Genomic DNA, 56,233 nt, shown 5'->3' with positions numbered 1-56,233 from the left:
CTCTCGCCGGGCGCCGTGCAGGAACGCATTCACGCGATCCGCGAGTTCAACCAGTGCGCTGGTACCGACCCGCGCGACGGCACTCAGGCCTGCCCGAAAGCCAAGAACCATCCGTTCTTCGGCCAATACGGGCGCGCCGATTGGGTCGGTGCGCGCACGGCGATGCAGCGCTGGTTCGTTGATCCGGTGGTCAATGCAAAAGGCGTCGATCGCGGCCTCGGCACGATCTTCACCCACGACCACTTAGGCCCATCGACGCATCAACAGATCGGTCTGTACGCGACTGTGCTCGCCGAGCCGGCCGGTTCCACCTGGTTCCACGCCGAAACCGGCGAGCCTCTCTATAGCGGCGCGCGTCAAGACGGTGGGCCGACGTCGTGGCAAGCGGTGATCAATACCGGCGACCTCGATGGCGACGGCAAGAACGACAGCTTCCGCGAGTTTTTCCTCGAATACAGCGACTTCCAGCACGCCTATGAAGCTGGCGTCTATGTCGGTGCCGGGCCTAACGGTGTGCCGAATGCGCAGGCGTTCCCGGCCACCGCCGACAGCTTCCGCTACGCAATCAACCCGCCAGTGCGTAACAACGCCAGCAACCTGCTTGAAGGTGTACTGGAAGTGCAGGGCGGTCAGGTACCGGGCTGCCCGAGCCGGCCATGTCCGCAGGCGATTTCGGTGGACGATCCGGGCATGTTCGTCGTCAACTATCGCAACGAACCGCTGGCCCTGCGCGTGTACGACCCGAACAAGGTCGGCCCGGACGGCAAGCGCGGCATGCAGGCCGACGGCCTCGGCGGCGATCTGTCGTTCGCCATGCAAAGCCGCACCGACCGGGCGATCCCGGCGATGAACCTGGCGCCGAATCTGCTCACCTCGGCGACCGGCCCTACCGGCGGCACCACGCTGTTCCCGCCGCACATCAACAAGGGCGGCGCCGAGCCGGGCGATCCGTTCACACCGATGCTGCGCACTTACACCGGCGACAACGTGCGGCTGCGGGTGCATGCTGGCGGCCATGAAGAAGAGCACAACGTCACCCTGCACGGCGTGAAATGGCTGCAGAGCGGTTCCGGTTTCGGCAACAGTTCCAACTCCGGCTGGCGTGCGTCGCAGATGATCGGCATCTCCGAGCAGATGGGCTTCATTGCGCCGGTGTCGATGCTGTCCAGTTCGGCGGCGACCACGGGCGACTATCTGTACTCGATGGACGCTTCGATCGAAGGCTACTGGAGCGGTATCTGGGGCGTGATGCGCAACTACACCGCCAAACGCGCCGACCTGTTCGCCATCCCGAACAACCCGAGCCCGGCGGGCATGCGCAACACCGTAGCGTTCGAGGGCAGTTGCCCGCGCTATGGCGCCAACCCTAACGGCATTGGCACTCGGCCCACTGTGCAGCGCAACTATGAAGTCGTCGCGGCGCTGGCCAACGACATCCTCGGCAATGCGCTGGGCCTGACCATCGGCGATCCCGAAGGGCTTGGCCAGCATGTCGGCGGGCCGCTGAATCCGGCGGGTGGCACCCTGGTACTGAACTCGCGCACGGTGAGCATTCCGCAGGTCACCGTGACCGATCCGGAGGATGGCGAAACCATCACCATCGGCGGGCAGAGCGGGCCGCTGCATGACCCGACCGCGATTCTGTATGTGCGCAAATCCGATCTCGATCCGGTCAGCGGCAAGCTCAAACCCGGCATCCCGGTCGAACCGCTGGTGCTGCGTGCGGCAGCGGGGGATTGCATCAACATCACTCTGGAAAACCGTCTACCGAGCGTGATGCCTGACCTGACCCAGACTGCCGTGATGCAAGGCATGGTCAAGCGTGATCGCAACAGCGGTCTGGGTTCGACCACCTTCAGCAACAACCTCATGCGGCCGTCCAGCCACGTCGGTCTGCACGCGCAGTTGCTGGCGTATGACATCACCAAATCCGACGGCGCCAACGTTGGCGCCAACCCGATCCAGACCGTGCCACCGCGTGTCGGCAGCAACGGCGCGTACCCGACTCGTACTTATCAGTACTACGCCGGGCACCTGGAGCGTGAAGGCAAACCGGTGACTCAACTGGGCCGCAGCGTCGACAACATCAATGCCACGGCGGTGGAGTTCGGCGGCTTGAACATCACCCCGGCGGACGTGATCAAGCAACCGCAAAAAGGCCTTGGCGGGGCGATGAGCATTCTGCCGATCGGCGCGACCTGGGTTGATGATGCGCGCAAGGTCAACGCTACGGTGACGGCACCTGGGCAAACCAGCTACCGCGACTTTGCGATGGTCTGGCACAAGGCGTTGAACACCCGTTGGGCCAATGGCCGGCCGGTGGAAGGGATCGCTGCTGAGGGCTTCGGCGTGCCGACCGATCCGCAGGACAACTCGAGCATGGCGATCAACTACAAGACCGAGCCGCTGTGGTACCGCTTCGGCCTCGCCCCGGATGCACCGTTTGGTCATGCCGATGGCGCGGGTTACGGCGACATGGTCAATGCGCACATGGCTTACAGCAATGCGCTGGTCGGTGGCGATCCGCAGACCCCGGTGCTCTACGCCAAACCGGGGCAGCCGTTGCGTACGCATATTTTGATGCCGAGCGGTGGCAGTCGTGGCACCACGTTCCAGCTCGACGGGCACGTCTGGTCGGTGAACCCGTTCCAGGCCGAGAAGAGCGACACCGGTGGTTATCCGATGGGCTCGCCGGGCGTCGGCTCGGTGCGCTTCGGCTACAACCCGATGTCGATGTACATCGGCGCCCACGAAAGCATCCTGCCGGCCGCGCACTTCAGCTTCATGATCCCCAGCGCCGGCGGCAGCAATGCGATCCCGGGGGATTACCTGTTCCGCGACTACGGCGCCTACGGCAACACCTCCGGATTATGGGGACTGCTGCGCGTAACCAACGAACCGGAACCGGCGCCGCAGGGGCAGTAGCAGAACGGTAATGTCCCGGTGGATGCAAATCCCCTGTAGGAGTGAGCCTGCTCGCGATTGGGGCTACTCGGTTTCGGATGGTGAGGCAGATGACGCTATCGCGAGCAGGCTCACTCCTACAGGGGCCGGTGGTGGGCAGTGAGGATGCGGTAGGAATGCAAATCCCCTGTAGGAGCGAGCCTGCTCGCGAATGGGAGCAACTCGGTTCTGGATGGTGAGGCGCAAGACGCCTTCGCGAGCAAGCTCGCTCCCACGGGGTCGGTGTTTTGTCAGGTAGCGTTTGGGGAGTGCGAGATGAACAGGATCATCAACATCATCGGTATTTGCTCGCTGGCCATGGCTGGGGCGGTGCTGTCGCTGAGTGAAATTGCCTTGGCGCAAACCGGCAGCGGGCAGACGCTGAACCGCGACGGCGTGGCGGTGGATTTCAACCTCAAGCCGCTGGCCGCCGACGGCAAACTGCGCGAAGGCGAATTCGCCGATGTGCAGTTCCACGTCACTGACAGCGCCTCCGGCCAGCCGTTGTCCGGCGTGGCACCGGGTGCCTGGGTCGATCCGCAGACCCTCGCCGCCGATCAAGCCCAGGGCCGTGACCAGAGCTGCAAAGCCCGGGTCGGCGTGTTCCTCAAGTCCAACATCGGCGCGCGGCCATTGTTGGATCTGAACAGCTATTTCCTGCTGGTGATGAACCGCGACGCGAGCATCGCCGTGGTCGATCCGTCGGTGTCAGTGGGCGGCATCACTAGCACCCTCGCGCGGATCGAACTCAAGCAACCGCCGATGGACTGGGTCACCCCCAAAGACAACAAACGCGTGTTCGTCTCGATGCCGACAGCGGGCGAAGTGGCCGTCATCGACAGCGAACAATTCAAGGTTCTCGATTCGGTCAAGGCCGGCAGCCAACCGGTGCGCGTGGCGCTGCAACCCGATGAACGTCTGCTGTGGGTCGGCAACAACGCGAGCAAAGGCGAAGACTCCGGCGTGACGGTGATCGACACGCAAAGCCTAAAAGCCCTCAAACATTTGAATACCGGTCGCGGCCACCACGAAATCACCTTCAGCAAAGACAGCCGCTTCGCCTTCGTCAGCAACCGCGACGACGGCACGTTAAGCGTGATCGACATCGCCAGCCTGACCATCGTCGAGCAGATCAAAACCGGCTCCCACCCATTGTCAGTCGCCTATTCTGCGCTGTCCGGCGCGGTCTACGTGGCCGATGGCAAGGACGGCAACGTGACCGTGATCGACGCCAGCACCCATGCCATTCGCCGGGTGATCAAACTGCAACAAGGCCTCGGCCCGATGGGCTTCAGCGCCGATGGCCGCTTTGGCGTGGTACTGAACACCGTGGAAAACCGCGCCAGCGTCATTGACGCTGCGACCAACACAGCGATCCATGATCTGGACGTCAGCGCCGAACCCTACCAAGTGGTGTTCACCCAGGCCTACGCCTACATTCGCGGACTCGCCTCGCCAAAAGTCACCATGATCAACCTGTCGTCCCTCGGCGAAGGTCGCCAGCCGATCAGCCAGGGCTTCGAAGCCGGCCCGCAAGCGCCGCGCCTGGCCGGCGATCTGCCCCTGGCCTCAAGCCTCGCGGTATCACGTGACGACAACGCAGTGTTCGTGGTCAACCCGGTCGACAACACCACCTATTTTTACGCCGAAGGCATGAACGCGCCGATGTCCGGTTACCCCAACCGTGGCCAGATCGCCCGCGCCGCCATGGTCATCGACCGCAGCCTGCGCGAGGTTTCGCCGGGGCTGTACAGCGCGCGGGTGAAACTGCCGGCGGCGGGGCGTTTCGACGTGGCGTTCCTGCTCAATCAACCGAACATCATTCACTGCTTCACCGCGCAGATTGATAGCGACGGACAACAGCAAAAACACCTCGGCCAGCCGAAGGTCGAGTTCCTTCTCGACAAGACGGCCGTTGCGCTCAACGACCCCTACGTCGTGCGTTTTCGCATCGTTCAAGGCAAAGACAAAACCCAGCGCAGCGGGGTGAAAGACGTGCAGTTGCGCTATTACCTCGCGCCCACTTCGCACCCCCGTCAAGTGGCGGCGCTGGAAGTTGCTGACGGCGTATACGAAGCGCCGATCAGCCTTGACCGCAGCGGCGCCTGGTACCTGCATGTGCGTGCGGCCTCGCTGGGTGCCGGTTTCGATGACAAGACCTTTGCCAGTGTTCGGGTAGCCCCCGGCCAGGCCCGTTGAAGAGGAGTTTCGACATGAAGCGATTTGCATCCACTGGCCTGCTGACCCTGTGCCTGTTGAGCCTCGGCATTCAACAAGTCCACGCTCATTCGGCCGACGAACACGCCGGACACAAAGCCCCGGCCAGCAGCACTCAGGAACACGCCCAGGTGAAATTCGCCAACGTGCCGCTGCTCGATCAAAACGGTAAAACCGTGCGCCTGGAACAAGACCTGGTGCAGGGCAAAATCGTCGTCATGAGCTTTATCTACACCAGTTGCACCACGGTGTGCCCGGTGGTCTCGTCGATCATGGGCAAGGTGCAGAAACAACTCGGCGCGCGCGTCGGCGATGAAGTGCAACTGGTCTCGATCAGCATCGACCCGCAACGCGATGACCCGAAACGCTTGCAGGAGTATGCGCGCGCGTTTCAGCGCGGGCCGGGCTGGAGCTGGCTGACCGGCTCGCCGCAGTCGATCAATGAAACCCTCAAGGGCCTTGGCAGTTTCAGTGGCGACCTGAAAAGTCATCAACCGCTGATCCTCGTCGGCGACGGCGACAGCCGCCACTGGATACGCTACTACGGCTTCACTGACCCGGCGCTGCTGGCCAAGGAAGTCGAGAAACTCAGTGGCCTGCGCACTCACGCCAAACACACCGCCATCGCCATGGAGCAACAGCCATGAGACTGCTCGACTGGATCTCCCTGACCGTATGTTTCTGGATCTTCAGCACCGTGGCGTTTGCCCACGAAGGCCACGTCTCTGAGCCGCAAGCCGCTGTGGCCGCCGCGCCGGCCAAAGGCACCCACGACGCGAAAACTTGGTTCACCGACACGCCGTTGCAGGATCAGAACGGCGAGACCCTGCGCTTCTACAGCGACGCGCTGCAAAACCGCATCGTTCTGCTCAACGTGATCTTCACCAGTTGCAACGATGCTTGTCCGCTGATCACCCAAAAGCTCAAGGAAGTCCGCGAGCTGCTCGGTGACAAGGCACAGGACATCACCTTCATTTCCCTTACCAGTGACCCGCTGCGCGACACGCCGGCGGTGCTCAAGGCTTACACCTTGAAGCAGGGTTCCGATGACCCTCATTGGCTTTTTCTTACTGGCGACAAAGCGCAGATGGACCTGGTATTGAGCCGCATCGGCCAGATCGTGCCGACCCCCGAGCAGCACTCCACGCAGTTGATCGTCGGCGATGTCGCCAATAAACGCTGGAGCAAAATCCGCCCCGACGCCCCGGCTGCCGCCATTGCCCAGCGCTTGCAGTTGCTGACAATGCCCGTGGCCGGCCGCTGAGCCCGCGCCATGAACCTGCGCGGCGTACTCGCCCTGATCCTGCTCGCTGGCGTCAGCCTTGGCGCGAGCGCTGCGCCGCTGACCCCGGAAGAAGCGGCGGGCAAGCGCCTGTACCGCCAAGGCCTTTCCGCCAGCGGCGAAGCGATCATGGCGCGGGTCGGCGCGGCGGGTGTGTTACTGCCGGCGACCAGCCTGCCGTGCGCCAATTGCCACGGCGCCGATGGCCTCGGTCGGCCCGAAGGCGGGGTACGTCCGCCGCCGCTGAACTGGGCGCGACTGACCAGCACTTACGGCCAGCGACAGGTCAACGGTCGCAGCTATCCGGCGTACACCGAGAGCAGTCTGGCCACCGTCATCGAGCAGGGCCGCGACCCTGGTGACAATCGCCTCGACCCGAGCATGCCGCGCTTTGTGCTGTCGATGAAGGATCAGCGCAACCTCACCGCGTACCTCAAACGCCTGGCCGACGAACGCGACCCCGGCCTCGATGCCGAGACCCTGCACCTGGGCACGTTGTTGCCCAGTCAGGGCCCGCTGGCGGAAGAGGGCATGACCATCGCAGCGATACTTAACGGCAGCGTGGCGCGGATCAATCAGGCTGGCGGCATTCATGGCCGGCAACTGCGCTTGACGGTGGTTGACCCGGGCCCGGATCGCGCCAGTGCCGAACAAGCCTTACAGCGGTTGATCGAGCAGGAACAGGTTTTTGCGTTGGTAGCACCGCTGGCGCCGGCCCTCGACGGCGAACTGGCGAGCCGCTTGGAACAGTCCGGCGTACCGCTGATTGGCGCCTTGTCGTCGCTCGGCTCGATGCAGGCCAGCCCGCAGATTTTCGACCCGTTGCCGGGCTTGCGCGAGCAACTGATCGCCCTGGCCGATTACGCCACGGCCAGCCTGCGCGTGCTGCAAGGGCCGACGCTGATTGCTTATCCCGATGACCCGTTGCAAGCGCAAGCGGCGACCACGCTCGCTGAATACTTGCAGGATCACGGCTGGCAGAAAGTTCATCTGCAAGCCTACGACCCGGCAGCAGAGGCTTTGCCACTGGGTTCGCGCTCGGTGTTTTATCTGGGCAATGGTGGTGGTTTCGGACGTCTGGCCACACGCCTGCAAGACGCCGGGCAGGTGCCATACCTGTTCGCCGCTTCGAGCCAGGTTGCTGGTGAGTTGCTGCAAGTGCCGGAGGGGTTCTCGCGGCGCGTGTTTCTCGCCTATCCGTTCGTGCCCAGCGACTGGACCCAGACCGGGCGCATGGCCCTGACGCTGTTGCGCGAAGGTCAGGGTCTCGGCGCCCAGCACGCGGTGCTGCAAGTCGGCGCCTACGCCTCGATGTTGCTGCTCAGCGAAGGCATGAAACAGGCCGGCCGCGACGCCAGCCGCGAAAAACTGGTGACGGCGCTGGAAGGTCTGCACGACTTCGACACCGGCCTGACTCCACGCCTCAGCTTTGGCCCCGGTCGCCGCTTGGGCTTGAGCGGCGCCCATGTGGTCACCGTGGATTTGCCCGATCAGCGCTTCTATCTGGTCGCCCCCTATAAACCGATTGTTGCCAGCCCCTGAACGGAGGGCCCGATCATGAAGCTCAGAATGCTGATCTTGTTGCTGACCTGTTGGCTCCCGTTGACGTGGGCCAATAACGAACCGGCCGTGGCGCGGGTCAATGGCGAAGAAATCTCCGGGTTTCGTTTTGAGCGCTTCTTCGTCGAATACCTTGAGGATCAGGGCCGCGCGGTGGCGAGCATTCGCAATCCCAAGGCCTACAAACAGCTGCGCCAGGCGGCGCTGCAAACGCTGATCGACAAGGAACTGCTGTGGCAGGAGTCGCAAAAACGCGGGGTGCAGATCGACGAGCAAGCGGTGCTTGCGCAAGTCGAGCAAACCCGCAGCGCTATCGGCGGCACGGATAAATTCGTCCGGCGCTTGCAGGACGCCGGTTTCGACGAGGCGTCTTTCACCGAATACACCCGCCGCGAACTGGCGGCGCAGCAGACATTCGCCGAGCTGATCCGCGCCAATACCTTGCAACCCCGGCACCTGATAATCCGTGTGCCCGCACAAGCGGATGCAGCCACAGTCGCGGCAGCGCGTCTACGCTTGTTGCAAATGCGCGCCTCGATCATCAGCGGGGCGACATTCGCCAGCCAACCCGTGCGTTCACCGTTCGGCTGGCATGTGATTTATTTGCAGAACCACTTGGAGGCCGCCGATGTCCCAGATTCGCAGGGGCTGGATACAGTCAGGGCACAGCTCGCCCGACAGCAACAGACCCAGGCTCGTCGCCAAGTGCTCGCGCAATTACGGGTGCAGAACAGGATCGAACGAATTGACGACGACTGAAGGTTCCCCCCCAATAGTGGGGAATGGCTTCGATGCCCATTCAGGTGCTTCCCCGTTTCTGGGGAACGGGGTACCGGGACGAGCGGGCATTGTCATTAATTTCAAGGACATGAAGACGTAAAATTACCGGCACTCAGCCTGGCATGAAGTGTGCGTTACCGATGGTAAGGCGCACTCTCAGGGCGGGGTCATCGGACCTGCTGTTTCAAGGAGTCGACCTTGGTTAACAAAGTACTGGTTGTCGAAGACGAACAGCTGCTTGCACAGAACCTTCAGGATTATCTGCTGGCGCAGGGGCTGGACGTCCGGATTGCACATGACGGAGCGACGGCGATCGGCTTGGCCGAAACGTTTGCCCCCGACGTGCTGGTGTTCGATTACCGCTTGCCCGATATGGAAGGCTTTGAGGTGCTCGACGCGGTCCGCCAGAACAGGACGTGCCATTTTGTGCTGATAACGGGTCACCCGACCGCTGAAGTCTGTGAGCGGGCGCGGCAACTGGAAGTCAGCCACATCCTGTTCAAACCGTTTCCATTGGCGGAACTGGCCCGAGCTGTCTGCGACCTTCTTGGCATCAAGCGCGAAGCGAAACCCGGTGCGAGCCCTTCAGAAGGCTTTGTCGAACGACGCCAGAGCAGGACCGAGAGCTTCCCGTTGCAGTTGTACGATGGCAGTTGGGTGTTGGCGGATCGGCGACGGCAGTCGCAATCCATGGCGCCGGACGACGATCAAATGCTCACCGGGGAGTAATGGCGCGATCAGACGTTCCGGCTTTTGCCGCCAAGGTTTGCCGCGCCGACAGGGCTCTAAGCCCCGGTTGGAGAGCAAGCCATGGAACGTCTGTCCGTTGTCGTCGAACCGCTGTTGGCCGAAAGCGCGCCAGAACGCTTTTCCAGTGAACAGCTTGCCCAGGCCCGGGCGCGGGCCGCCACTTCCGGCGAACGTGTTCTCGAAGCCCTCGGCGTCCTCTGTGAACTGGCGCCGATGCCGTTCATTCACACCCTCGGCGCGACCCTGCATTACCCGGTGCTCGACACCGACAGCCTGTTTGCCGCGACGCCGGTGTTCGACCGCGTCACCCTCGCACAATGCCTGAAACGTGAATTCATCCTGCTGCGCCACAACGACGAAGTCATCGGCGTGTTTGCCGACCCCTTCGACCCGGCGCGGCTGGCCTGGATCGACGATTGCCTGCACGGCGCGCCGCTGCATCTGGTGCACGCCGATGATCTCAAGGCCTATCTGGCCCGCCACGAAGAAAGCTTCCACGCCGTCGAATCGCTCAACGCCCAGGGCGACACCCACAACGAAATCGACACCCTGCAAAGCCTGTCGCTGACCAGCATCAGCGAAGACGCCAGCAGCGTGGTGAAACTGGTCAACTCGACCCTCTACGACGCGCTGAAAATGCATGCCAGCGACATCCACCTCGGCACCACCGGCAACGGTCTGGTGATCAAATATCGCATCGACGGCGTGCTCAACAACATCAGCAAAGTCCAAGGTGCGGAGTTCTCCGAGCAGGTGATCTCGCGGGTCAAGGTCATGGCTGAACTGGACATCGGCGAAAAACGCGTGCCGCAGGACGGTCGCTTCAAGATCGGCATCAGTGGCCGGCAGATCGACTTCCGCGTGTCGATCATGCCGAGCATCTTCGGCGAAGACGCGGTGCTGCGAGTGCTCGACAAACAGGATCTGGCCGACAAGGTCTGCGGTGTGCAATTGCAGGCGCTGGGCTTTGAAGACGAAACCCTGCGCCAGTTGCGCCGCCTCGCCGCCGAGCCCTACGGCATGGTCCTGGTGACGGGCCCGACCGGCAGCGGCAAGACCACCACGCTGTACGCGATGATCACCGAGATCAACCACGGCGTGGACAAGATCATCACCATCGAAGACCCGGTCGAGTATCAATTGCCGGGCGTGCTGCAAATCCCGGTCAACGAGAAAAAAGGCCTGACCTTCGCCCGCGGCTTGCGCTCGATCCTGCGCCACGACCCGGACAAAATCATGGTCGGCGAAATCCGCGACCCGGACACCGCACAGATCGCCGTGCAATCGGCGCTCACCGGTCACCTGGTGTTCACCACCATCCACGCCAACAACGTTTTCGACGTGATCGGCCGCTTCACCCAAATGGAAATCGACCCCTACAGCCTGGTCTCGGCGCTCAACGCGATTCTCGCCCAGCGCTTGATTCGTTTGGTGTGCGCCAGTTGCAGCGCGCCGGTCAACCCGAGCGATGAAGAACTGCGCGCCTCGGGCCTCGATCCGCAGAAAGTCGATCACTACCACTTCGTCCACGGCAAAGGCTGCGGCCACTGCCGGGGCAGCGGTTATCGCGGGCGCACGGCGATTGCCGAGTTGCTGCACCTCGACGACGAACTGCGTCAGATGATCGTCGAGCGCCAACCGATCACCCAAATCAAAGCCCTGGCCTGCGCCCGTGGTTTGCGCCTGTTGCGCGAGTCGGCGCTGGAGCTGGTGGAACAAGGTCGCACCACGCTGGAGGAGATCAATCGTGTCACTTTTATCGCGTGAGCGTTTTGTCGCCGTGCTCGGCGCCAGCGGTGTTGGCCTGGGGCAGCGGCGTGGCAGCGAGACCCTGTGGCTGGGCAGCGTCGGTTACATCGACGAAGGCTTCCAGAGCTACGCGGTGGCGCTGGACACCCTCGACCGCCTGCTCGGTGAACACGCCCGCGCCGGGGCCGAATTGAGCGTGGTCATCTCCGGGCACTTCAGCCGCTTCTGCCTGGTGCCGTGGAGCGCGCAGATCAGCAGCCCTGAGGAACTGCGCGGCTTTGCCCAACTGTGTTTCGAAGACCTGTTTGGCGCGCCGACCCAGCCGTGGAGTCTGGTGCTGTCCGCCGAACCTGCCGGTTACGACCGCATTGCCAGCGCCTTGCCGCAAGACTTGCTCGAACGCTTGCGCACACTGGTCAGCGCTCGCGGTTTGCGCCTGCGCTCGGTGCAACCGTACCTGATGGCGGCGTTCAACCGCTTCGACAAAAGTCTGGATGCCGGCGACTTCCTTTTCGTCGTCGCCGAGCCGCAACGCAGCGTGTTGTTGCTGGTGAGGGAAGGGCGCTGGGCCGGTGTGCGCTCGGTCGGTGGCAGCGACAGCGATGCCGCGTTGAATGCCCTGATCGGTCGCGAACGGCAGCTGCAAGCTTCGACCAGCGAACGCGCGTTCAGTGTTTATCTGCATGCACCGGCGCGCCTCGATGCGCATCCGGACGTGGCGGGTGTGCAACTGCGCACCCTTGAAGACGCCTCGATGAACGTGCGTGACGGCTTGTACGTCATGTCCCGGGCGGTGGCCTGACATGCGCGCGCTCAATCTCGACTTTCAGCCACGGCCACGTTCGGGCCCATTGGGTTGGAGCCTGCTCGGCGCCGGCGTGCTGCTGGCGCTGCTGTGCTTCGGCGTGCAACAGCACCTCGACGCGCACACCGAACAGCAACAAGGCCACCTGCAAACCACCCAGCGCCAGCTCACCGGTGACAGCGGCGCCAAGTCCACCCTGAGCCCGGCGGAAACCCGCGAGCAAGCGGCAAACCTCGCCGAAATGCGCAAGGTCTCGCAGCAACTGCGCCGGCCGTGGGAGCGCCTGTTCGCCATGCTCGAAGAGATGCCGCGCGATGACGTCGCGCTGCTGACCCTGACCCCGGATGCGCGCAAAGGCCAGGTCCGCATCAGCGCCGAAGCGCGGGATCTGCAAGCGATGCTCGACTTCCACAAACGTCTGGAAGCCAGCGACGAACTGTCCGACGTGTCGCTGCTGAGCCACGAAATCGTCGTCAAATCGCCGGAACAACCGGTGCAATTCAACCTGTCGGCGACTTGGGAGATTGGCGATGCGAATCCCTAGACTGATCGTCCACGAATACCTGCAAGGCGTCGGCATTCCGGGCCTCGCCGGGCTGGCGCTGCTGCTGGTCGCCGTGGCTTGGGCACTCGGCAGTTTGTTGCCGGGCTGGCAATCGTTGCAGCACCTCAGCCAACAGACTCAGGAAGCCACCGCATACCTGGCCAAGGTTGAAGACGGCAGCATCGCGCCGCCGGTGGTGCCACAACGTCAGCTCGACGATTTCCGCAACAAACTGCCGGCGCAGCCGCAAGCCACCGTCGCCATCGACCGCATCTACGCTCTCGCAGCCCAGGAGCACATCACTCTGGCACGCGGCGAATATGCACTCGGCGTCGATCCGAAAACCCATCTGGCGCGTTATCAGATCCTGTTGCCAGTGCGCGGCAGCTACCCGCAACTGCGCCGATTTCTGCACGCCTTGCTCGGTCAGTTGCCAGCGGTGGTGGTGGAAGACCTCGAGTTGCAACGCAAGAAGATTGGCGACACCGACCTCAATGGCCGGATCCGTATGACCCTTTACCTGTCGAGGTCGTGATGAATACCAAGCGCGTGACAGGGTGGTTGGCGTTCTTCGGCGTAGCGGCCGCGCTGGCGTGGTTGCCGGAATATTTCTCGCCAAGCGAAGACGCCGATTCGCACGAAGTGGCTGTCGCTACGCCGGGGAAAACCCGGGGCGCGCTGCCGGCCAGCACCGCCAAGGCCAAGGATGCGCCGATCAAGGACCTGAGCCCGGCCGGCGACCTGTTCGCGGCCAAATCCTGGAAGGCCGCGCCAATTCTGGCCACGGTCACCGAAATGGCCATCAATCCAGCAACAGTGGTGCAAGCCCCGAGCCTGCCACCGGTGCCGTTTCAGTTCGTCGGCAGGCTGCATGACCGCAGCGACCTGCAAGTGTTTTTGCAGAACGGCGAAAAGATCTACGTCGTGCGCAACGGGGATGTGATCGACGACACCTGGAAGATCACCGGCATTTCCGATGTGGAATTGAGCCTGGTCTACCTGCCCTTGCATTTGTCGCAGACCCTGTCTGTGGGGAGTACGCAATGAACCGTTGCCGTTTGCTGATGAGCCTGGGCCTGTGTGCCGGGCTGGCCGCGTGCAGTTCCGCACAAGTGGCCAACAAGGAAGCCGCCGACCTGATTGAACAGGGTCAGTACGAGGCGGGGCTGGCCCGAATCGAAGAAGGCCTGCGCGAAAACCCACGGGACACCGAGCTGCACTTGCTGCTCAACAGCGGTCGGGCCAAGGCGATCACGGCGTTGCTGACGACCGGCGACACTGACCGCTCGCGCCGCGACTTCGCTTCGGCGCGGGTGGCCTACAACCGCGCGCTGACCATCGAGCCGAACAACCGCCGCGCCCAGGATGCCCTGAAGCAGATGGATTACCTGCGCAGCATGGACGAGAAACTCGAATTGGCCCGTGGCGACCTGCGTCGTGGCGACATCTACGGCGCTGATCGCCAGGTCAAACAGATCCTCGAACTCGACCCGAACAACGAGGGCGCACTGGAGCTGCAAGGCAACATTCGTCTGGTGCAGAGCCGCAACGTCATTCCTTATCCGCAACTGCGCACCAAGCTTGATCGCCCGGTGACCCTGGAATTTCGTGACGCCAACCTGAAGACCATTTTCGAAGTGCTGTCGCAGGTCGCCGGACTGAACTTCATCTTCGACAAAGACCTGCGCCCGGACATGAAAGCGACGATCTTCGTGCGTGACGTGCGCATCGAAGACGCCGTGACCCTGCTGCTGCAACAGAACCAGTTGCACCAGAAAGTGGTGAACGAAAACACCTTGCTGATCTACCCGGACTCACCGCAGAAAGTGAAGGATTACCAGGAACTGGTGATGCGCACGTTCTACCTGACCAGCATCGACGCCAACACCGCGCTGAACATGGTCAAGACCATGCTCAAGACCCGCGACGTGTTCGTCGACGAACGCCTCAACACCCTGACCATGCGCGACACCGAAGACGCCGTGCGCATGGCCGAGAAACTCCTGCAATCGCAAGACCAGTCCAACCCGGAAGTGGTGCTTGAAGTTGAAGTGATGGAAGTCGCCACCCAGCGCATCCTCGACCTTGGCCTGCAATGGCCGAACACCTTCGGCGTGGTCAACAGCGACGGTTCGGCGGTGACCCTGCTTGATCAACTGAAAGGCATCAATTCCAGCCGGATTTCGATCTCGCCGTCGCCGCAAGCCAAAATCAACGCTCAGGACAATGACATCAACACACTCGCCAGCCCGGTGATTCGTGTGAGCAATCGCGAGCAGGCACGCATCCACATCGGTCAGCGCGTACCGATCATCAGCGCCACTTCGGTGCCGTCGACGCAAGGCCCGGTGATCACTGAGAGCGTCACTTATCTGGACGTCGGTCTGAAGCTCGAAGTGCAACCGACCGTGCACCTGAACAACGAAGTGGCGATCAAGATTGCTCTCGAAGTGAGTAACGCCACGCCGCTGGAACCGACCCGCCAGGGCACGATTCCGGTGCAGGTCGACACCCGCAACGCGCAAACCTCGCTGCGCCTGCACGACGGCGAAACGCAGATCCTCGCCGGCCTGATGCGCAACGATCACGGCGCCACCGGCAACAAGATTCCGGGTCTCGGCGATATTCCTGGCATTGGCCGGCTGTTCGGCAGCAACAAGGACACCGTCGGCAAATCGGAACTGGTGCTGTCGATCACGCCACGGATCGTGCGCAACCTGCCGTATCAGAGCCCGTCGGACATGGAGTTCTCCACCGGCACCGAAACCAGCATGCACATCCAGGCACCGGATCGTTCGCAGAGCTACGTGATGCCGGCGCCTGCCGCGCAGCCGCGTGCAGTCGGTGAATCGGCCGTGGCCACCACCCGCGTCAGTGTCGAGAAGCCTTGATCATGAACGCCTGCCAACGCGGTTTCAGCCTGATCGAAGTCGTGGTGACGCTGGCCCTGATCGGTCTGTTGGCGAGCATGGCCGCGCCGCTGACCGAGACCCTGGTGCGGCGTGGCAAGGAGCAGGAATTGCGCAACGCGCTGTACCAGATTCGCGATGGCATCGACGCCTACAAACGCGCGTTCGATGCCGGTTACATCGAGAAGTCGCTGAACAGCAGCGGCTACCCGCCGAACCTGCAAGTACTGGTCGAAGGCGTGCGCGATGTGCGCAGCGCGAAGGGCGCCAAGTTCTACTTTTTACGCCGCATCCCGCGCGATCCGCTGGTGCCGGCCAAACGTGATGACGAAGGGGGTTGGGGCGTGCGCGCCTACAACAGTTCGGCTCAGAACCCGCGCGATGGCGAGGACGTTTTCGACGTCTATTCCCACGCCCGGGGCAAGGGCCTCAACGGCATCGCCTACCGCGAGTGGTGAACCTCATGCGCCGGGAAAAAGGTTTTACCTTGCTGGAGCTGATGGTGGTGATGGCGATCATCGCCACGCTGATGACCATCGCACTGCCGCGCTACTTCAACAGCCTTGATGCGTCGAAGGAAACCACCTTGCGCCAGAGCCTGTCGGCGATGCGCGAGGCGCTGGATCACTTCTACGGCGACACCGGCCGTTATCCGGATTCCATCGAACAACTGATCGAACAACGTTACCTGCGCAACGCGCCACTCGATCCGATCACCGAGCGCAAAGACCAGTGGGTGCTGATCGCGCCACCGGACGGTGTGGCGGGCGGCGTGGCCGACATCAAAAGCGGTGCTACCGGGAGGGCGCGTGATGGCAGCCAGTATTCCGAGTGGTAACCGCGCGCAGCAGGGTGGTTTCACCTATCTGGGCGTGCTGTTCCTGATTGCGGTGATGGGCATGGGCCTGGCCAGTGCCGGCGAGTTGTGGTCGACCGGTTCGCGCCGCGACCGTGAGCGCCAATTGCTCTGGGTCGGCACCCAATACGCCCAGGCGCTGCGCAGCTACTACCGCAGTTCGCCGGGGCTGGCGCAGTACCCGAAAGAGTTGGCAGACCTGCTTGAAGATCAGCGCTTTCCAGAGGCGAAACATCATCTGCGGCAGCTCTATCCAGACCCGATCGGTCAGGGCGAGTGGGCACTGCAACGCGGTTTCGATGGCCGCATCACCGGCCTCAACAGTCCCTCGGCCGAGCTGCCGTTGAAGCAGGCGGACTTCCCGACGCAGTGGTCGGATTTCGACGGCATGCAGCGTTATTCGGACTGGCAGTTCGTGGCAGAAAAGGCCTTTCTCGACGGCACTGGCACTAGTAGCGGGGGCCCGGCCAAAGGCCAGTCGAATTTGCCCCAGGCGTTGCAGCCATGACTCGCCACTGGTGGTGCGCGCTGATTCTCACCGTGGCGGCGTGCTGCGCCCATGGCGGTGAAGAAGACGAAATGATGGGCTTCATCGTCGATGACACGATCTCGCACATCGGCCACGACTTTTACTACTCGTTCAGTGAACGCCTGCGCGATACCAGCCCGATGGATTTCAACCTGGTGGTGCGCGAGCGGCCCGACGCGCGCTGGGGCAGCCTGGTGACCGTGGAATATCAGCAACGCCTGGTTTATCGGCGCTTCCTGCCGCCGAATACCGTGGAACTGAAGGACGAGGCCTACGCGGCCGCCGACTGGGTTCGACGCCAGGTTGTCCAGCGCAAGCTGGAGGCTCTGTTGCAGGACACCACCGACCTTGAGAAGGACGAACTATGAAAAGCACAACGTTCTCACGGCGCAGCGGATTCTGGATCTCGGGGTTGTTGATCGGGCTCGCCAGCGCTGCCGCGGTCCAGGCCACTGAACTGGTCTACACGCCGGTCAACCCGTCGTTCGGCGGCAACCCGCTCAACGGCACCTGGCTGCTCAACAACGCCCAGGCACAAAACGATCACGACGACCCGGACATCCAGAGCCGTTCGGCGGTGGCCGGGACATCGGCACTGGAGCGCTTCACCAGTCAATTGCAATCGAGGCTGCTAGGGCAGTTGCTGGACAACATCTCCACCGGCAACACGGGGAGCCTGTCCACCGACTCTTTTATCGTCAACGTCATCGACGACTCCGGGGCACTGAGCATTGAAGTGACCGATCGAGCGAGCGGTGAGGTTTCGGAAATTCAGGTGAACGGCCTCAACCCATGACGGGCTGACGGTTCCGGGGAGAACGGACATGAAAAAGATCATCGCGTTAGGGCTGCTGTTGGCGACATTACAAGGGTGCAGTCTGCGTGAGCCGATGTCGGCCGAGCAGGACACCGAAACCCCGACCCTGACCCCCAGGGCTTCGACTTATTACGACTTGCTGAAGATGCCGCGACCCAAGGGCCGGTTGATGGCGGTGGTGTACGGCTTCCGTGACCAGACCGGGCAGTACAAGCCGACGCCGGCGAGTTCGTTTTCCACCAGCGTGACCCAAGGCGCGGCGTCGATGCTGATGGACGCGATGCAGGCCAGTGGCTGGTTTGTCGTGCTGGAGCGGGAAGGGCTGCAGAACCTGTTGACCGAACGCAAGATCATTCGCGCCTCGCAGAAGAAGCCGAATACGCCGGTGAATATTCAGGGCGAGCTGCCACCGTTGCAGGCGGCGAACATGATGCTCGAAGGCGGGATCATCGCCTATGACACCAATGTGCGCAGCGGTGGGGAAGGGGCGCGGTATCTGGGGATTGATTTGCAGCGTGAGTATCGGGTGGATCAGGTGACCGTCAACTTGCGTGCGGTGGATGTGCGCAGTGGGCAGGTGCTGGCGAATGTGATGACCAGCAAGACGATTTATTCGGTGGCGCGCAGCGCGGGGATTTTCAAGTTCATCGAGTTCAAGAAGTTGCTTGAGGCTGAGGTTGGGTACACCACGAACGAGCCGGCGCAGCTTTGTGTTCTGTCGGCGATTGAGGCGGCGGTGGGGCATATGGTGGCGCAGGGGATTGAGCGGCATTTGTGGCAGGTGGCGGGGGACAGTTCGGTGCCTGGGCAGGATGATGTGTTGAATCGGTATTTGACCCAGAACAAGATTGATCCGGATGCTGAGTGAGGTTTTTGCTGTTGAGCTTGGCGGCCTGATAGCCGACCAGGCTCTCTCGGTCGAAACCGGTTTAAACCTGTAGGAGTGAGCCTGCTCGCGATAGCTATCTCTCAGACACAGTTGCTATTGCGGATGTACCACAATCCTTGTGGGAGCTGGCTTGCCAGCGATGGCGGCCTTGTAGCCGACCAATCTCTGGCGGATGTACCCAGTTCCAATTGTGGTAGCGAGCCTGCTCGCGAAGGTGTTTTATCAGGCGGTGGGGTTCTTTCTGACGGAGTACATATCCATTCCTGCGGCAACGGCTGCTTAGGGTTCCGCCCTTACGGCGGGTCACTTTTGACAAACGCCTCAAAAGTAACCAAAAACGCTTGCTCCTACGTACGGCCCGCTCGCTAGAGCTCGGGGTTCCTTCGCTCCGGGATCGATCCGGGCGCAGCGCCTACGGTTTGCTTCGCTGCACCTCCTCTCGCTGTGTTTGGCTGCGCCAAACGGTCGCTGCGCTCCCACCCCCGGATCAATCCCTGCGCTCAGCCTGCCGACGTCGCTCGTGGATCAAGATCAAAAGCTTCACCCGAGCTTGCGCTCATCGTGTTGAGTGGTGAAGAGCGGGCGCGATGCGAAAATTTATCGGGTGAACTCAATTCCTGTGGGAGCTGGCTTGCCAGCGATGGCGGCCTGACAGCCAACCAATCCCTCGCACATGTACCTGCCTCTGTAGGAACCGGCCCGCCAGCAATGACGACCCCAACTTCCCCAAACATTTGGATCTCCACCCTGGAATGTTAGGCTCCCCCCAATCCCTGCATTCTGTGAAGGAAGGCTTATGTTGAAGGTGTTCGCTCTACTGACGCTGCTGGTGTCCAGCGCCGTCCAGGCGCAAACCACGCTGCAATCCGATCTCCCATTGAAGTACCTCGAGCAGGTTCATCCGGACGCGGAGCCGCGTCCGTTGGTGATTTTCCTGCACGGCTACGGCAGTAACGAAGCGGATCTGATCGGGATGAAGTTCCAGCTCCCGGCGCAGTACAACTACTTGTCGGTGCAGGCGCCGCTGTCGTTGGGCGAGGATCGCTATCAGTGGTTTCGCAAGAAGGGTGAGGGCGCTTACAACGGTGAGACGGATGATTTAAAGGCCAGCGGGCAGAAGCTGCGCGACTTCATTGCGCAAGCCGCGAAGAAATATCACGCCAGTCCGGACAAGGTGTACCTGATCGGCTTCAGCCAGGGCGCGATGATGACCTACGAAGTGGGGCTGCGACCGCCGCTGGCCGTGGGCGGCATCGCGGCGTTGAGCGGGCGTTTGTTGCCCGTGTTGAAAGGACAGCTCAAGGCCGAGCAACAACCGCTGCCGCTGAACATCTTCATCGGCCATGGTACCGCCGATGATCGCGTGCCGTACCACGACGGTACCGAGGCCAAGGCGTTGCTGGAGAAGCTGGCTTACACACCGCAATTCCATGCCTATCCAGGTGTCGGCCACAGCATCACTGCGGCCGAGCTGCGGGATTTGAATGGCTGGTTGCAGCAGCTCAATCCTTGAGGATGGTTTTTACCAGGGCATCGTGACCTTTCTTGTCGCTGGCGCGTGAGATCACCTGAACCAGCGCCATTTTCGTGCCGGAGCCGGCCAGCAGCGTGGTGTTGAGGGTCTGGCCGCCGCCTTGGGTGGCGGTGCTGTCGACTTGACGCAGACCGAGGCCGGTGCCTTTCTGGGTCAGACTTTTCTCCGTGAGCTTGTTGAAATCCGGCAAGGCTTTGCGTTGGTCTTCGATGAAGCTCGAGACGCTGCCGTCGAGAAATTCGCCGTCATTGTCCTTGACGTTCTGGCCTTCAGGAATCTGGTTTTCGGCGGCGATGACCACGGTTTTGGTGGACTCGTTGGTGTACATCGTGCCGGTGGCGCCGCCGGGGCTGGCCGGTAACGGATCAGCCACGAAGCCTTTAGGCAGAGTGAAAGTGAACTTGCCGCCGAGCAGCGAGACTTGCTCGGTCGTGGCTTTTTCCTTGGCTTTGGCCGCCTGAGCGTTGATGGCGCCGAGACCGGCGACGGCCGCCAGCAACACGATGACGGCTTTCTTGCTCAACAATGACATTCGAATCTCCGAGGGATGGACGCGCTAGGTGGGCGATCATCCCACGCAGCGTGCTGTCACTCCAGCGCGGTTCGTCAGGGTTACTGTGCCTGCTGCTGTTTCGCCACCGGCCGGACCAGCAATTGGCGGGTCACGCCGAGCATGGCCACGGAGACCGCCACGCCGACCGCGAATCCGCTCAGTCCCAGGGTGGGCAAGGTCAATGCCGCCACCAGGCAGAACGCCGAAAACGAATACATCCCCGTCGCGGTTGCCCGTAACAGCACGGCAGTAAACGCCGGGCCACGGGTTTGCTGGGAAAACACCGCCATCACGCTGCCGAGCACCGGGAACACCGCGAGCAGACCGCTCCAGCGCTCGCCGACGGTACTGGCCAGCATCGTCACCACCAGCGTCAGCGCGGCGCCGGCGATCATCCGCCAGATCAGTTTGTCCGACTTCGGCGCCGGGCCGTTGAGCACTGGCTGTACCTTAGGAAACAGGTAAGGCGACGAAAGCAGAGCAATCGCGGCCGCCGCCACAGAGAACGGCAACGACGCGGGAACGAGCGACAACAGCAACGCCAGTACGCCCCAGACCGCCAGCGAAATCGTCAGCGCCCACGGCCAGTTCGCGCGCTGTGCGACCTGCGCATAGGTGATGCAGAAGGCAATCATCGCGAACATCGCCGATAACGCCGCCACCGCTGAGTGAGCGGCAAACGCCGGCCCCTGCTCAATGGCGAGGAAAAACAGAATCGGCCCGACCACCACCGGCAACCCGGACAGCCACCCGGCCACGCTTGGCCCCCAACGCTTGCCCGCGAGGGAAATCAGCAGCAGAAAACCGGGAATCAACAGCAGTTTGAGGATCAGCACGCAGGGGGCTCCGTCAGGTGGTGACGGCCACGTTAGCACTGCCGATCAGAGATTGCTGCAAATGTGTGCGTATTTTGTATACAACATCCGCATTGCAATAGCCGACTATGCTCTGACTATCAGAGCTTGCTGGAGTCGATACCGCCATGAACAGAGCGCCAAAAGTGTTACGAGGTTGTTGCGGCATCGGTTTGTGGGCGTTGTTGCTGACACCGACCTGGGCCAACTGGCAAGACGCGGTGCCAGGTGCGCAGATCATCGGCACCGGCGATTTCAGCGTATTCGGATTCGATGTGTACAACGCGCGGTTGTGGAGCGCCGCCCGGCCTTTGGCTGACGGGCAGCCGTTTGCCCTGGAGCTGATCTACCGCCGCAGCATCTCCCGCGAGGATCTGGTCAAGGCCAGCGTCGACGAAATCAGGCGTTTGGGCGGCGCCAATGTCAGCCCCGTGCAATTGGCCGGCTGGCAGATCCAGATGCAGCAATCGTTCATTGATGTGCAGGCCGGCACGCGGATTACCGGGGTGTATCTGCCAGGTCAGGGCGCGCGGTTTTTTGTCGGTCAGCAGTTGCAGCATGAAATCGATGATCCGCAGTTTGCCCGGGCGTTCTTCGATATCTGGCTGGATCCGCGTACACGCAGTCCCGAGTTGCGTGAGCAGTTGTTGGGTGTCAGTCGATAGATTCTTTTGCGCTTCAAGGCAGCAACTGAAACGTCTAAGCTGCATCTTTCCGACTTGTTTCAGGATGTGTGCGTGAAATTCAGTTTGCCCAAAATCGCCACCGCGCCGTTTTGCCCACCGGAAGTGGCCGGCAGCGTCGCGGTGGATCCGAATGCCTCGTTCTTCAAACGCGTGCTGCGTTTCGCCGGCCCAGGATTGCTGGTGTCGATCGGCTACATGGACCCGGGCAACTGGGCAACCGCCATCGAGGCCGGTTCGCGATTTGGCTACAGCCTGTTGTTCGTGGTGTTGCTGGCGAGTCTGTCGGGCATGGTCGTGCAATGCCTGTGTTCGCGCCTGGGCATCGCCACTGGGCGCGATCTGGCGCAACTGTCGCGCGAGCGCTACAGCACGCCGACCGCACGTTTGCAGTGGGTGTTGGCGGAGATCTCGATCATCGCCACCGACCTTGCCGAAGTACTCGGCTGTGCGCTGGCGTTTCACTTGTTGCTCGGTTGCTCGCTGACCTTCGGCATTGCCCTGACGGCGTTCGACACGTTACTGGTGCTGGCTCTGCAGAACCGGGGCTTCCGCCGACTGGAGGCAATCATGCTGGTGCTGGTCGCCACCATCGGCGTGTGTTTCTTCGTTGAACTGGTGCTGATCAAGCCGTATTGGCCGGACGTGTTCAGCGGCTTCAAACCCTCGTTGTCGGCGATCAGCGATGCTGCGCCGTTGTACCTGGCCATCGGCATTCTCGGCGCGACGGTGATGCCGCATAACCTCTACCTGCACACCTCGATTGTGCAGACGCGGATGATCGGCAAGGATCTGGCCAGCAAGCAGGATGCGGTGAAGCTCGCGCGCATCGACACCATCGGTTCGCTGGCGTTGGCGCTGCTGGTCAACGCGGCGATCCTGATTCTCGCGGCAGCGGCGTTTCATCAGTCAGGGCATACCGACGTAGTCGATATCCAGGACGCCTATCACTTGCTTGATCCGCTGGTCGGTGGGGCATTGGCCAGCGTGCTGTTCGGCGTGGCGTTGCTCGCTTCGGGGCAGAGTTCAACCTTCACCGGCACCATCGCCGGCCAGGTGATCATGGAGGGTTATCTCAACCTGCGGATTCCGTGCTGGCAGCGGCGCCTGATCACCCGTGGGCTGGCGCTGATTCCGGCGTTCATCGGCGTGTGGCTGATGGGCGATAACGCGGTGGGCAAGTTGCTGGTGCTGAGCCAGGTGGTGTTGAGTTTGCAGCTGCCGTTTGCGTTGTACCCGCTGATTCGCATGACCAATGACCACAAGCTGATGGGGCCGTTCGTGAATCGCTGGCCGACGCGGGTGTTGGCGTGGGGGTTGTTTGTGGTGATCAGTGGGGCGAATGCCTGGTTGATTTTGCAATTGGCTGGCTGAATTTTTGCGGTGTCTGGGCTGGCCCCATCGCGAGCAGGCTCACTCCTACAGGATCGGGTTCACAAATCCCTTGTAGGAGTGAGCCTGCTCGCGATGGCGTCAAAACATTCAACAAATATTTCGAACAGACAAAAAACACCCGGTGCAACGCAAGCTGCACCGGGTTTTTGTTGCCAGCAACCAGCGGATGTCGTGGATCCGCCGTCTGCCGTTGAACTCGATATTTAAACGCGTTCCAGCGCCAGCGCCACACCCTGACCGCCGCCAATGCACAGAGTCGCCAGACCCTTTTTCGCATCACGCTTGATCATTTCATGCAACAGCGTCACCAGTACGCGACAGCCCGACGCACCGATCGGGTGGCCCAGTGCGATGGCGCCACCGTTGACGTTGACCTTGTCCAGATCCCATTGCAGATCCTTGGCCACCGCCAGCGATTGTGCAGCGAAGGCTTCGTTGGCTTCGATCAGGTCGAGTTGGTCGATGTTCCAGCCAGCCTTGTCGAGGCAGCGGCGGGTGGCCGAGACCGGGCCGATGCCCATGATCGCCGGGTCAACGCCGGCGTTGGCGTAAGCGGCGATTTTCGCCAGCACTGGCAAACCCAAGGCTTTGGCTTTTTCTGCGCTCATCAGGATGACTGCGGCGGCGCCGTCGTTCAGCGACGAAGCGTTGCCGGCGGTGACGCTGCCGTCCTTCTTGAACGCTGCACGCAGTTTCGCCAGCGATTGCGCCGTCGTGTCGCCGCGTGGCTGCTCGTCGACTTTGAACGCGACCGGATCGCCTTTGCGCTGCGGGATCAGGATCGGCGTAATTTCATCGACAAAGCGACCGGCCTCGATGGCAGCGGCGGCTTTCTGCTGGGAAGCGGCAGCAAAAGCGTCCTGCTGTTCGCGACTGATCTCGTACTTGTCGGCCAGATTCTCGGCGGTAATGCCCATGTGGTAATCGTTGAACGCATCCCACAGGCCATCGCTGATCATGGTGTCGACGATTTGCGCGTGGCCCATGCGCAGACCGGTGCGTGCGCCCGGCATCACATAGTTGGACAGGCTCATGTTTTCCTGACCGCCGGCGATGATGACGTCGGCGTCGCCGCAACGGATTGCCTGTGCGCCCAGGTGCAGAGCCTTGAGGCCTGAACCGCAGACCTTGTTCAGGGTCATCGCGGGCACCGCGTGTGGCAGGCCAGCCTTGATTGCCGACTGACGTGCCGGGTTCTGGCCGGCACCGGCGGTCAACACCTGGCCCATGATCACTTCATCAACCTGCGCACCGTCCAGACCGGTCTGCTCGAGCAACTGGCGGATCACCGCCGCGCCCAGATCAACAGCGGACACGCTGGCCAGGGAACCCTGGAAACTGCCGATCGCTGTGCGCGTGGCGGCAACAATTACGACGTCTTGCATTTTCGAATTCCTCACTCGGCAGCGAACTGCATTTCCGGTACGTGATCCGGGACGATCAGTTTACCAGCGGTTTTGGCGACGATTTCCTCGACGCTGACGCCAGGTGCGCGTTCCTTGAGGACAAAAGCGCCATTTTCGATTTCCAGGTAGGCGAGGTCGGTCAGCACGCGCTTGATGCAACCGGCGCCGGTCAGCGGCAGGCTGCATTTGGACAGCAGCTTGGACTCACCGTCCTTGGACGCGTGGGTCATGATCACGATGATATTGTCGGCGCCAGCCACCAGATCCATCGCGCCGCCCATGCCCTTGACCAGTTTGCCGGGGATCATCCACGAAGCGATGTTGCCCTCGACGTCGACTTCGAACGCGCCGAGCACGGTCAGGTCGACATGACCACCGCGGATCATCGCGAAGGATTCGGCGGAGTTGAAAATCGACGCGCCGATGCGCGCGGTCACAGTCTGCTTGCCAGCGTTGATCATGTCGGCGTCGATGGTCTCTTCAGTCGGGAACGGGCCCATGCCGAGCAGGCCGTTTTCCGATTGCAGCATGACTTCCATGCCTTCGGGAATGTAGTTGGCGACCAGGGTCGGAATGCCGATACCGAGGTTCACATAAAAGCCGTCCTGCATTTCGCGGGCGACGCGCTGAGCCATTTGTTCACGGGTAAGTGCCATGTTGTTATTCTCCGTCAGCCTGAATTATTTGCGGATGGTGCGCTGTTCGATGCGTTTTTCGAACGTGCCGCAAATGACCCGATCGACGTAGATGCCCGGGGTGTGGATCTGCGATGGATCGAGTTCGCCGGGTTCGACGATTTCTTCGACTTCAACCACAGTGATCTTGCCGGCGGTGGCGGCCAGCGGGTTGAAGTTCTGCGCGGTGTGACGGTAGACGACGTTGCCGAAGTGGTCGGCTTTCCAGCCTTTGACGATGGCGAAGTCGCCGGTGATGGATTCTTCCATCAGGTACTTGCGCCCTTTGAATTCGCGTACTTCCTTGCCTTCGGCGACCGGGGTGCCGACGCCGGTGGCGGTGAAGAAGGCCGGAATGCCGGCGCCGCCCGCGCGCATTTTCTCGGCGAGGGTGCCTTGCGGGGTCAGGATGACTTCGATGTCGCCCTTGAGCAGTTGCTCTTCGAACAGCTTGTTTTCGCCGACGTAGGAGGCGATGACTTTGCTGATCTGGCGATCGGTGAGCAGCACGCCGAGGCCGAAACCGTCGACGCCGCAGTTGTTGGAGACGACGGTGAGGTCGCGGGTGCCTTTGCGTTTGATCTCGGCGATCAGGTTTTCCGGAATGCCGCACAGACCGAAGCCGCCGGCGATGACGGTCATGCCGTCCTCAAGCCCGGCCAGGGCTTCCTCGTAGGAACTCACGCGCTTGTCGAAACCTGCCATATGCACCTCTTTTATTATTTGCGGGCGGCTGGCTAGCCGAATGGTTGGAGTGTCTCGCTGGAGAATATATTTGTTAAGTTGATTTTTAAGGTTGATTGATAGATAAAACTCAATAATCGCGTTATGGCTTGCCGCTTAACGCTTGATCGTTCCCACGCTCTGCGTGGGAATGCCTATAGGGACGCTCCGCGTCCAGTGACGCGGAGCGTCACGGGCTGCATTCCCACGCAGAGCGTGGGAACGATCATCAACGACGATCCTGAGGTTTGAGTATGACCATCAAACAGATTCGCGCCTTTCTCGCCGTGGCTCAAAGCCTGAGTTTCGCCGTGGCCTGCGAGCGTCTGCACCTGTCTCAATCGGCGTTGAGCCTGACGATCAAGGCGTTGGAGGAGGGCCTGGGCGGGCGCCTGTTCAGCCGCAACACGCGCAACGTTGCGCTGACTCCGGAAGGCGAATCGCTGTTGCCGCTGGCGCGACGGCTGATCGCCGACTGGGACAACACCGAAGACGAAATGCGCCAGCGCTTCAGCCTGCAACGCGGACGCGTGACGCTGGCGGCGATGCCGTCATTTGCCGGCAACCTGTTGCCGCCGATTCTGAAAACGTTTCGCGCGCGTTATCCAAACGTCAACGTCACGGTCAACGACGTCATCAATGAGCAGGTGCTGGAAATGGTCCGCGACCGTCAGGTTGAACTGGGCGTAGCGTTCGAGCCGATGCAGAACACTTCGATGACATTTACGCCGTTGTACATGGATCGCTTCGTCGCAGTGGTGCCAAAGGATTCACCATTGGCGCAGCGCGCTGAGATTGACTGGCAGACCTTGTTGCAGGAACCGTTCATTACCTTGCAACGGCCGTCGACGGTGCGGGTGATGCTGGAGGAGCACTTGCAGGCGCGCGGAAAGAAGTTGCCGGTGGAGTTTGAAAGTCATCAACTGGCAACGGTCGGCAGAATGGTTGCCAGCGGACTCGGTGTCAGCGCGGTGCCAGCGTTGTGCGCCGAACAGATGCTGGAGCTCGGCGCGCACTGCCTGACACTCAACGACTCGGTGGAACGGGCCATCGGCGTGCTGACCGAACCGGGCAATGAACTCTCGGCAGCGGCGCAAGCACTGTTCGATATCCTCCAACAGGAACACTACGCCTGAAACACACCCCTCCGTTTAGGAGCTGCCGCAGGCTGCGATCTTTTGATGTTGTTGTTCAAGATCAAAAGATCGCAGCCTGCGGCAGCTCCTACAGGGGGGCATTCAGGTGGTGGGCGAGCAACGGCAAAAGTTGTTCGCAGGAGGCTTCGATCTTCAGGTCGAGCAGGTCATCCGCACGGGTCTTGCCGAGGTTGATCGCGATCAACGGTTTGCCGCGATCGGCAATCACCCGGCACAGGCGAAATGCGGAATATGCCATCAACGACGAACCCACCACCAACATACCCGCCGCATTCTCGGCGGCGGCCATCGCTCGGGCGGCGGTGGGCTGCGCGACGTTCTCACCGAAAAACACCACATCCGGTTTCATCCGTTCCCCTGCGCAATGCGGGCAGCGCGGCACCTGAAAACGTCCTTCAAACGCCGGATCGAGCAACGTATCGCCATCCGGCGCCAGCACCGCATCGACACCTGCCAGATACGGGTTGTGCATTTCCATCAAACGTTGAATCGAATCGCGCTCACTGCGCTGACCGCAATCCAGGCACACCACCCGATGCAGGCTGCCATGCAATTCGATCACGTCATGGCTGCCGGCCTGATCGTGCAAGGTGTCGACATTCTGCGTGATCAAGGCGTGGAGCAAGCCATGTCGCTGCAAACCGGCCAGCGCTTCGTGCGCCGCATTCGGTTGCGCCTGACGCACCCGTGGCCAACCGAGCATCGCCCGCGCCCAGTAGCGGCGACGCGATTCGGCGCAGGCGAGGAATTCCTGATACATCATCGGTTGCCGGCCACGACGCACACCGTCGCTGTCGCGGTAATCCGGTATGCCCGACGGCGTACTGATGCCAGCGCCGGTCAGCACCAGAAAATCGCCATCGGCCATCGCCTGTTGCAACGTGTCGAGGTGTTTGCGGGTCGGGCTGTCGAGCATGGTCAGCACTCCGGGGGCGGCGGGATGCCATGCAGATTAGCACTGACCCTGTGGCGAGGGGGCAACCCCCTCGCCACAGGTTTTTTGCAGAACCACAGGGTTATGCAGCGTTACTTGCGCGCCTCCAGTATCAGATTGAACGGTGTTTGCGTCGCACGGCGGAATTGTTTGAAACCGGCCTCGTTGAACACTTTGCGCAAGCGCACTTCCCCGGCCTGCGCACCGAGGCCCAATCCGACTTCCTGGGACAGCGAATTCGGCGTGCAGATAAACGTCGATGCCGCATAAAACAGTCGTCCGACCGGGTTGATGTTGTCGTCCAGCGTATCGTTGGCGAATGGCTCGACCAGCAACACTGTGCCGTCGTCCTTCAACGATTCGAAGGCATGCCGCGCGGCACCGACCGGATCGCCCATGTCGTGCAGGCAATCGAAATAGCAGATCAGGTCATAGTCATCACCGGGATAGCTTTTCGCCGTGCCCTGGAAGAACTTCGCCCGGTTGCTGACGCCACCTTCTTCAGCGCGCTGAGTGGCGACGGTGATCGACGGCGCGTGGTAGTCGAAGCCCACGAAGCGCGAGTTGGGAAACGCCTGCGCCATGATCACCGTCGAGGCGCCATGGCCGCAGCCAATGTCGGCGACGTTGGCACCGCTTTCGAGTTTGCCCACGACACCGTCCAGCGCCGGCAGCCACTCAGCGATCAGATGCCCCTTGTAGCCTGGGCGGAAAAACCGCTCGGTGCCGGTGAACATGCACGGATGGTGATCACCCCAGGGCAGGGCGCCATTGCCGCGCATGGCTTTGACCAGTTTGTCCTTGTCATGGAAAAACGACGCCACCACGCCTAATCCGCCGGCGATGTACACCGGTGAATCCTCCACGGCGAGCGCCAGTGCCTGTTCTTCCGGCAGGCGAAACTGGCCGTCACGGTGTTCCATGTAGCCGGACGCGGCATGTGCACTGAGCCATTCGCGCACCAGCCGTGGATTGCAGGTGGTTTTTGCCGCGAGGGCTTCGGGGCTGATCGGCTGACTGTCGGCCATGGCCCGATAGAGTCCCAGTTCCTCACCGACAATGACATTGGCCAGCATTGCCGCACCGCCCATGTCATTGACCAGTTTGCCCATGAATTCGTTAAGTTTGAGTTCGTCCATGATGGTGCTCCTGTGCCTGGATCACGATCCAGAGGTCTTGCTTATCCCAGGCATACACCTCTGGGGTGTGGTCGTCTTGGATTCGAGCGAAAGCCGCGTCCTGCGTGCCATCGCCCCGGTTGCCCTGTTGTGGGAACAGGGTAATTAAGAGTCTAGTCTTGCTGGGCAATTCGAGGAGCATTTTGCCCGCGCAGATTGCTCTGATTGTGGGTGATCAGTAAGTGCCTCAGGGCGTAACGCAGTTACTTGGCCGGTATACGCTTGTAAATGACTTTTCCATCGGCTATTTGCATTGTTTTATCGGGGGCTCCTGCAGCGATCGCAGTAAAGCGCAGATTAGCTTCCAGATGATCAACAGAAGCGTCTGCGAGCAACTCAATGTCTCCTTCAATGGATGGGAAAAGATTACCGTCGGCGGCGAGGACGTTGTAGGACGCATAAATCGGATCGCCAAATTTGCCGATTTTATAACTACCTTTTTTAGTACCCTCAGGAAGATTCAGCATGAACGTGTGTACACGGGGTGGAACAGGGCTCCAAATCAGTTCAGAGGCAAATAATTCGAGTTTTTGGGTGTCCGGTAAGAAATTGACTTGATGAGTCTTAGTCGAGTACATCACCGAAAAAGCACCAGTCACGTCTGCGGTAAGCGAGTTTGTGCTGTGAACGCCCGGTTTCTTTAACCCGGTCATTTCAAAGTGACCATCGGTCAGCCGAAATCGCTTGCCGCCAAACCCGCCTTCGAAATCAAAGGTTCCCACCATTTTCTCTTGGTCGCCGTAATATCGGAGCGTCAGAGAACCGGTGCTCGAAGACACCATAAAGTCACCTGAAATATAAACAATCCAGGCGTTTTCCGGCCCGTCATCCCTACTGAGCTGGTAGGTTTTCTCTATACCAGTATCGGGCAGACTGACCGGCACGTGTATATACAACGCTCGATTACCCTGTTCTGACGCGTCAGCAGCCGATATTTGCCAATGATTTGGCAAGCGACTGATCTCGAACCGAGAATCGGCAACGAAATCAGGCTCGTCAACACTCTTCGCGGTCATGGTTCCTGCTGTTGCATTCGGCTGTCGAGACATAAACGCTCTTCTTGGTTTTGAGGTTGTTTCTCGAGTCTAAGAAGCATTTTGAAAGTTCGATACTGTCAACTCTGACAGGTGTAAAAAGCTGTTTTCTTATCGCGATTGGGTAATTGGAAATTGGCTTCTTGTATTGGCGTGTATCCCAATTACCTGTTGATACACGGCGTGGCAAAAGTTGCCGAGACTGCACACAGCGCTGATACAGCCACCGTTTCAACTGTATGGGTCAGCCATCATCAGAGGTGTCCATGCCAAACTCCAAATCATCAATGCCCTCGCGCGTCGGACTCGGTCTGCGCCGTGGCCTGCTCAAGGATCTGCAAGCCGCCAGCGCAGGTGATTTCGACTTTCTAGAAGTCGCCCCGGAAAACTGGATCGGTGTTGGCGGTGCCCACGGAGCGGCTTTACGCGAGTTGGCCGAGCGTTACCCGTTGTCCTGTCACGGCTTGTCGCTGTCGCTTGGCGGCTCGGCACCGCTGGATAGCGGGTTTCTTCAGGAAGTGCGCGTGTTTCTCGATCATTACCACGTGCCGCTGTACAGCGAACACCTGAGTTATTGCAGCGATGACGGGCATCTTTACGACTTGCTGCCATTGCCGTTCACCGAAGAGGCGGTGCACCACGTCGCGGCGCGGATTCGCCAGGCTCAGGACGTTCTCGGCCGGCGTCTGGCCGTGGAAAACGTCTCTTACTACGCGGCTCCGCGTCAGGACATGGATGAAGTGACCTTCACCAATGCCGTGCTGCGCGAGGCCGATTGCGACCTGCTGCTGGACGTCAACAACGTCTACGTCAACTCGATCAATCACGGTTTCGATCCGCTGACATTTCTCGCCGGGATCGAGCCGGGCAGGGTCGTGGGTATGCACGTCGCCGGGCACTTCGACGAGTCCGATTCGCTGAAAATCGACACACACGGGGCTTCGGTGAAACCCGTGGTGTGGACGTTGCTGGCCGAGGCCTACAGGCACTTCGGCACGCAGCCGACCTTGCTGGAGCGAGACTTCAACTTTCCGGCATTCGCCGAACTGGTCGCAGAGCTGCAGATCATCCGCCACCTGCAATCCCGGGAGGCCAACCATGGATAACCTCTTGCAGCAACAACAGGCGCTGACCCGATACTTGCGCGATCCCGACCGTCAAACGCCGCCGGTCGACATGAACGCGGCGCGGGTTAACGTCTATCGCGATCTGGTGTTCAACAACGTATCGCAACTGTTGAGCGGCACGTTTGCAGTGTTGATTCGCATCATCGGTGAGCAACGCTGGGGCTTGCTGGTGCGCGGTTTTTTGCGGGACTGGCGGGCGCAGACGCCGAAGTTTGGCGAGATTGCCGAAACGTTTCTCGACTATCTCGCGACGCAACCGCAGGTGTTGCGAGAGGGGCAGTGGCCGGCGTTCCTGCTGGAGCTGGCGCATTACGAATGGGTCGAGATGGTCTTGCAGCAGTCTGATGCTGAGGTGCTGTCATGGACAGATCCGGTGCTGTTGCTGGAGCGCCCGCTGCAGCTCTCGGCGCTGGCCTGGCCGCTGGCGTATGTCTGGCCTGTCCATCAACTCGAGCCGAATAATCAACCCGCCACGCCACCGGCGCAACCGACGCTGTTGCTGGTGCGGCGCACGGCAGACTGGAGTGTGAAGTTTTCCGAATTGAGCCCGCTGGCCTGGCGGTTGCTACAGCGCATCAGCGAGTTTGCGCCGTTGACGGGACGTGAGCAGTTGCAAGCTCTGGCGCAGGAGGCCGGACAGTCGGCGAGCGCTTCGTTCATGGACAGTGGGCTGGCGTTGTTGCAGCAGATGCATGAGGACCAGGTGATCGGTCTGGTATCTTGAACACTTGAACCGCGCCGCTCCCACAGATTTATTTGTAGATATCAAGAATGGAGAGGGAGCTTGAGTTCAGCGCACAAGCCGCCACCCTCGCGATTACTCAAGGTCAGCGAACCACCCAGCGCCATGGCCAGTTGCTGGGCGATGGCCAAGCCGAGGCCGGTGCCGCCAGTGTCGCGATTACGCGAGTTTTCCACGCGATAGAACGGTTGCAGCACCTGCGCCAGTTCGGTTTCGGCGATGCCCGGGCCGCGATCCATGACGGTAATCGCCAGGCTGCCCTTGTTCGCTTCGACCCAGACTTCGGCGCTGCCGGCGAATTTCAGCGCGTTGTCGGTGAGATTGACCAACACCCGACGCAGCGCATGCGGACGGGTGTCGACCACCACTTCGCTCTTGCCCACTAGCTGCACATCCTTGCCCATGTCCTGATAGTCGAACACCAGACTTTCCAGGAACGAATCCAGGTTGGTGCGCCGACTTTCTTCGGTCGAGCCATGAATGCTGCGGGCATAGGCCACGCCTTCGCGCACCAGATGCTCCATCTCGCCGAGGTCATTGCACAGTTTGTCTTTTTCCGCTGAGTCGTCCATGAACTCGGCGCGCAGTTTCATCCGCGTGATCGGGGTTTGCAGGTCATGGGAAATCGCTGCCAGCAGTTGCATGCGTTCCTTCAGATACGCGGCGATGCGCGCCTGCATCGCATTGAACGCACGGGCGGCGTAGACCACTTCGGTCGGGCCTTTTTCGTCGAGGTGGACCGGGTGGGCGTTGGGGTCGAGGGTTTCCACGGCGTTGGCCAGGCGGGTCAGCGGGCGGATCGCAATGCGCACTGCCAGCCAGGTACAGGCGATCATCAGCGCCAGTTGGCCGAGCAAGACCACCGGCAACCACGGCGACAACGGGGCCATCGCCGGGCGTACATCGATGGTCACCGGGCTGCCATCGCTCAGTCGCAGGTGGCCCTGAAAGTGTTTCTTCGGCCCGGGAATATCGCTGAAGGTCAACGGGTAGCGCTCACCGATGGCCTCGGTGATCGAGGTAACGGCCACCGGCACATCCCCGGCCTTGATCGGCGTGCCCGGTTCGCCTTCGCTCAACAGGTAACCATAATTTTTTCGCGCCAGACGCTCGAGCCAGTCAGGACGCTCTTCGGCGGGCAAGCGATCGAGGATGGCGATCGAGGTCGAAACGTCGGTTTCGAGGTTGCCGAGCATGGTGTTCTTCGCGCTCTGGTAACGCTCGTAATACTGCGCGCCGAATGACAGTGCCTGGGCGAGGATCAGCCCGATCAGAAAAATCAGCGACAGCCGCGAGGCGAGGGTGCGCGGCCAGTGCAGGTTCAGCTTCATGCCGGGGCACCGAGGATCTCAACCGGCAGCGAGAACACATAACCTTCGCTGCGCACGGTCTTAATGTAGGCCGGTTCGCGCGCATCATCGAGCAGACGCTGGCGCAAGCGGCTGACCAGCAAATCGATCGAGCGGTCGAACAGGTCGGCGTCGCGGCCCTGGGTCAGGTTGAGCAGTTGATCGCGGCTGAGCACCCGTTGCGGGTGATCGAGAAATACCCGCAGCAAACGGTATTCGGCGCCACTCAGCGCGACCATGGTGCCGTCCTTGTCGAGCAGATGGCGCGCCGAGGTGTCCAGCTGCCAACGGCCGAACGCCAGTAGACGCCCGGCTTCGGTGACCACCAGATTGGGCGGCAGCATGCGCGTGCGCCGAAGCACAGCGTTGATCCGCGCGAGCAGTTCACGGGCGGCGAAGGGTTTGGTCAGATAGTCATCGGCGCCCATTTCCAAGCCGATGATGCGGTCGGTTTCATCGTTGCGCGCGGTCAGCATCAACACTGGCGTGGCCTTGTGTTTGCCGACGCGCAGCTCGCGGCACAGCTGCAGGCCATCGTCGCCGGGCATCATGATATCGAGCACGATCAGGTCGACGGTGTTGGCTTCGAGAAAACTGCGCATCTGCCGGCCATCGGCGACCACCGTGGTGCGCAGGCCGTTTTTCTTCAGATAGTTACCAACCAGTTCACGGATCTCGCGGTCGTCGTCGACGATGAGAATGTGATCGACATGTTCCATCGGGTTCGAGCCTCTATATCAAAGGGGAATGCCGTGCAGTCTATCGAGCCTCGCGCGGCTCGCCTGCCTGCCTTTGTATTGCAGTGTATCTGCCGTGACAACGGATACATGAGCACGCAAAAACGCGGTTCTTCCAGGGTTTTGTATCGCTGTGTATCTCCCTATGGCAGGGATACACAGCGATTGAAACGCGGCTTTTCCTGACACAGACGCGATACCTCGCGAGCCTCAAATAGGCTCCATCGAGGCACACACAGATCGCCTCGGCTCAAACCCACTGAAGCCTTGAGGAACACGCCATGAACAACAAGTCCGTCATCGCCGCCTGCCTGTTTGCTGCGCTGAACATTTGCACGCTGTCGGCCCGCGCCGAAGCCGATGTCACCGCGCAAACCTACACCTACGGCACCCACCTGGATATCCACAAAGTGCTCTCGCTGAAACAGGACAACTCGGTGACTTGCGGCATCGTCGAGGCGCGCATGACCTACCTCGATTCGGCCGGTCAGACCCGCGTGCTCGATTACAGCAAATTCGCCGACGGCTGCAACAACGACAACTAAGCCATCACTCTTTATAGAAGGAAACAGCCATGAACAACGTATCGCGTTTTTTGACCGCCATCGCCTTCTCCCTGGCCGGCGTCGTCACCCATGCCAACGCTGCGGTTGAACAGCATAGCTGCCACAGCGGCACCTGCTTCCAGCTGACGCCGGTGGCCAAGCAGGGCAGCGACGGCCTGATTGCAGCGGACGGCTCCAGCCGCACGCCACAGGGCCAGATGTTTGCAGCCGACGGCGCCAGCCGCACGCCGCAGGGCCAGATGTTTGCCGAGAACGGCGCCAGCCGTACGCCGCAGAGCCATTGGCTGGAAAGCCAGAACGTTTGAATGGCTTGTTACATTCATTGATCAAGGGTGACTCACTATGTACCTCATCGCATTCCTCGGCGGTCTGCTGACCGTGCTCAGCCCCTGCATCCTGCCGGTGGTGCCGTTTCTGTTTGCCGGTGCGCAACGCAGCCGCGCCTCGATTCTGCTGACCCTCGGCGGCATGGCCCTGACCTTCGCGCTGATCTCCAGCCTCGCTGTGGTCAGCAGCGAATGGGTAATCCAGGCCAGCAACAGCGGGCGCTACGTCGCACTGATCGTGATGAGCGTATTCGCCCTGTCGCTGATCTCGGCACGCGTCGGCGACTGGCTGACGCGCCCCTTGGTGATGCTCGGCAATCGCCTCGACCCGGACACCCGGAAAAAGGCCGGGCCGTTGAGCTCGATCATGCTCGGCGTGGCCACGGGGCTGCTGTGGGCACCGTGCGCCGGGCCGATTCTCGGCGTGATCCTCACCGGTGCCATGCTGCAAGGCGCCAACGCGCAGACCAGCCTGTTGCTGCTGGCCTATGGTGTCGGCAGTGCGTTGTCGCTGGGGACCTTGATTTTTGCCGGGCGCGGGCTGGTCAATCGGCTGAAACTGTCGATACCGTTCACCGGTTGGTTGCGCCGCGGTGCCGGTGTTGCGGTACTCGCGACGGCGGCGGTCATTGCCAGCGGCTTCGATAAAACCTTGCTGGCGACCACGTCCTCCCAAGGCGTGGTCAGCGTCGAGAAAAGCGTGCTGGAAAACGTGCCGAGAGTGGTCGACTACTTTGTCAGCAAAGTCCGTGCGGACTCGCCGATGGAGGTGGGCAAAGGGGCGATGCCGTCACTTTCCGGCGCGGTGCAATGGCTGAACTCGCCCGAGCTGAACGCTGAATCTCTGCGCGGCAAAGTGGTGCTGGTGGATTTCTGGACCTACGACTGCATCAACTGCCAGCACACCCTGCCGTACGTCAAAGACTGGGCGAAAAAGTACGAAAAGGACGGCCTCGTGGTGATCGGCGTACACACCCCGGAATACGGCTATGAGCGGATCATCGACAACGTCAGGGATCAGGTGAAAAAACTCGGCATAACCTATCCGGTGGCCATCGACAACAACTATGCGATCTGGCGCAACTTCGACAATCAGTACTGGCCGGCGCATTACCTGATCGACGCCAAGGGGCAGGTGCGTTACAGCCACTTCGGCGAAGGTCGCTACGAAGCGCAGGAGCAGATGATCCAGCAGTTGCTGCAAGAGGCGAAGGCGCCTGCGGCCTGATCAGTGAAACCAATGGCTCAGAGGTCGCGCACCATGAGCCATTGTTCGTTGTCCCAGGCGTGAAAACGTTCCAGCACCTGCCAGCCGCGTTTGGCGTAGTAGTCCTGCTTGTTTTGCGTGTGCAGGTACAGACGCGCAAATCCGCAGTCTTTCGCCTCCTGACAAACCCCTTCAATCAAACGTTCCGCCAGACCTTGTCCGCGCGCTTCAGGACTGACGAAGACGCAGGCCAGCCATGGGCCGAGATCAGGACGCAGGGCGAGGTCATCGCGTGCCAGCGCGGCGCCGCCGACAAGGTGTTCACCGTGCATGGCGATCAGGCAGGACCAGTCACCATTGCCTTGGCCTTCGGCGAACTCACGTTGCCACTCGGCCAGCGGGTGGTCGACGTATTCGTAGGGGAATTGTTGGTGGATCCATTGAGCATAACGGTCGCTGTGGTGCATGTGATGCGCGAGCCAATCGAGTTTCAGTGACATCAGTCGAGTCTGTTCCAGAAGCGAGGGAGCATCAGAAACCAATACCCCCAACCTTGGCAATCCTCAAGGTGTTCCAGAGGCTTTACAGATTCTCACCATTCATCGGCGAACCCACTGTTTTCGGGGGTTGCCAGACGATTGGCAGGGACGCCGTGCGGTCTCGGCGCGATAGTGCTTGAGCAGGGTCACTGCCGGCCTTGCCCCATAACAAGAGCGCGAGGTTGCCATGCCTAGATTCGTGATTGAACGCGAGATTCCAGGGGCCGGGAAGCTGTCGGAAGCAGAACTCAAAGCCGTGTCGAAAACGTCCTGTGATGTATTGCGCGAACTCGGCCCGCAAGTGCAGTGGCTGCAAAGTTACGTCACCGCTGACAAGATCTATTGCGTGTACATCGCACCTGATGAAGAGCAGGTACGCGAACACGCCAGGCTCGGTGGTTTTCCGGCCAACAGTGTGGCGCGTGTGGTGACGGTCATCGATCCGACGACGGCCGAATGATCACCGATCCCACCCGCAGCGGAGTTCACTCTTATGAGTACCCCGATTGATCTGACTGCCCTGAAGGAACGCCAGAAAGTCGCCTGGGCCAGTGGCGACTACGCCGTGATTGGCACGACGTTGCAAATCGTCGGCGAAAACCTCGCCGAAGCCTGCGACCTGCGTTGCGATGAGGAGGTGCTGGATGTCGCTGCCGGCAACGGTAATGCAACGCTGGCGGCGGCGCGGCGCGGTTGCCTGGTCACCTCGACCGATTACGTCGCAGCGCTGCTGGAACGCGGCCAGGATCGTGCCCGCGCTGAGCATCTCGACGTGACGTTTCAAGTTGCTGACGCCGAGGCATTGCCGTTTGCCGATGAGAGCTACGACGCCGTGCTGTCGACCTTTGGCGTGATGTTTGCGCCGGATCAGAACAAGGCTGCTGCCGAGTTGGGACGCGTCTGTCGCCGAGGCGGTCGGATCGGTCTGGCCAACTGGACCCCGGAAGGCTTCGTCGGCCAGATGTTCAAAATCCTCGGCCGCCACCTGCCTCCGCCCGCTGGCGCGCAACCGCCATCGAACTGGGGCTCGGATGCGTGGTTGCACAAGCACTTCGATGATCGTGATTTTCTGGTGCGCGTGATGCGCCGCGAGTTCAATTTTCGCTATCGTTCGGCCGCGCATTTCATCGATATTTTCCGCCATTGGTACGGGCCGGTGCACAAGGCCTTCGCGGCACTGCCGCCGGAAAGCGGACAGGCGCTGGAAAGTGATCTGGCGGATTTGCTCAACCGTTTGAATCGGGCAGGGGAGGGTTCGCTGGTGGTGCCGAGTGAGTATCTGGAGGTGGTGATCACTAAACGCTGAGTTACACCCGGTTTTCGAATCTATTGCGATCCCTGTAGGAGTGAGCCTGCTCGCGATAGCGGTCTGTCAGCTGAATATTTTTTTACTGAACGACCGCTATCGCGAGCAGGCTCACTCCTACATTGGATGTGTGTTGGGTTCTGGAGTCTATTTCACCTGCGGCCGCTCAAACCACTCCAGCGCCGTGCGCCAGATGCAGATCCCCAGAAAGTACGCCGACATCAGCAACCACAGCCCCATCACCAACGGGTTGATCACCGGGTGGTTGAGCACCAGCGACAGACTGCACAGCAGCCAGATCGCCGTCACTGCAATGTTGATCGGCATGAACCGGCGTACACGGAATGGATGCAGGAATTTCATCCGTGTCACCGTCAGCAATGCCAGGCCAATCACCGTCAGAAAAGTGATCCACGGCCCCGGTCCGATGATGTACAGGCACAGCGCGACCACATTCCACGCAGCAGGAAACCCGACAAAGTAGTTGTCCTTGCTCTTCATATTGACGTTGCAGAAGCAGAACAGCGACGACACCAGAATCAGTGACACGGTCAGCAGCAAGGTGTAATCGGGCAGCGGAATGTAGCGATAGATGAACAGCGCCGGGATGAACACGTATGTCAGGTAATCGATCACCAGATCGAGGATCGAACCGTCGAAACTCGGCAGCACCGATTGCACGTTGACCTTGCGCGCCAGCGCGCCGTCGAGGCCATCAACGATCAGCGCCACGCCCAGCCACATCAGGCAGTGGGTCGGCTGGTTTTCCAACAGGGCGAGAGTGGCCAGAAAGGCAGTGACCACGCCAGTCGCGGTAAAACCATGGGCGCCCCATGCTTTGAGCCTGGCGATGTGTACGGTCGATATCACAGGGGCGTTCTCCAAAAAAATGAAGCAGGCCGGGTATCACCCTTGGGCAACAAGGGCGCCGGCAAACCGGGTCGGGGTTGCAGCTATCGACCGGTCTGGCCGGGATAAGGTTCACCATCCTTGAATCTTAGCTGCCCGGCGAAAAAAACGCGGGCGAAATCCGTTGGCGCTTTGAGTCTCAGCCAAACGGTGCTGGCGCAATGGCTTAAGGGGTCTATCGTTGCCAGACGCAGTCACTGCCTTTGCCTGAGGATGACGTCATGAACACCAGCGATTTGCTCGAAAAACTGCTGCGAGGCCAGGCCCCGGCAGGTCAACAATCTTCAGCCTCTGCCAGTGATGGTTTGGGTGGTCTCGGCGGCTTGCTGGGTGGTCTGCTCGGTGGCGCCGATTCCACCGCCACGCGCGGCGGCGCAGCGGCTGGAGGGTTGGGAGGATTAGGTGGTCTGCTCGGCGGGTTGCTCGGCGGCGGTGCCGGTGGTGGTCTTGGCGGCGCCTTGGGTGGGGCGCTGGGTGGCGGTGGCGGCACGCAAAGCCGCTCCGGCGGCACCAACTATGCGGCGCTGGCATCGCTGGGAATGATGGCCTATCAGGCGTATCAGGCCTGGCAACGCAGTCAGGCCAGCGCGGCCCCGCAACAGATCCCGCAAACGGCGAATTTGCTTGCCGGCCCGGAAGTCGAGGAGCACAGCCACGCGGTGTTGCGCGCATTGATCGCGGCGGCCAAGGCTGACGGGCGTATCGATAAATCCGAAAAAGACCTGATCAGCAGAGAAATCGGCAAGCACACCGATGATCCGCAATTGCAGCAATGGCTCGACGCCGAAGTCAGCAAACCGCTGGACGCAAACGAGGTGGCGCAGTCGGCAAACGGTGACCCGGCTGTCGCCGCCGAAATGTACCTCGCCAGCGTGATGCTGGTGGACGACCAACAGGACGCCGAGCGCAGCTATCTGGATGAACTGGCAGCCGCCTTGCAGATCGACCCGGATTTGCAGGTGCATCTCGAGCAGCATGCCAAGGGCCAGGCCTGAAAGCAACATCAAAACCAGATGGCATCCCATAACGGGTAGTCCCCCACACGCCGAACCAATCCGGCGCGTATCGGGTTCATAACGATATATCGGGCCGCCGCTTTAAGATCTTCATCGCGACGCAACGCCCGGTCGTAGTAACCGCGTTGCCATAACCGTCCCTGACTGCCGCGCTTGAGATTGATCGAACGACAACTGCGCGATTTGACGCGGCACATGAGCGCTGCCAATGAACCTTGTTTCAATTCGATCAGCCAATGCAGATGATCCGGCATCACCACCCACGCCAGCGACTGAACCATTCCCTCGTCACTGGCTGCACGCATTTGCTCTACCAGCAGTCTTCCCAAACACCAATCCGAAAATACTGACTGACGTTCGTGAACGGCGGCGGTGAGCAGATAAATACGTCCAGCCTCGCTATAACGTCCTTTGCGTAATCCACACGCCTTTGCAGCAGTAGGCATTCCTTTGCCCTCCCCAAAACATCGTCCCTGAACGTTAGCAATCCCTAACCGTTACGCGAACTCAACCCATTGCACGATGTAACCCTGTAGGAGCCTTTGGCAGCTCCTACAGAGGAATTCAATGGGTGCGAGGATCGCGCAGGTGGCCGTCCGTCCGGGCAATTTTCACGTCGATTGAATTTTTCGCAGGCGCTGCCTCTCTGCTGCTGTAGAGGCGCGTGCAACAGCGTCCTGCCAACCGACCGGGAATATTTGCCATGACTGTCCTGACACGCTTGCACACCGCGACCGATAAACCGCACGTGATGAACGGCGGCGGGAACGTCCGCCAGATATATGACGCGTTGTTGCGTGATGATAATCCCCAAGACCTCGCACAGGCGTTCCTGCAGGAGCAACTGCAACACGCCGCGCAGCTTTCCGATTCCCTGCCCGAAGACCCCATGACCTGGCATGCCTGGGTAGCCGAACATTGCGCCGACGTTGCCAGCCAATACTCAGACTATCTGCAACAGCGCAAGGCCGGTGGGCCACGGCAATTCTTCCGCGGCAAGGCGCAGGCGCTGTATTTCCTGCAAGCGGTGGCACCGACCAAACTGGTTGATGGTGCATGGCTTTCTGGCCTGTTGCCGCGCTGGCGGGACCCGCGTTTCCAAGGCTTGCTGCGCACTTTTCTGGAAGAACTGGGCGATGGCAATCCGGCGCAAAATCATGTGGTGATCTACCGCAAACTGCTCGCTGAACACGACTTGCAGGACAGCAGTGCCATCGATGATCAACGCTACCTGCAAGGCGCAATACAGCTGGCTCTCGGTGTCTGTGGCGCTGATTACTTGCCCGAGGTGATCGGCTACAACCTCGGCTACGAACAACTGCCGTTGCACCTGTTGATCAGCAGTTACGAGCTCAGTGAACTGGGCATCGATCCGTACTACTTCACCCTGCATGTGACTATCGACAATGCCAGCACCGGCCATGCGCAGAAAGCCGTGCAGGCAGCGCTCGATCTACTGCCGCTTGAGGCCGATCGCGGCGAATTTCTGCGCCGGGTCGCGCTGGGCTATCGGCTCAACGATCTGGGGCAGGGCAGTCGCGCGATCATCGAAGGGTTCGACCTTGAGCACGAGTTGCTGGCGATGCTCGAGCGCAAATGTCCGTTCGCCCAGCATATGCATTCCGATTACTGCCGTTTCGAAGGGCAGACCGTCAATCAGTGGCTGGCTGCACCGGAGCAATTGCCCGGATTCCTCCAGGCGTTGCAGAACAAAGGCTGGATCAAACGCCACGAAGACCCGCAGGCCAGTCGCTTTTGGCAACTGATCGCGGGCGACGGTGCGGCGATGTTTGGCGTGTTCAATGCCTACGAGAAACAACTGGTCCACGACTGGATTGCGGGTGACTGGACCTCTTCGGATAAAACCCAACCCGTTCGACGGCACAGTCAGGCCGCAACGACCATCGAAGGGCTTGAACAAGATCCCGACGTACAGGCGCTCAACGCGGCGCTGCAAGGCCAGGACGAACTGGCGCAGATCGCGATTCTGATCCCGTGGCTTGCGCCGGCGCGCCATGCACACCCCGCCGGACTGCTCGCTACCCGTCGGTTTATTGAACTCAAATCCCGCTTGCCTTAAGGACATCACCGATGAATCAGGAAGAGCAACTCTGCCCCAACGATCTTGTGCTGCTGCAACTGGGCCGGCGTTTGTTTGCAGACGGCTATCGGTTTGTTACGCCGACGCCGTTGACCCATCAGCGGGTCAATCAGCGTGACGAGGGCCAGATGGCCGACTCTTTGCGCGACGTTTTTGGCTGGTCGCGTCCATTCGCGCCGGGGTTGTTGTCGGCGGACGAACAGCGGCAACTACAAGACGCGCAGGTCATTGATAGTTACGAAGGCCACCTGAAGAGTCGCGTGCGCTGGTCGAGTCTGGATGATCTGCTGTTCGTGCATTCGGCGTTCCCCACCGACGCGGCCGATGCGGTGTTTTTCGGCCCGGACACCTATCGTTTCGCGCAATTGATTCACGCTCACTTGCAACAGAACTTCGCGCCCATCCATCGCGCGGTGGACATCGGTTGTGGCGCGGGCGTCGGCGCGATTCTGATCGGCCGTGCCCGTCGCGAGGCGCAAGTGCTGGCGCTGGACATCAACCCCGCAGCGCTGCGCCTGACTTCGATCAACGCCGCACTGGCGGAGGTTGCCAACGTCGAAGTGCACGCCAGTGACCTTCTGCAGGGTGCCGAGGGCGAGTTCGATCTGATTGTTGCCAACCCACCGTACATGGCCGATCCGGCAGAGCGCGCTTATCGTCACGGTGGCGGGACGCTGGGGGCGGGGCTGTCGCTGCGCATTGTCGAGCAGGCGTTGAATCGACTGGCACCCGGCGGCTCGCTGTTGCTCTACACCGGTGTGGCGATGGTCGATGGTCGCGATCCATTTCTCGACACCGTGCTGCCTCGACTGGACGAGAAGCGCTTCGGCTGGACGTACCGCGAACTCGATCCGGATGTCTTCGGCGAAGAACTGCTCAACCCCGGTTATCAACGGGTAGACCGAATCGCCGTGGTGGCGCTGACGGTGACCCGAATCGGCTGAAAAAGGCAGGCCCGCGATGAACAGGAACCTCGACGACTACAACCGCATGCGCGACTTTTCGGCGACGTCAGAACCGGCGGCCGTCAAACGTTCGGGGCGCAAATCCGCCACCGAGCACGCCTTGCAGTTCTGCATCCAGAAGCACGACGCTTCGCACCTGCATTACGACTTTCGCCTGGAACTCGATGGTGCGTTGAAGAGTTGGGCGGTGCCGAAGGGGCCGTCACTCGACCCCAAGGTCAAGCGGCTGGCGGTGCATGTCGAGGATCATCCGCTGGATTACGCGACGTTCGAGGGCAGTATTCCCGAAGGGCATTACGGTGCCGGCGATGTGATCGTCTGGGATCGTGGCGTGTGGATACCGCAGGAAGATCCGCACAAGGCCTACGCCAAGGGCAAGCTCAAGTTTGAGCTGCAGGGCGAGAAGCTCGGCGGCATCTGGAACCTGGTGCGCACGCACATGCCGGGCAAGAAAGAGCAATGGTTTCTGATCAAGCATCAGGACGGCGCCGCGCGGCCGCAGGATGATTACGACGTGCTGGTGGCCGAACCGGACAGTGTGCTGAGCGAGCGCACCATCGTCGGCAAACCCAAACTGGCCGCCGAGCAAAGCAAACCGCTAAACAAGCCTGCGGCGAAAACCCGCAAACCTGCGAGCGGCAAGCTCACTGGCGCACACAAGGCCAAACTGCCAGCACAAATCAAGCCGGAGCTGGCCACCTTGGTCGATAGCGCGCCCGAAGGGCAGTGGAGCTACGAAATCAAATTCGACGGCTACCGGATCATGGCGCGCATTGACCATGATCAGGTGCAGCTGTTTACCCGCAACGGTCACGACTGGACGCACAAACTGCCGCAACAGGCTGAGGCGCTGGCCGCGCTGGGATTGGAGTCAGCGTGGCTTGACGGCGAGATGGTCGTCGCCAATGAACAAGGCGTGCCGGATTTTCAGGCCCTGCAAAATGCTTTCGAGGCCGGGCGCAGCGGCAACATCCTCTACTACCTGTTTGATCTGCCGTATCTCAACGGGGTCGACCTGCGTGAAGTGCCGGTCGAGGAACGTCGCGCCGCATTGGCCACGGTGCTTGGCAGCCATGAGCAACCGTTGTTGCGCTTCTCCGAAGCCTTTGACGAAACGCCGGACGCGTTGCTCAACAGTGCCTGTCAGATGCAGATGGAAGGCCTGATCGGCAAACGCCTTGGCTCGCCGTATGTGTCGCGACGCAGCGGCGACTGGATCAAGCTCAAATGCAAGCATCGCCAGGAGTTCGTGATCGTCGGTTACACCGATCCGAAAGGTTCGCGCAGTGCCTTCGGCGCCTTGTTGCTGGGGCTGCATGATCGCGACAGCGGCGAGTTGCGCTATGCCGGAAAGGTCGGCACTGGTTTCAACGAGTCGACGTTGAAAAGCATTCTGGCGCAACTCAAACCCTTGCAGGTGAAGCAAGCCGCTGTGGTCAATCCGCCCAGCGGTTTCGAGGTCAAAGGCGTGCACTGGCTCAAGCCGAAACTGCTGGCGGAAGTCGCGTTTGCCGAAATGACCAAGGACGGTTCGGTGCGCCACGCCGTGTTCCATGGTCTGCGCGATGACAAGCCGGCCAGGGACATCACTGAGGAGCGAGCGAAACCGGTGAAGACTGCAGAGAAGAAACCCGCCGCGAAAAAAACCACGAAAAAAGCCCCGGCGAGCAATGCCGAGAGCGCGCCATCGCAGCTCGGACTGGCCAGCGGCAAGGTGCGCATCACCCACCCGGATCGCGTGATCGACGCGGTCAGTGGCACCACCAAAATGCAACTCGCCGAGTATTACGCCAGCGTCGCCGAATGGATCCTGCCGCAACTCAAGGAGCGCCCGGTGGCACTGGTGCGCGCGCCAGACGGCATCGCCGGCGAGTTGTTCTTCCAGAAGAACGCCGAACGCTTGGCGATCCCCGGTATCGCTACGCTGGACAAGGACGTCACCGGACAACCGGTGATGCTGATCAACAACGCCGAAGCGCTGATTGGCGCGGTGCAGATGAGCACCGTCGAGCTGCACACCTGGAACGCCACCACCGTCGATCTGGACAAGCCTGACCGCTTCGTCCTCGACCTCGACCCGGATCCGGCGCTGCCGTGGAAAAGCATGGTCGAAGCGACAGCGCTGACGCTGACTGTGCTCGATGAACTGGGATTGAAAGCGTTCCTTAAAACCAGTGGCGGCAAGGGCATTCATCTGGTGGTGCCATTGACCCGCAAACTCGGCTGGGATGAGGTCAAGGACTTCAGCCACGCCATCGTCAGCCACATGGCCAAGCTGTTGCCAGACCGCTTTTCGGCGGTGTCCGGGCCAAAGAACCGTGTCGGGCGGATCTTCATCGATTACCTGCGCAACGGTCTGGGCGCCACCACCATCTGCGCTTACGCCGCGCGTACCCGCGAAGGTCTGCCGGTGTCGGTGCCGCTGTTTCGCGAGGAAGTCGCCGAGATCAAGGGCGCAAATCAATGGAACGTGCATAACGTTCACGAGCGTCTGGCGGAGGTCGGCGACGCGCCATGGGCCGAGATGAAGAAAACCCGGCAGAGCATCACCGCCGAGATGCGCAAACGGGTCGGGCTGAAAAAGTGATCAGGTGTCGCGCAGCAAGTCGTGGGCGTTGAGCAGTTCGAAGGCGATTTCGGGATGGTTTTCCAAGCCGCGACGAATGGCGGTGGGGATGGCCGCGCGCGTCTTGCGGCACAGGCCCGGCAACTCTTCGATCTGAATGGCAATGCCGCGCATGGTGCGCACTTCGTTAAAACCGGGAGCGACCTCGACGCGCAATCCCAGTTGTTCATACATGCGTTGTTGCAGGTGTTCGAGATCGGCAAGGTCTTTGAGTTTTTCCAGCCGCGCCAGCAGGACTTTCTCCTCCTCGCGGGTCAGGCGCAGGATGCGCAAATCCGCGCCGGGTGTCTCCAGCAACGGATCGCGCCCGCAAATGCAGGCGCCGGGCGGGCAGGGTGAGCGCAAAGGCGCGGAAGTCGTCATGGCCTCCATCATAGAGGCCGTCGGACAGTTTTGCCTATGCGCCGTCAGCCGCCGTCCATCGGCTGCTTCATCCGTGACAGCTACTGATTCAGGCCTTCGTAATGCACCAGAATCGCGTTGGCGAGATCTTCATCACTGGCGTTCAGGCCAGGATTGTCCTGGCGAACCTGTTGCAGCACCGACTCAAGATAAACCCCACGAATGGCCCCGCCACTGGCGACAAATGCAGACAAGTCGTCACGGGCCGGAATCACCATTTTGTGATCCTTGAAGGTCGAGTACAGCGACGCGGAGACACCGGCCGAGGTGGCAACATCTCCGGCGTCGACTTTGGCCAGAGCGGATCCAACGGGCAGGCATAGGAGTAAAGAAGAAACGAGCACTAACTTGCGCATGACGGTGTTCCTCCACAAGCGCGAAGCAAAAAGGGAAGGACTACATAATGTGAGAGGGGCGCGGCGGGCGGGAGTTCCGTGGGGCTGGAAAGTCTGCGTTATTGCAAAACAGACGCGGGCAACGCGATTACGGGTTGCCCGGCCTTCAGACTGCGACGGCTCAGATCACCCCGCAGGCCATGCGATCACCGCCACCGCCCAGCGGTTTGGGCATGTCAGCGTGGTTGTCGCCACCGGCATGGATCATCAGCGCATGGCCCTTGATCTCGGCGATCTTTTTCAGGCGCGGCGCCAGTACCGGGTAGTTGGCGATGCCGTCAGCGGTCACGTAAACCGCTGGCAAGTCGCCCAGATGGCCGTCGGCGTAAGGGCCGAGATGCTTGCCGGTTTTCTGTGGATCGAAATGCCCGCCAGCGGCCAGTGCAGCGCCTTTCACGCCATCCTTCATCGCGGCTTCGCAACTGCCGTTCTCATGGACGTGGAAGCCATGGATGCCGGCCGGCAGGGACTTCAGATCCGGGGTGAACAACAGGCCATACGCAGTTTCGCTGATGGTGACCGAGCCGATCGCTTGCGGCGCACCGTCGGCGCTGACCAGATTGATGGCGACTTTTTCCGTCGCCGCCTGTGCGCTGCCGATGGCCAAAGTGCCAAGCAGACCCAACCACAATACGCGTTTCATAGGCGTCTCCTTTTGCTGCATGAGTGTTCAGAACGGCGGACTCAATAGCCTGCCGGCATTAACCGGCGATGAAGGCGTTGTACGCCTGCGTTGCAAAGTGAGACTTGCCGCTCATTGCGAAAGTTTTGCGGCATTTGGCCCTCATGCCGACACCTGCTGACACGCTCTGGCACGGCAGACCTGCGCAAATAGGCTTAACTGAAGGTCTGACAGGCGTTTGCAGGCATGGCCAAGGAGGAAACCCCGGTGTCGATCAAACTGCGTTTAGTGTTGCTGATTGTGACAAGCCTGCTGACGGCAGTGATCGTGAGTCTGGTCAGTTACGTCGGCAACCAGCGGATGGCTGCAGCGGTCAGCGATAACGCGGTCAGCATGAGCGCGCTGCGCAACCACATGGAAGCCGACATGATGCACGACGCCCTGCGCGCCGATGTCTATTCGGCCATGTTGGTCGGGCTGGGCAAAAGCACCAGCATGGCGACCGAGGTGCGCGAGTCGATTGACGAGCACGCGGGGCACTTTCGCGAAGTGCTCGATGAGAACCTCAAATTGCCGATCAATGCTGCATTGCGTACAGCGCTGGAGCAGATAAAACCGAGTCTCGACATCTACATCAATGCGGGCGAGCGGATTGTCGGCCTGGCGCTGGATAATCCGGATACCGCGCAACAGGAACTCGGTTCGTTCAATACCGCATTCGGCCAACTCGAAGAGCAGATGGCTGCGTTAAGTGAACTGATCGAAACCAATACCCGGCAGACCAGCGCAGGTACCGAAGCCGCCATCCGCAATGCCAATATTGCGCTTGGTGTGGTGCTGCTTGCCGGTTTGCTGCTGCTATTGGTGGAGGGACGCTGGGTGATACGCAGCATCATGGGGCCACTGAAAACCGCCAGCCGCATCGCCGACAGCATCGCTCACGGCAACCTCGGCGAACCCATCGCCGAGCCGTCCGGCAAGGATGAAGCGAGTGCGCTGATTCGCACCTTGGCGACCATGCAGCGCGATCTGCGCAACATGATCGACGTGGTGCGCCGCAACGCTCACGGCGTCAGCGGCATGAGCGCACGACTCAGTCAGGGCTGCCATCAGGTTGCCGACAGCAGCCAGCAACAAAGTGTCGCCGCCGGCACCATGGCCGCCGCCGCCAGCCAGATGACCGCGAGCATCGAGGAAATCACCCGTCACGCCGAACGAGCCCTGAGCATGGCCAATCAAGCCGAAACCCTGGCGAAAGAGGGCGGTGGGGTGATTCATCAAGTGGTCAGCGACATGGACGATATCGCGCGCTCGGCGCAACAGTCGGCACAGGTCATCCGCACACTGGATCAGGAATCCGAAGCCATTTTCAACATCATTCAGGTGATCAAGAGCATTGCCGACCAGACCAATCTGCTGGCGCTCAATGCCGCCATTGAAGCGGCTCGTGCCGGCGAGCAGGGCAGGGGCTTTGCGGTGGTCGCGGACGAAGTGCGCAGTCTGGCGGCGCGCACCAGCGCCTCGACCCAGGAAATCGCCGCGATGGTCGCACGCATTCAGCACAGCACCCGCGAGGCGGTCAGCAGCATGGAGGCAGGTGTTGCACAGGTCGACAAGGGCATGGCGGTGACGGCTGATGTCGAGCGCGCCATCCGCGAAATCCTCGAGGCGACGTTGAGCACGACACAACTGGTCAACGACATCACCCGCACGATTGGCGAGCAGAGCCAGGCCAGTAACGAGATTGCCCATCAGGTGGAAATGATCGCGGGGATGTCCGAGGGCAACAGCCGGGTGATCGGGCAAACGGCGAATACCACCGATGAGCTGTCGAGCCTGGCGGGGCAGTTGGCGCAATCGGTGGATCGGTTTCGGTTGTGATAGCCGTTGGGTCAAATGCGGTTTCGGTGTCTGAACAGGCCTCATCGCTGGCAAGCCAGCTCCCACAGTGGGCGGTGGTGTAAACACAATTGCATTCACAACATCGAACCCTGTGGGAGCGGGCTTGCCCGCGAAGAGGCCGGCACAATCAACATCCATTCAGGCTAGATCACTGGCCTCAAAACTTGAACGCCTGCCGCCCCACCAACAACCATTTGCCGTCCTGCTTCTGCCAGATCTGAAAGTTCTCGATCTCCGTCGGCACCACCTCGGTCCCCTTCAACGCCTGCGCCGAAAAATGGTGGCGCACCAGCGCGGTATCGCCTGAGAGGGTGATGGTCTGCTTCTGCATCTCGAGGGTCTTGAAGGCGCTTCTGCCGGTCTCGATGTCGGCGATGAATTCCTTCTTGTCCTGAATCTTGCCGCTGGAGTGGCCGTAAGTCAGGTTGGGCGCGGTAAGCGCGTTCAGTTCGGCGATGTCTTTGTGCAGCATCGCCTGGGTCAGATGATCGACCGCTTGGGCGACATCTTTTTCTGCCGGGGCAGAGGCGGCCATGGCGTAGCCGTTGAAGGCGCAGAGAAAACCGATGAGGAGTCGGGTTTTGGTCATGGAAGTTGTTTCCTTGTTGTTATGGGTTATGACTGAGTTGTTTTATTTGTCAGTCATCGTACAACTTAGCAGATATCCTGGCGTTGGGCACTTCCTCCCAACCCTTCAATCTTCAGGGGTCATGTTCAGCCTTCGTCGGCCGATAGTGTCCTGAGCGGAAAAAGACTCTCAAGTCGGGAACAGACGCGCGGGTTTGCCCTGACGTGATATTCTTCGCGCCAACTTGGTTTGACCTAATTCGGTTTGCTTGCCTTCGGGCGGGCTGACGGAATCCCTGTCGCTCAAGCAGCTGAAGCCAATAATGATAAGAAGTCAGTTCAGAAGGGACATTAACTGAGGTCGATGCAGGATGTCGGCCTTGTGTGCCCACCCGTCAAAATTGAAGTGTGCCGGAATCCGCGACGCTAGCCTGAGCGTCATCAAAGCGGATCGCATGCAGATAACAGCGGCGGGCGGAAGGCGTTTTATCATAGGTGCAACAGATGTTTAAAAAAGTGAACACAGCCCTGCTGGGTCTGGCTTTGGCGATGGGGATGACATCCGCCAATGCTGACGAAGCAAAGAAAGTCGACGTTCTGCTGATCGGCGGCGGCATCATGAGCACCACCCTCGGTGTGTGGATCAATGAGCTGGAGCCAAGCTGGTCGATGGAAATGGTCGAGCGCCTTGACGGCGTCGCCCTCGAAAGCTCCAACGGCTGGAACAACGCCGGTACCGGTCACTCGGCTCTGGCCGAGCTGAACTACACCCCGGAAGACGACAAAGGCAACGTGACGATCCCGAAAGCCGTCGAGATCAACGAAGCGTTCCAGGTCTCCCGTCAGTTCTGGGCCTGGCAGGTTCAGCAAGGCGTTCTGAAGAACCCTCGCTCGTTCATCAACACCACGCCGCACATGAGCTTCGTGTGGGGCGATGACAACATCAAGTTCCTGAAAAAGCGCTACGAAGCCCTGCAAGCGAGCCCGCTGTTCGCCGGCATGCAGTACTCCGAAGACCCGGCTGTGATCAAGAAGTGGGTTCCGCTGATGATGGAAGGGCGTGACCCGAACCAGAAAATCGCGGCCACCTGGAGCCCGCTGGGTACCGACATGAACTTCGGCGAAATCACCCGCCAGTTCGCTGCCCATCTGCAGACCAAGCCTAACTTCGATCTGAAACTGTCGAGCGAAGTGCAGGACATCACCAAGAACGCCGATGGCACTTGGCGCGTCAGCTACAAAAACCTGAAAGACGGCACCAAAACCGAAACCGATGCCAAGTTCGTGTTCATCGGCGCGGGCGGCGGTGCACTGCACCTGCTGCAGAAGTCGGGCATTCCTGAAGCCAAGGAATACGGTGGCTTCCCGGTAGGTGGCTCGTTCCTGGTGACCGATAACCCGGCCATCGCTGAACAGCACTTGGCCAAGGCCTACGGTAAAGCTTCGGTTGGCTCGCCACCGATGTCGGTTCCGCACCTGGACACCCGTGTTCTGGACGGCAAGCGCGTCATCCTGTTTGGCCCATTCGCGACCTTCAGCACCAAGTTCCTCAAGGAAGGTTCGTACCTGGACCTGCTGACCAGCACCACCACCCACAACATCTGGCCAATGACCAAGGTCGGCATCAAGGAATACCCGCTGGTCGAGTACCTGGCCGGCCAACTGATGCTGTCGGATGAAGACCGCATGAACGCGCTGAAGGAATACTTCCCGAACGCCAAAGCCGAAGACTGGCGCCTGTGGCAGGCCGGCCAACGCGTGCAAATCATCAAGCGTGATGAAGCCGCTGGCGGCGTGCTGAAACTGGGCACCGAAATCGTCGCTGCACAAGACGGCTCCATCGCCGGCCTGCTGGGCGCATCGCCAGGCGCGTCGACCGCTGCACCGATCATGCTGAGCGTGCTGCAGAAAGTCTTCAAAGACAAAGTGGCCAGCCCGGAATGGCAAGCCAAACTGCACCAGATCGTTCCAAGCTACGGCACCCAGCTGAACAGCGATCCAGCCAAAGTGGCTGCAGAGTGGGCTTACACCGCCAAGATCCTCGAACTGCCGACACCTCCAGTGATCGGTCAGGTAGCTGCTCCGGCCGCACCTGCAGCTGAAAAAGCTGAAGCACCGAAGGAAAACGCTGCACGTGACATGGCTCTGTAACTAGACGCCTGACACACAAAGCCCACTGAACCGGCGACGGTCAGTGGGCTTTTTTGTGGACCCGATAACTGAATGACCTGGAACGGATTGGAGTGGGTTGGATATCCATCATTATCCGTTCGACGGTTAAGAGCTTGTCATGTGGAGCGGACTGGATCTTGAACATCATGAAATTGGAAGGTTTCATTGTTTTCTATGGGTAGACAGGATCTGTAACGTACCACTGTGAATAGATCGCCGCCGTTCCTGTTCTATCTCCTCTGTCTTTTTTGCAAAGATCGCAAATACAGGTGAATTTGTGTTCCTGTTTAACTGGTTTTTCCACGAATCGGTTGGTGGTTCCGCCTGATTCTTCGACGGGTCGTTTCTCGCTTGGAGTGAGTCCATCGCCGTAAAAGTAATTTATTGCCATTTCTGAATCTCCCTGACTATTTGAATAAGCAGCCCGCTGAAAGCTCACGCTCTAGGCAAACTTCTCGACCTCGGAGCCAAGGCTAGTCTTCTTGGTTGTTACGTGAACCTGTAAAATCTGACAGGTTTTTATATCTTTTCCATTTAGGCTAATTGCGAATGAAAAGAATCGTAGATAAGTAATAGTGGGCTTTTTTGTGGGCACGCTTTGTATCTACCCCTGTAGGAACTGCCGAAGGCTCGGGCCGGTTCGGCAGCTCCTGCACAGGTTATTCGGCGGTCAGGGTTTTGCTTTTGCCAGGTATGCACCAAGGCGCCGCCCCATTTCTTCGCCGAGGGCCTGCAACCCGCTCAATGGCCGCACCATCACTTCAAACTCGACAATCTTGCCATTCTCATCAAAGCGAATCATGTCGATGCCTTTGAGCTCCTTTGTCCCAACCTTGGCGCTGAATTCCAGAACCACGTTCAGACCATCGGCCGTTACCAGTTCACGGTGGTATTTGAAGTCTTCAAACACGTTGAACACGGTGTTGAGGATCATCGACACCACTTGCGCGCCGGGGTAAGGCGTGTGGGCCATGGGTGAGCGGAATACCGCGTTGGGGTCAAGCAGTTCGGGCAGGGCTTTGAGGTCGCCGGTGCGGATCATCTGGTGCCAGCGGTTCAGGGATTCGGCGACGTTGGGTTGCAGCTGCAGGTCGGTCATGTTCACTCCGGTTTTTTCTAGTTGTTCTCGCGGTGACCAAGACTCTAGAGCAAAGCGCGGCCAGGGCAACCTTGTCATGGCAACCTGAATATCACCCTATGAAAAGCCTATGTAGGAGCTGTCGAGTGAAACGAGGCTGCGATCTTTGAATTTTGTTTTTCAAGATCAAAAGATCGCAGCCTCGTTTCACTCGACAGCTCCTACAGGATCAGATGTGCATCTGATATGCATTTTTCATTGCAATCTGCCTCTGTAACCGGCGCAGTCATCGGCTCAAAATAACCCCGTAGTCCGGTCACTCGCGGCAATCCTTCATCCCGAAGCGTCCGGTGCACCGCAAGCTCAGCATTGAGGAGAGCAACATGAACAAAATGGCGTTTTTTCTGGGTGGATTTCTGACACTGACCATTCTGATCGGCTTGCTCGCGACCATTTCTCCGGTCTGAGCCTTCAACAGTTGAATATCGGGAAATAGCGCTCTTCACGTTTCTTGAAATGGATCGGCGCGGTATTGATCTTCTCACCGTTCAGGTAGAGCTCGGGCAAGGTCAGGATGAAGTCGCCCATATCCCCTTTGCCTAATGGGCTTCCGGGGTGCTGAACATCGCGTACTTCAGGGGCGCGCGGATCGAAGCCGGTTTTCAGACGTTCGATACTCACTTGATAGGTTTTTCCGTTGGCCAACTGCACGGTTGCCATCGGCGATGACGCGGTGATCCACAGCGGCACTTTGTCTGCTGTCTCGGATTGTCTTTGGGTGTGTAACGCACGTTTAGGCGAATGTTCCATATACAGTTGAGTGGAAAGTCGTACTTCGGTTTCGGCCACGGTCGCCCCCGGCGGCGAGGGCTCGCCTCCCGGCAATGAGACGTGAACCAGCAGGAAAACCCAGTTCAGCTCGTTTGATGTGGTTGTGAAACGCATCGCCGTCTGCGGTCCAGGGCAGGTCGGATAAAGGAGCGTCGGGCGACCTGCTGTTGATTCGGGATACATCAGCGGGCCGGCGCTGCAGGCGGCGAGCAAGGGGAACAGTAGACAGGCGAGACGTTTCAATCAGCCACTCCGTGATGGTTATTTTACCGCTAGGGGGCGAGACCGTATTGGCCAACTGCATCGGCCGACGGCCAGCCACTGACTCGCGCCGCTGGCCCGCCTGCGGGGTCCGCCGGGTAGACAATCAAGGAATTACCCGTACTGGTTTCGGCAATTAGCTTGCTCGCCGGGCCGAACATCGCGGCGCGCTCTTGCGCTGTGCAGGTCGGCAGGTAAACCCGCAGGACTCTGGGGTCGTAGAATCGAAACACCAACAGGTTGCCATCCGGATCGGTCACCCGCAGCAGCGTGCGAAAGTGGCTGCGCAGGTCGTCCAGCGACACATGCGCGGGGGCAATGACGAAGCTGCCCCAACTCTGCCCCCAGCCTTCCTCGAACAGTCGCCATGTATACGGCTGTTGCGGGTCGAGCTGTAGCAGATAAGGTGCTGCGGCCGACAGACTCGGGGCAAGTTCGCCCGCGTACAGGCAGGAAAATTCCGCGCCGCTGCTGCGCACCAGCGATTCGATGTGTGGGTCGCGGGCACCGTCCAGCAAGGCGTAGACCTTCGGCGCGTCAGGCTGCGTGCCCTGCGGCCAGAACTCGGCAGTCAACCATTCGTTGAGACTGGGGCGAAACTGGCTCATCGGTTGCAGATCTCGCAAAAGGGCACGCCGCTTTTGGCGGCCGCTACCAGTGTTTGTGCCTGCATATTCTGTTGGATCAGTCGGGTTTCTGCAGCCGTCGCTGCAGCGGGCGCGGCGCCGGATGAAGGTGCTGCGAGCAGCTCCGCAGGCGTCGGCGTGTTGATCGGTGCCGCGCTGAGGCGTTTGCCGGCAGCATCGGCATCGGCGGGGGTCAAGGCGATTGGCAGTTTGATCGCGATTCCACTCCCCGAGCCGGGCGAGCCACCGGAGTTGGTTTTCACCTCGGCACCGCTGATGGTCACTCCGCCGGCATCAACCTTCACAAAACTGCCGCCAGCCTTGGCGGTAAGCTCCATGCCACCTTCGACCACAACCTTGGCGCCGGCGTGATAGTGAATTTCGGTTCCGGCTTCGACAAACTGCGCCGTGCCGACCTTCAGGTGCCGGGTGACACCCACCGTCAGGTGGTCATCGACCCGCGTTTCCGTCTTGCGATCGAGATGCGTAATCCGATGCTCTTCAACCTTGAACTCGCTCAGCGTATTGGCTTCAACGGTGTCATGCCGTTCGTTGCCGACACGAATCTTTTGATCGTGCTCGATGTTTTCATCCCAATCGCGCTGGGCGTGGATGTAGATCTGCTCGACGCCTTTCTTGTCTTCGATGCGGAACTCGTTGTAGCCCTTGCCGCCCGGTGAACTCAGGGTCTTGAAGGTGCTGCGGGTTTTGTTCGCTGGCAGGTCGTAGGGGACGACGTTTTCCTTGTGATACAGGCATCCGGTGACCAGTGGCTGGTCGGGATCGCCTTCGAGGAAGGTGACGAGGACTTCCATGCCGATGCGCGGGATGGCGATGCCGCCGTACGCGGCGCCGGCCCAGCCACTGGCGACGCGCATCCAGCAGGTGGTTTTGTCGTTGGACTGGCCTTCGCGATCCCAATGGAATTGCACCTTGATCCGGCCGTATTGGTCGCAGTGGATTTCTTCGCCTGCGGGGCCGGTGACCACAGCGGTCTGGCTGCCGAGCACTTTCGGTTTCGGATGCTCAAGGGCAGGGCGGTAGTGCGCGTCCCACGGGGTGGCGAGGAAGCTGTTGCGGTAGCCCTGGTGGAAATCGCTTTTGTG

At 60.5% G+C, this 56,233-nt stretch carries 57 protein-coding genes and 1 pseudogene (1 of these 58 cut by a window edge); 37 read left to right on the top strand and 21 right to left on the bottom strand.

Going from position 1 to position 56,233, the window contains the following annotated elements; genetic code table 11:
- The 20 genes from mnxG to CQ009_RS24870 all read left to right on the top strand — a co-directional run.
- Positions 1-2,925, top strand: the 3' portion of a protein-coding gene (gene mnxG, locus CQ009_RS24965) for a manganese-oxidizing multicopper oxidase MnxG (protein WP_105709036.1). It extends 2,910 nt beyond the left edge of the window; 2,925 of the gene's 5,835 nt are visible here — the last part of the coding sequence; its start codon lies off the left edge, out of view; its stop codon occupies positions 2,923-2,925.
- Between the two features lie 294 nt (positions 2,926-3,219).
- On the top strand, positions 3,220-5,142 hold the full coding sequence (locus CQ009_RS24960; protein WP_105709035.1) for a YncE family protein: 1,923 nt from the start codon (positions 3,220-3,222) through the stop codon (positions 5,140-5,142).
- A gap of 14 nt (positions 5,143-5,156) precedes the next feature.
- A complete protein-coding gene (locus CQ009_RS24955; RefSeq protein ID WP_105709034.1) occupies positions 5,157-5,807 on the top strand; it encodes an SCO family protein in 651 nt (216 codons plus the stop codon).
- On the top strand, positions 5,804-6,424 hold the full coding sequence (locus tag CQ009_RS24950) for an SCO family protein (RefSeq protein ID WP_105709033.1): 621 nt from the start codon (positions 5,804-5,806) through the stop codon (positions 6,422-6,424). Before CQ009_RS24955 ends, CQ009_RS24950 begins: the two co-directional genes overlap by 4 nt.
- Before the next feature lie 9 nt (positions 6,425-6,433).
- Positions 6,434-7,984: an ABC transporter substrate-binding protein gene (locus CQ009_RS24945; RefSeq protein WP_105709032.1), complete on the top strand. Its 1,551-nt coding sequence runs from the start codon at positions 6,434-6,436 to the stop codon at positions 7,982-7,984.
- 15 nt (positions 7,985-7,999) lie between these two features.
- A complete protein-coding gene (locus CQ009_RS24940) occupies positions 8,000-8,761 on the top strand; it encodes a SurA N-terminal domain-containing protein (protein ID WP_105709031.1) in 762 nt (253 codons plus the stop codon).
- A 219-nt stretch (positions 8,762-8,980) separates the two neighbouring features.
- On the top strand, positions 8,981-9,511 hold the full coding sequence (locus tag CQ009_RS24935; protein ID WP_105709030.1) for a response regulator: 531 nt from the start codon (positions 8,981-8,983) through the stop codon (positions 9,509-9,511).
- A gap of 81 nt (positions 9,512-9,592) precedes the next feature.
- A complete protein-coding gene (locus CQ009_RS24930) occupies positions 9,593-11,299 on the top strand; it encodes a GspE/PulE family protein (RefSeq protein WP_064392624.1) in 1,707 nt (568 codons plus the stop codon).
- Positions 11,280-12,083 (top strand): hypothetical protein, encoded by an 804-nt coding sequence (locus tag CQ009_RS24925; RefSeq protein WP_105709029.1) that lies wholly within the window; start codon positions 11,280-11,282, stop codon positions 12,081-12,083. Before CQ009_RS24930 ends, CQ009_RS24925 begins: the two co-directional genes overlap by 20 nt.
- A 1-nt stretch (position 12,084) precedes the next feature.
- Positions 12,085-12,630, top strand: a complete 546-nt coding sequence (locus CQ009_RS24920) for a PilN domain-containing protein (RefSeq protein ID WP_105709028.1) — start codon at positions 12,085-12,087, stop codon at positions 12,628-12,630.
- Entirely contained in the window at positions 12,617-13,165 is a 549-nt protein-coding gene (locus CQ009_RS24915; RefSeq protein WP_105709027.1) for a GspMb/PilO family protein, read from the top strand. Before CQ009_RS24920 ends, CQ009_RS24915 begins: the two co-directional genes overlap by 14 nt.
- Positions 13,165-13,677, top strand: a complete 513-nt coding sequence (locus tag CQ009_RS24910) for a hypothetical protein (RefSeq protein WP_105709026.1) — start codon at positions 13,165-13,167, stop codon at positions 13,675-13,677. The genes CQ009_RS24915 and CQ009_RS24910 overlap by 1 nt, the downstream gene beginning before the upstream one ends.
- Positions 13,674-15,521, top strand: a complete 1,848-nt coding sequence (locus CQ009_RS24905; RefSeq protein WP_105709025.1) for a secretin N-terminal domain-containing protein — start codon at positions 13,674-13,676, stop codon at positions 15,519-15,521. The genes CQ009_RS24910 and CQ009_RS24905 overlap by 4 nt, the downstream gene beginning before the upstream one ends.
- Positions 15,522-15,523: 2 nt before the next feature.
- On the top strand, positions 15,524-15,997 hold the full coding sequence (locus tag CQ009_RS24900) for a type II secretion system protein (RefSeq protein WP_007919393.1): 474 nt from the start codon (positions 15,524-15,526) through the stop codon (positions 15,995-15,997).
- Positions 15,998-16,002: 5 nt separating this feature from the next.
- A complete protein-coding gene (locus CQ009_RS24895; protein WP_064392635.1) occupies positions 16,003-16,377 on the top strand; it encodes a type II secretion system protein in 375 nt (124 codons plus the stop codon).
- Positions 16,352-16,903 (top strand): type II secretion system protein, encoded by a 552-nt coding sequence (locus tag CQ009_RS24890; protein ID WP_105709024.1) that lies wholly within the window; start codon positions 16,352-16,354, stop codon positions 16,901-16,903. The genes CQ009_RS24895 and CQ009_RS24890 overlap by 26 nt, the downstream gene beginning before the upstream one ends.
- Complete coding sequence (csgE, locus tag CQ009_RS24885; RefSeq protein WP_064392640.1) at positions 16,900-17,292, top strand: curli production assembly/transport protein CsgE; 393 nt, start codon at positions 16,900-16,902, stop codon at positions 17,290-17,292. Before CQ009_RS24890 ends, csgE begins: the two co-directional genes overlap by 4 nt.
- Positions 17,289-17,720 carry a curli assembly protein CsgF gene (locus tag CQ009_RS24880; RefSeq protein WP_105709023.1) on the top strand — a complete coding sequence of 144 codons (432 nt, stop codon included), beginning with the start codon at positions 17,289-17,291 and terminating at the stop codon, positions 17,718-17,720. The genes csgE and CQ009_RS24880 overlap by 4 nt, the downstream gene beginning before the upstream one ends.
- A 28-nt stretch (positions 17,721-17,748) precedes the next feature.
- Positions 17,749-18,609 carry a CsgG/HfaB family protein gene (locus CQ009_RS24875; protein ID WP_064392643.1) on the top strand — a complete coding sequence of 287 codons (861 nt, stop codon included), beginning with the start codon at positions 17,749-17,751 and terminating at the stop codon, positions 18,607-18,609.
- Positions 18,610-19,426: 817 nt separating this feature from the next.
- On the top strand, positions 19,427-20,143 hold the full coding sequence (locus CQ009_RS24870) for an alpha/beta hydrolase (protein WP_105709022.1): 717 nt from the start codon (positions 19,427-19,429) through the stop codon (positions 20,141-20,143).
- Here CQ009_RS24870 and CQ009_RS24865 read toward each other — a convergent pair.
- Together CQ009_RS24865 and CQ009_RS24860 are read right to left on the bottom strand one after the other, a co-directional pair.
- Entirely contained in the window at positions 20,133-20,696 is a 564-nt protein-coding gene (locus CQ009_RS24865) for a hypothetical protein (RefSeq protein WP_105709021.1), read from the bottom strand. The genes CQ009_RS24870 and CQ009_RS24865 overlap by 11 nt on opposite strands.
- 80 nt (positions 20,697-20,776) lie before the next feature.
- Positions 20,777-21,553, bottom strand: a complete 777-nt coding sequence (locus CQ009_RS24860; RefSeq protein WP_064392648.1) for a hypothetical protein — start codon at positions 21,551-21,553, stop codon at positions 20,777-20,779.
- A gap of 146 nt (positions 21,554-21,699) precedes the next feature.
- On the opposite strand from CQ009_RS24860, the gene CQ009_RS24855 reads away from it, so the two are divergent.
- Positions 21,700-22,236 carry a chalcone isomerase family protein gene (locus CQ009_RS24855; protein WP_064392650.1) on the top strand — a complete coding sequence of 179 codons (537 nt, stop codon included), beginning with the start codon at positions 21,700-21,702 and terminating at the stop codon, positions 22,234-22,236.
- Between the two features lie 93 nt (positions 22,237-22,329).
- The gene (locus tag CQ009_RS24850; protein ID WP_371920185.1) at positions 22,330-23,628 is read left to right on the top strand and encodes an Nramp family divalent metal transporter; all 1,299 of its coding nucleotides are present in this window, start codon (positions 22,330-22,332) and stop codon (positions 23,626-23,628) included.
- A 224-nt stretch (positions 23,629-23,852) separates the two neighbouring features.
- On the opposite strand, the gene CQ009_RS24845 is transcribed toward CQ009_RS24850, so the two are convergent.
- Genes CQ009_RS24845 through CQ009_RS24835 form a run of 3 tightly spaced genes read right to left on the bottom strand, consistent with a single transcriptional unit; the run spans position 23,853 to position 26,434 of the window.
- Entirely contained in the window at positions 23,853-25,034 is a 1,182-nt protein-coding gene (locus CQ009_RS24845; RefSeq protein ID WP_105709019.1) for an acetyl-CoA C-acetyltransferase, read from the bottom strand.
- Positions 25,035-25,045: 11 nt separating this feature from the next.
- Complete coding sequence (locus tag CQ009_RS24840) at positions 25,046-25,711, bottom strand: CoA transferase subunit B (protein ID WP_105709018.1); 666 nt, start codon at positions 25,709-25,711, stop codon at positions 25,046-25,048.
- 24 nt (positions 25,712-25,735) lie between these two features.
- Positions 25,736-26,434: a CoA transferase subunit A gene (locus CQ009_RS24835; protein WP_007919568.1), complete on the bottom strand. Its 699-nt coding sequence runs from the start codon at positions 26,432-26,434 to the stop codon at positions 25,736-25,738.
- A gap of 272 nt (positions 26,435-26,706) precedes the next feature.
- Between CQ009_RS24835 and CQ009_RS24830 the strand changes: the two genes are divergently transcribed.
- Positions 26,707-27,588 carry a LysR family transcriptional regulator gene (locus CQ009_RS24830; RefSeq protein WP_064392657.1) on the top strand — a complete coding sequence of 294 codons (882 nt, stop codon included), beginning with the start codon at positions 26,707-26,709 and terminating at the stop codon, positions 27,586-27,588.
- A gap of 88 nt (positions 27,589-27,676) precedes the next feature.
- On the opposite strand, the gene CQ009_RS24825 is transcribed toward CQ009_RS24830, so the two are convergent.
- The 3 genes from CQ009_RS24825 to CQ009_RS24815 all read right to left on the bottom strand — a co-directional run bounded on the left by CQ009_RS24825 (position 27,677) and on the right by CQ009_RS24815 (position 30,770).
- Positions 27,677-28,525: an NAD-dependent protein deacetylase gene (locus tag CQ009_RS24825; RefSeq protein ID WP_064392658.1), complete on the bottom strand. Its 849-nt coding sequence runs from the start codon at positions 28,523-28,525 to the stop codon at positions 27,677-27,679.
- 110 nt (positions 28,526-28,635) lie between these two features.
- Entirely contained in the window at positions 28,636-29,682 is a 1,047-nt protein-coding gene (locus CQ009_RS24820) for a class I SAM-dependent methyltransferase (protein ID WP_105709017.1), read from the bottom strand.
- Between the two features lie 242 nt (positions 29,683-29,924).
- On the bottom strand, positions 29,925-30,770 hold the full coding sequence (locus CQ009_RS24815; RefSeq protein ID WP_146117573.1) for a hypothetical protein: 846 nt from the start codon (positions 30,768-30,770) through the stop codon (positions 29,925-29,927).
- A gap of 251 nt (positions 30,771-31,021) precedes the next feature.
- Between CQ009_RS24815 and CQ009_RS24810 the strand changes: the two genes are divergently transcribed.
- Together CQ009_RS24810 and CQ009_RS24805 are read left to right on the top strand one after the other, a co-directional pair.
- Positions 31,022-31,861 carry a DUF692 domain-containing protein gene (locus CQ009_RS24810; RefSeq protein WP_064392664.1) on the top strand — a complete coding sequence of 280 codons (840 nt, stop codon included), beginning with the start codon at positions 31,022-31,024 and terminating at the stop codon, positions 31,859-31,861.
- Entirely contained in the window at positions 31,854-32,606 is a 753-nt protein-coding gene (locus CQ009_RS24805; protein ID WP_105709015.1) for a DUF2063 domain-containing protein, read from the top strand. Before CQ009_RS24810 ends, CQ009_RS24805 begins: the two co-directional genes overlap by 8 nt.
- Positions 32,607-32,647: 41 nt before the next feature.
- Here CQ009_RS24805 and CQ009_RS24800 read toward each other — a convergent pair whose 3' ends face one another.
- Together CQ009_RS24800 and CQ009_RS24795 are read right to left on the bottom strand one after the other, a co-directional pair.
- Positions 32,648-33,955, bottom strand: coding sequence for an ATP-binding protein (locus CQ009_RS24800; RefSeq protein ID WP_105709014.1), 1,308 nt, complete (start codon positions 33,953-33,955; stop codon positions 32,648-32,650).
- Positions 33,952-34,692 (bottom strand): response regulator, encoded by a 741-nt coding sequence (locus CQ009_RS24795; RefSeq protein WP_064392669.1) that lies wholly within the window; start codon positions 34,690-34,692, stop codon positions 33,952-33,954. The genes CQ009_RS24800 and CQ009_RS24795 overlap by 4 nt, the downstream gene beginning before the upstream one ends.
- Before the next feature lie 299 nt (positions 34,693-34,991).
- Between CQ009_RS24795 and CQ009_RS24790 the strand changes: the two genes are divergently transcribed.
- Genes CQ009_RS24790 through CQ009_RS24780 form a run of 3 tightly spaced genes read left to right on the top strand, consistent with a single transcriptional unit; the run spans position 34,992 to position 36,830 of the window.
- A complete protein-coding gene (locus CQ009_RS24790; protein ID WP_064392672.1) occupies positions 34,992-35,255 on the top strand; it encodes a DUF2790 domain-containing protein in 264 nt (87 codons plus the stop codon).
- 29 nt (positions 35,256-35,284) lie between these two features.
- The gene (locus CQ009_RS24785) at positions 35,285-35,581 is read left to right on the top strand and encodes a hypothetical protein (RefSeq protein ID WP_105709013.1); all 297 of its coding nucleotides are present in this window, start codon (positions 35,285-35,287) and stop codon (positions 35,579-35,581) included.
- 37 nt (positions 35,582-35,618) lie between these two features.
- On the top strand, positions 35,619-36,830 hold the full coding sequence (locus CQ009_RS24780; protein ID WP_105709012.1) for a cytochrome c biogenesis protein DipZ: 1,212 nt from the start codon (positions 35,619-35,621) through the stop codon (positions 36,828-36,830).
- A gap of 17 nt (positions 36,831-36,847) precedes the next feature.
- On the opposite strand, the gene CQ009_RS24775 is transcribed toward CQ009_RS24780, so the two are convergent.
- Positions 36,848-37,309: a GNAT family N-acetyltransferase gene (locus CQ009_RS24775; protein WP_064392675.1), complete on the bottom strand. Its 462-nt coding sequence runs from the start codon at positions 37,307-37,309 to the stop codon at positions 36,848-36,850.
- A gap of 226 nt (positions 37,310-37,535) precedes the next feature.
- Here CQ009_RS24775 and CQ009_RS24770 point away from each other — a divergent pair, with 226 nt between their 5' ends.
- Both CQ009_RS24770 and CQ009_RS24765 read left to right on the top strand, forming a co-directional pair.
- Positions 37,536-37,808 (top strand): DUF4242 domain-containing protein, encoded by a 273-nt coding sequence (locus CQ009_RS24770; protein ID WP_105709011.1) that lies wholly within the window; start codon positions 37,536-37,538, stop codon positions 37,806-37,808.
- 33 nt (positions 37,809-37,841) lie between these two features.
- Complete coding sequence (locus CQ009_RS24765; protein WP_064392677.1) at positions 37,842-38,654, top strand: class I SAM-dependent methyltransferase; 813 nt, start codon at positions 37,842-37,844, stop codon at positions 38,652-38,654.
- Positions 38,655-38,801: 147 nt separating this feature from the next.
- Here CQ009_RS24765 and pcsA read toward each other — a convergent pair whose 3' ends face one another.
- Positions 38,802-39,524: a phosphatidylcholine synthase gene (gene pcsA, locus CQ009_RS24760; protein WP_105709010.1), complete on the bottom strand. Its 723-nt coding sequence runs from the start codon at positions 39,522-39,524 to the stop codon at positions 38,802-38,804.
- 260 nt (positions 39,525-39,784) lie between these two features.
- On the opposite strand from pcsA, the gene CQ009_RS24755 reads away from it, so the two are divergent.
- Complete coding sequence (locus CQ009_RS24755) at positions 39,785-40,558, top strand: tellurite resistance TerB family protein (RefSeq protein WP_105709009.1); 774 nt, start codon at positions 39,785-39,787, stop codon at positions 40,556-40,558.
- An 8-nt stretch (positions 40,559-40,566) separates the two neighbouring features.
- Here CQ009_RS24755 and CQ009_RS24750 read toward each other — a convergent pair whose 3' ends face one another.
- On the bottom strand, positions 40,567-41,025 hold the full coding sequence (locus tag CQ009_RS24750) for a transposase (protein WP_064392684.1): 459 nt from the start codon (positions 41,023-41,025) through the stop codon (positions 40,567-40,569).
- Between the two features lie 257 nt (positions 41,026-41,282).
- Between CQ009_RS24750 and CQ009_RS24745 the strand changes: the two genes are divergently transcribed.
- The 3 genes from CQ009_RS24745 to ligD are packed head-to-tail and all read left to right on the top strand — an operon-like array spanning position 41,283 to position 46,232.
- On the top strand, positions 41,283-42,659 hold the full coding sequence (locus tag CQ009_RS24745; RefSeq protein ID WP_105709008.1) for an iron-containing redox enzyme family protein: 1,377 nt from the start codon (positions 41,283-41,285) through the stop codon (positions 42,657-42,659).
- 11 nt (positions 42,660-42,670) lie between these two features.
- Positions 42,671-43,624, top strand: coding sequence for a class I SAM-dependent methyltransferase (locus CQ009_RS24740; protein WP_105709007.1), 954 nt, complete (start codon positions 42,671-42,673; stop codon positions 43,622-43,624).
- A gap of 16 nt (positions 43,625-43,640) precedes the next feature.
- Positions 43,641-46,232, top strand: coding sequence for a DNA ligase D (gene ligD / locus CQ009_RS24735; protein WP_105709006.1), 2,592 nt, complete (start codon positions 43,641-43,643; stop codon positions 46,230-46,232).
- On the opposite strand, the gene CQ009_RS24730 is transcribed toward ligD, so the two are convergent.
- The 3 genes from CQ009_RS24730 to sodC form a co-directional block, all read right to left on the bottom strand.
- A complete protein-coding gene (locus CQ009_RS24730; protein WP_177431017.1) occupies positions 46,233-46,634 on the bottom strand; it encodes a hypothetical protein in 402 nt (133 codons plus the stop codon). It abuts the gene before it with no gap.
- An 80-nt stretch (positions 46,635-46,714) separates the two neighbouring features.
- Complete coding sequence (locus CQ009_RS24725) at positions 46,715-47,029, bottom strand: DUF2388 domain-containing protein (RefSeq protein WP_008082402.1); 315 nt, start codon at positions 47,027-47,029, stop codon at positions 46,715-46,717.
- Positions 47,030-47,189: 160 nt separating this feature from the next.
- Positions 47,190-47,711: a superoxide dismutase family protein gene (sodC, locus tag CQ009_RS24720; protein WP_064392689.1), complete on the bottom strand. Its 522-nt coding sequence runs from the start codon at positions 47,709-47,711 to the stop codon at positions 47,190-47,192.
- A 225-nt stretch (positions 47,712-47,936) separates the two neighbouring features.
- On the opposite strand from sodC, the pseudogene CQ009_RS30550 reads away from it, so the two are divergent.
- Both CQ009_RS30550 and CQ009_RS30545 read left to right on the top strand, forming a co-directional pair.
- Positions 47,937-48,713: pseudogene (locus CQ009_RS30550) on the top strand (HAMP domain-containing protein); the annotation flags it as partial.
- A complete protein-coding gene (locus tag CQ009_RS30545; RefSeq protein WP_371920184.1) occupies positions 48,708-49,571 on the top strand; it encodes a methyl-accepting chemotaxis protein in 864 nt (287 codons plus the stop codon). The pseudogene CQ009_RS30550 and the gene CQ009_RS30545, both read left to right, overlap by 6 nt.
- Positions 49,572-49,749: 178 nt before the next feature.
- On the opposite strand, the gene CQ009_RS24710 is transcribed toward CQ009_RS30545, so the two are convergent.
- The gene (locus CQ009_RS24710; RefSeq protein WP_105709004.1) at positions 49,750-50,181 is read right to left on the bottom strand and encodes a nuclear transport factor 2 family protein; all 432 of its coding nucleotides are present in this window, start codon (positions 50,179-50,181) and stop codon (positions 49,750-49,752) included.
- Between the two features lie 482 nt (positions 50,182-50,663).
- On the opposite strand from CQ009_RS24710, the gene mqo reads away from it, so the two are divergent.
- Complete coding sequence (gene mqo / locus CQ009_RS24705; RefSeq protein ID WP_064392691.1) at positions 50,664-52,310, top strand: malate dehydrogenase (quinone); 1,647 nt, start codon at positions 50,664-50,666, stop codon at positions 52,308-52,310.
- Between the two features lie 691 nt (positions 52,311-53,001).
- Here the strand turns inward: mqo and CQ009_RS24700 are convergent.
- From CQ009_RS24700 to tssI, 4 genes are all read right to left on the bottom strand, one after another.
- The gene (locus CQ009_RS24700) at positions 53,002-53,430 is read right to left on the bottom strand and encodes a nuclear transport factor 2 family protein (RefSeq protein ID WP_064392692.1); all 429 of its coding nucleotides are present in this window, start codon (positions 53,428-53,430) and stop codon (positions 53,002-53,004) included.
- Positions 53,431-53,880: 450 nt separating this feature from the next.
- Positions 53,881-54,483, bottom strand: coding sequence for a hypothetical protein (locus CQ009_RS24690; protein ID WP_105709003.1), 603 nt, complete (start codon positions 54,481-54,483; stop codon positions 53,881-53,883).
- Between the two features lie 29 nt (positions 54,484-54,512).
- Positions 54,513-55,109 (bottom strand): DUF4123 domain-containing protein, encoded by a 597-nt coding sequence (locus CQ009_RS24685; protein ID WP_105709002.1) that lies wholly within the window; start codon positions 55,107-55,109, stop codon positions 54,513-54,515.
- On the bottom strand, positions 55,106-56,233 hold a 1,128-nt coding region (gene tssI, locus CQ009_RS24680), incomplete at its 5' end, for a type VI secretion system tip protein TssI/VgrG (protein ID WP_256585498.1). The genes CQ009_RS24685 and tssI, both read right to left, overlap by 4 nt.

It is taken from the genome of Pseudomonas sp. MYb2 (assembly GCF_002979955.1).
GTDB lineage: Bacteria > Pseudomonadota > Gammaproteobacteria > Pseudomonadales > Pseudomonadaceae > Aquipseudomonas.
The sequence above is the reverse complement of the archived record's forward strand: the minus strand, read 5'-3'. Positions and strand labels throughout refer to the sequence as shown.

Coding starts and splice junctions, on each gene's coding strand:
- CQ009_RS24805 (WP_105709015.1), top strand. CDS start 31,854: ATGGATAACCTCTTGCAGCAACAACAGGCGCTGACCCGATACTTGCGC.
- sodC (WP_064392689.1), bottom strand. CDS start 47,711: ATGAAACGCGTATTGTGGTTGGGTCTGCTTGGCACTTTGGCCATCGGC.
- CQ009_RS24820 (WP_105709017.1), bottom strand. CDS start 29,682: ATGGACGAACTCAAACTTAACGAATTCATGGGCAAACTGGTCAATGAC.
- CQ009_RS24750 (WP_064392684.1), bottom strand. CDS start 41,025: ATGCCTACTGCTGCAAAGGCGTGTGGATTACGCAAAGGACGTTATAGC.
- CQ009_RS24790 (WP_064392672.1), top strand. CDS start 34,992: ATGAACAACAAGTCCGTCATCGCCGCCTGCCTGTTTGCTGCGCTGAAC.
- CQ009_RS24745 (WP_105709008.1), top strand. CDS start 41,283: ATGACTGTCCTGACACGCTTGCACACCGCGACCGATAAACCGCACGTG.
- CQ009_RS24940 (WP_105709031.1), top strand. CDS start 8,000: ATGAAGCTCAGAATGCTGATCTTGTTGCTGACCTGTTGGCTCCCGTTG.
- CQ009_RS24865 (WP_105709021.1), bottom strand. CDS start 20,696: ATGTCATTGTTGAGCAAGAAAGCCGTCATCGTGTTGCTGGCGGCCGTC.
- CQ009_RS24755 (WP_105709009.1), top strand. CDS start 39,785: ATGAACACCAGCGATTTGCTCGAAAAACTGCTGCGAGGCCAGGCCCCG.
- CQ009_RS24895 (WP_064392635.1), top strand. CDS start 16,003: ATGCGCCGGGAAAAAGGTTTTACCTTGCTGGAGCTGATGGTGGTGATG.
- mqo (WP_064392691.1), top strand. CDS start 50,664: ATGTTTAAAAAAGTGAACACAGCCCTGCTGGGTCTGGCTTTGGCGATG.
- CQ009_RS24845 (WP_105709019.1), bottom strand. CDS start 25,034: ATGCAAGACGTCGTAATTGTTGCCGCCACGCGCACAGCGATCGGCAGT.
- CQ009_RS24910 (WP_105709026.1), top strand. CDS start 13,165: ATGAATACCAAGCGCGTGACAGGGTGGTTGGCGTTCTTCGGCGTAGCG.
- CQ009_RS24685 (WP_105709002.1), bottom strand. CDS start 55,109: ATGAGCCAGTTTCGCCCCAGTCTCAACGAATGGTTGACTGCCGAGTTC.
- CQ009_RS24870 (WP_105709022.1), top strand. CDS start 19,427: ATGTTGAAGGTGTTCGCTCTACTGACGCTGCTGGTGTCCAGCGCCGTC.
- CQ009_RS24855 (WP_064392650.1), top strand. CDS start 21,700: ATGAACAGAGCGCCAAAAGTGTTACGAGGTTGTTGCGGCATCGGTTTG.
- CQ009_RS24955 (WP_105709034.1), top strand. CDS start 5,157: ATGAAGCGATTTGCATCCACTGGCCTGCTGACCCTGTGCCTGTTGAGC.
- CQ009_RS24890 (WP_105709024.1), top strand. CDS start 16,352: ATGGCAGCCAGTATTCCGAGTGGTAACCGCGCGCAGCAGGGTGGTTTC.
- CQ009_RS24770 (WP_105709011.1), top strand. CDS start 37,536: ATGCCTAGATTCGTGATTGAACGCGAGATTCCAGGGGCCGGGAAGCTG.
- CQ009_RS24945 (WP_105709032.1), top strand. CDS start 6,434: ATGAACCTGCGCGGCGTACTCGCCCTGATCCTGCTCGCTGGCGTCAGC.
- CQ009_RS24800 (WP_105709014.1), bottom strand. CDS start 33,955: ATGAAGCTGAACCTGCACTGGCCGCGCACCCTCGCCTCGCGGCTGTCG.
- CQ009_RS24830 (WP_064392657.1), top strand. CDS start 26,707: ATGACCATCAAACAGATTCGCGCCTTTCTCGCCGTGGCTCAAAGCCTG.
- CQ009_RS24950 (WP_105709033.1), top strand. CDS start 5,804: ATGAGACTGCTCGACTGGATCTCCCTGACCGTATGTTTCTGGATCTTC.
- CQ009_RS24740 (WP_105709007.1), top strand. CDS start 42,671: ATGAATCAGGAAGAGCAACTCTGCCCCAACGATCTTGTGCTGCTGCAA.
- CQ009_RS24765 (WP_064392677.1), top strand. CDS start 37,842: ATGAGTACCCCGATTGATCTGACTGCCCTGAAGGAACGCCAGAAAGTC.
- CQ009_RS24785 (WP_105709013.1), top strand. CDS start 35,285: ATGAACAACGTATCGCGTTTTTTGACCGCCATCGCCTTCTCCCTGGCC.
- CQ009_RS24835 (WP_007919568.1), bottom strand. CDS start 26,434: ATGGCAGGTTTCGACAAGCGCGTGAGTTCCTACGAGGAAGCCCTGGCC.
- CQ009_RS24810 (WP_064392664.1), top strand. CDS start 31,022: ATGCCAAACTCCAAATCATCAATGCCCTCGCGCGTCGGACTCGGTCTG.
- CQ009_RS24960 (WP_105709035.1), top strand. CDS start 3,220: ATGAACAGGATCATCAACATCATCGGTATTTGCTCGCTGGCCATGGCT.
- CQ009_RS24900 (WP_007919393.1), top strand. CDS start 15,524: ATGAACGCCTGCCAACGCGGTTTCAGCCTGATCGAAGTCGTGGTGACG.
- CQ009_RS24710 (WP_105709004.1), bottom strand. CDS start 50,181: ATGACCAAAACCCGACTCCTCATCGGTTTTCTCTGCGCCTTCAACGGC.
- CQ009_RS24780 (WP_105709012.1), top strand. CDS start 35,619: ATGTACCTCATCGCATTCCTCGGCGGTCTGCTGACCGTGCTCAGCCCC.
- ligD (WP_105709006.1), top strand. CDS start 43,641: ATGAACAGGAACCTCGACGACTACAACCGCATGCGCGACTTTTCGGCG.
- CQ009_RS24920 (WP_105709028.1), top strand. CDS start 12,085: ATGCGCGCGCTCAATCTCGACTTTCAGCCACGGCCACGTTCGGGCCCA.
- CQ009_RS24880 (WP_105709023.1), top strand. CDS start 17,289: ATGAAAAGCACAACGTTCTCACGGCGCAGCGGATTCTGGATCTCGGGG.
- CQ009_RS24795 (WP_064392669.1), bottom strand. CDS start 34,692: ATGGAACATGTCGATCACATTCTCATCGTCGACGACGACCGCGAGATC.
- CQ009_RS24930 (WP_064392624.1), top strand. CDS start 9,593: ATGGAACGTCTGTCCGTTGTCGTCGAACCGCTGTTGGCCGAAAGCGCG.
- CQ009_RS24700 (WP_064392692.1), bottom strand. CDS start 53,430: ATGACCGACCTGCAGCTGCAACCCAACGTCGCCGAATCCCTGAACCGC.
- CQ009_RS24915 (WP_105709027.1), top strand. CDS start 12,617: ATGCGAATCCCTAGACTGATCGTCCACGAATACCTGCAAGGCGTCGGC.
- CQ009_RS24905 (WP_105709025.1), top strand. CDS start 13,674: ATGAACCGTTGCCGTTTGCTGATGAGCCTGGGCCTGTGTGCCGGGCTG.
- CQ009_RS24775 (WP_064392675.1), bottom strand. CDS start 37,309: ATGTCACTGAAACTCGATTGGCTCGCGCATCACATGCACCACAGCGAC.
- CQ009_RS24840 (WP_105709018.1), bottom strand. CDS start 25,711: ATGGCACTTACCCGTGAACAAATGGCTCAGCGCGTCGCCCGCGAAATG.
- CQ009_RS24730 (WP_177431017.1), bottom strand. CDS start 46,634: ATGACGACTTCCGCGCCTTTGCGCTCACCCTGCCCGCCCGGCGCCTGC.
- CQ009_RS30545 (WP_371920184.1), top strand. CDS start 48,708: ATGCAGCGCGATCTGCGCAACATGATCGACGTGGTGCGCCGCAACGCT.
- csgE (WP_064392640.1), top strand. CDS start 16,900: ATGACTCGCCACTGGTGGTGCGCGCTGATTCTCACCGTGGCGGCGTGC.
- CQ009_RS24815 (WP_146117573.1), bottom strand. CDS start 30,770: ATGTCTCGACAGCCGAATGCAACAGCAGGAACCATGACCGCGAAGAGT.
- CQ009_RS24875 (WP_064392643.1), top strand. CDS start 17,749: ATGAAAAAGATCATCGCGTTAGGGCTGCTGTTGGCGACATTACAAGGG.
- CQ009_RS24825 (WP_064392658.1), bottom strand. CDS start 28,525: ATGCTCGACAGCCCGACCCGCAAACACCTCGACACGTTGCAACAGGCG.
- CQ009_RS24725 (WP_008082402.1), bottom strand. CDS start 47,029: ATGCGCAAGTTAGTGCTCGTTTCTTCTTTACTCCTATGCCTGCCCGTT.